57 protein-coding genes (2 of these 57 running past the window's edge) are annotated in these 54697 nt (G+C 67.4%); 27 read left to right on the forward strand and 30 right to left on the reverse strand.

All coding sequences use genetic code 11. The features are described 5' to 3' along the window. The 5 genes from argS to pyrH all read right to left on the reverse strand — a co-directional run. Nucleotides 1-587, reverse strand: the beginning of a protein-coding gene (argS, locus tag VJ162_RS14495; protein ID WP_324665251.1) for an arginine--tRNA ligase. The gene continues 1150 nt to the left of window position 1, outside the view; 587 of the gene's 1737 nt are visible here — the first part of the coding sequence; the start codon lies at nucleotides 585-587; the stop codon falls past the left edge of the window. Between the two features lie 48 nt (nucleotides 588-635). Next, nucleotides 636-2396 (reverse strand): site-2 protease family protein, encoded by a 1761-nt coding sequence (locus tag VJ162_RS14500; RefSeq protein ID WP_324665253.1) that lies wholly within the window; start codon nucleotides 2394-2396, stop codon nucleotides 636-638. An 86-nt stretch (nucleotides 2397-2482) separates the two neighbouring features. Then, a complete protein-coding gene (locus VJ162_RS14505; RefSeq protein ID WP_324665255.1) occupies nucleotides 2483-2899 on the reverse strand; it encodes a DoxX family protein in 417 nt (138 codons plus the stop codon). Between the two features lie 49 nt (nucleotides 2900-2948). After that, nucleotides 2949-4592, reverse strand: coding sequence for a lysine--tRNA ligase (gene lysS, locus VJ162_RS14510; RefSeq protein WP_324665257.1), 1644 nt, complete (start codon nucleotides 4590-4592; stop codon nucleotides 2949-2951). Next, nucleotides 4593-5279, reverse strand: coding sequence for a UMP kinase (pyrH, locus tag VJ162_RS14515; RefSeq protein WP_324665258.1), 687 nt, complete (start codon nucleotides 5277-5279; stop codon nucleotides 4593-4595). 333 nt (nucleotides 5280-5612) lie between these two features. Here pyrH and VJ162_RS14520 point away from each other — a divergent pair, with 333 nt between their 5' ends. Beyond that, entirely contained in the window at nucleotides 5613-5861 is a 249-nt protein-coding gene (locus tag VJ162_RS14520; protein WP_220588872.1) for a DUF7123 family protein, read from the forward strand. A 124-nt stretch (nucleotides 5862-5985) separates the two neighbouring features. Next, nucleotides 5986-7179 (forward strand): site-2 protease family protein, encoded by a 1194-nt coding sequence (locus VJ162_RS14525; RefSeq protein WP_324665260.1) that lies wholly within the window; start codon nucleotides 5986-5988, stop codon nucleotides 7177-7179. 261 nt (nucleotides 7180-7440) lie between these two features. On the opposite strand, the gene thiL is transcribed toward VJ162_RS14525, so the two are convergent. Beyond that, on the reverse strand, nucleotides 7441-8307 hold the full coding sequence (thiL, locus tag VJ162_RS14530; RefSeq protein ID WP_324665261.1) for a thiamine-phosphate kinase: 867 nt from the start codon (nucleotides 8305-8307) through the stop codon (nucleotides 7441-7443). Nucleotides 8308-8771: 464 nt separating this feature from the next. Here thiL and VJ162_RS14535 point away from each other — a divergent pair, with 464 nt between their 5' ends. The 4 genes from VJ162_RS14535 (at nucleotide 8772) to VJ162_RS14550 (ending at nucleotide 11369) form a co-directional block, all read left to right on the forward strand. Beyond that, nucleotides 8772-9809, forward strand: a complete 1038-nt coding sequence (locus VJ162_RS14535; protein WP_324665262.1) for a lysylphosphatidylglycerol synthase transmembrane domain-containing protein — start codon at nucleotides 8772-8774, stop codon at nucleotides 9807-9809. A 104-nt stretch (nucleotides 9810-9913) separates the two neighbouring features. Beyond that, nucleotides 9914-10375, forward strand: a complete 462-nt coding sequence (locus tag VJ162_RS14540) for a 30S ribosomal protein S19e (protein ID WP_324665263.1) — start codon at nucleotides 9914-9916, stop codon at nucleotides 10373-10375. Nucleotides 10376-10421: 46 nt separating this feature from the next. Then, nucleotides 10422-10769, forward strand: coding sequence for a DNA-binding protein (locus VJ162_RS14545; protein WP_324665264.1), 348 nt, complete (start codon nucleotides 10422-10424; stop codon nucleotides 10767-10769). Next, on the forward strand, nucleotides 10770-11369 hold the full coding sequence (locus VJ162_RS14550; RefSeq protein WP_324665265.1) for a DUF7411 family protein: 600 nt from the start codon (nucleotides 10770-10772) through the stop codon (nucleotides 11367-11369). A gap of 33 nt (nucleotides 11370-11402) precedes the next feature. Here the strand turns inward: VJ162_RS14550 and VJ162_RS14555 are convergent, their stop codons facing one another. Beyond that, the gene (locus VJ162_RS14555) at nucleotides 11403-11630 is read right to left on the reverse strand and encodes a hypothetical protein (RefSeq protein ID WP_324665266.1); all 228 of its coding nucleotides are present in this window, start codon (nucleotides 11628-11630) and stop codon (nucleotides 11403-11405) included. Nucleotides 11631-11765: 135 nt separating this feature from the next. On the opposite strand from VJ162_RS14555, the gene hisS reads away from it, so the two are divergent. Then, complete coding sequence (gene hisS / locus VJ162_RS14560; protein WP_324665268.1) at nucleotides 11766-13064, forward strand: histidine--tRNA ligase; 1299 nt, start codon at nucleotides 11766-11768, stop codon at nucleotides 13062-13064. Here hisS and VJ162_RS14565 read toward each other — a convergent pair. Continuing rightward, nucleotides 13059-13568, reverse strand: a complete 510-nt coding sequence (locus tag VJ162_RS14565) for a GNAT family N-acetyltransferase (protein WP_324665270.1) — start codon at nucleotides 13566-13568, stop codon at nucleotides 13059-13061. The genes hisS and VJ162_RS14565 overlap by 6 nt on opposite strands. 99 nt (nucleotides 13569-13667) lie before the next feature. Between VJ162_RS14565 and truA the strand changes: the two genes are divergently transcribed. The 3 genes from truA (at nucleotide 13668) to pan2 (ending at nucleotide 17852) form a co-directional block, all read left to right on the forward strand. Continuing rightward, entirely contained in the window at nucleotides 13668-14471 is an 804-nt protein-coding gene (gene truA / locus VJ162_RS14570; RefSeq protein ID WP_324665272.1) for a tRNA pseudouridine(38-40) synthase TruA, read from the forward strand. Nucleotides 14472-14746: 275 nt separating this feature from the next. Continuing rightward, nucleotides 14747-16537, forward strand: a complete 1791-nt coding sequence (gene pepF, locus VJ162_RS14575) for an oligoendopeptidase F (RefSeq protein WP_324665274.1) — start codon at nucleotides 14747-14749, stop codon at nucleotides 16535-16537. 94 nt (nucleotides 16538-16631) lie between these two features. Further along, nucleotides 16632-17852: a proteasome-activating nucleotidase Pan2 gene (gene pan2 / locus VJ162_RS14580; protein ID WP_324665276.1), complete on the forward strand. Its 1221-nt coding sequence runs from the start codon at nucleotides 16632-16634 to the stop codon at nucleotides 17850-17852. 73 nt (nucleotides 17853-17925) lie between these two features. On the opposite strand, the gene VJ162_RS14585 is transcribed toward pan2, so the two are convergent. Further along, on the reverse strand, nucleotides 17926-18054 hold the full coding sequence (locus VJ162_RS14585; protein WP_324665278.1) for a hypothetical protein: 129 nt from the start codon (nucleotides 18052-18054) through the stop codon (nucleotides 17926-17928). Nucleotides 18055-18190: 136 nt separating this feature from the next. On the opposite strand from VJ162_RS14585, the gene VJ162_RS14590 reads away from it, so the two are divergent. Then, the gene (locus tag VJ162_RS14590; RefSeq protein ID WP_324665280.1) at nucleotides 18191-18661 is read left to right on the forward strand and encodes a pyruvoyl-dependent arginine decarboxylase; all 471 of its coding nucleotides are present in this window, start codon (nucleotides 18191-18193) and stop codon (nucleotides 18659-18661) included. Nucleotides 18662-18760: 99 nt separating this feature from the next. Further along, nucleotides 18761-19114: a DUF5811 family protein gene (locus tag VJ162_RS14595; protein ID WP_324665282.1), complete on the forward strand. Its 354-nt coding sequence runs from the start codon at nucleotides 18761-18763 to the stop codon at nucleotides 19112-19114. 161 nt (nucleotides 19115-19275) lie between these two features. On the opposite strand, the gene VJ162_RS14600 is transcribed toward VJ162_RS14595, so the two are convergent. The 4 genes from VJ162_RS14600 to infB all read right to left on the reverse strand — a co-directional run bounded on the left by VJ162_RS14600 (nucleotide 19276) and on the right by infB (nucleotide 22223). After that, the gene (locus VJ162_RS14600) at nucleotides 19276-19593 is read right to left on the reverse strand and encodes a hypothetical protein (protein WP_324665284.1); all 318 of its coding nucleotides are present in this window, start codon (nucleotides 19591-19593) and stop codon (nucleotides 19276-19278) included. Between the two features lie 67 nt (nucleotides 19594-19660). Then, nucleotides 19661-19843, reverse strand: coding sequence for a hypothetical protein (locus VJ162_RS14605; RefSeq protein WP_324665286.1), 183 nt, complete (start codon nucleotides 19841-19843; stop codon nucleotides 19661-19663). Nucleotides 19844-19914: 71 nt separating this feature from the next. Next, nucleotides 19915-20091, reverse strand: coding sequence for a hypothetical protein (locus VJ162_RS14610; RefSeq protein ID WP_324665288.1), 177 nt, complete (start codon nucleotides 20089-20091; stop codon nucleotides 19915-19917). 326 nt (nucleotides 20092-20417) lie between these two features. Next, nucleotides 20418-22223 (reverse strand): translation initiation factor IF-2, encoded by a 1806-nt coding sequence (infB, locus tag VJ162_RS14615; RefSeq protein WP_324665290.1) that lies wholly within the window; start codon nucleotides 22221-22223, stop codon nucleotides 20418-20420. Nucleotides 22224-22468: 245 nt separating this feature from the next. On the opposite strand from infB, the gene VJ162_RS14620 reads away from it, so the two are divergent. Further along, nucleotides 22469-22708: a PRC-barrel domain-containing protein gene (locus tag VJ162_RS14620; RefSeq protein ID WP_324665292.1), complete on the forward strand. Its 240-nt coding sequence runs from the start codon at nucleotides 22469-22471 to the stop codon at nucleotides 22706-22708. Beyond that, nucleotides 22709-23167, forward strand: a complete 459-nt coding sequence (locus VJ162_RS14625; RefSeq protein WP_324665294.1) for an NOB1 family endonuclease — start codon at nucleotides 22709-22711, stop codon at nucleotides 23165-23167. Here the strand turns inward: VJ162_RS14625 and VJ162_RS14630 are convergent. From VJ162_RS14630 to VJ162_RS14640, 3 genes are all read right to left on the reverse strand, one after another. Beyond that, complete coding sequence (locus VJ162_RS14630; RefSeq protein WP_324665295.1) at nucleotides 23164-23310, reverse strand: ribbon-helix-helix protein, CopG family; 147 nt, start codon at nucleotides 23308-23310, stop codon at nucleotides 23164-23166. The two genes, VJ162_RS14625 and VJ162_RS14630, sit on opposite strands and share 4 nt — an antisense overlap. 69 nt (nucleotides 23311-23379) lie before the next feature. After that, a complete protein-coding gene (locus VJ162_RS14635) occupies nucleotides 23380-24174 on the reverse strand; it encodes a CPBP family intramembrane glutamic endopeptidase (RefSeq protein WP_324665296.1) in 795 nt (264 codons plus the stop codon). A gap of 96 nt (nucleotides 24175-24270) precedes the next feature. After that, nucleotides 24271-25566: a glucose-6-phosphate isomerase gene (locus tag VJ162_RS14640; protein WP_324665297.1), complete on the reverse strand. Its 1296-nt coding sequence runs from the start codon at nucleotides 25564-25566 to the stop codon at nucleotides 24271-24273. 91 nt (nucleotides 25567-25657) lie between these two features. Between VJ162_RS14640 and VJ162_RS14645 the strand changes: the two genes are divergently transcribed. The 4 genes from VJ162_RS14645 to VJ162_RS14660 all read left to right on the forward strand — a co-directional run bounded on the left by VJ162_RS14645 (nucleotide 25658) and on the right by VJ162_RS14660 (nucleotide 29315). Continuing rightward, nucleotides 25658-26179: a hypothetical protein gene (locus tag VJ162_RS14645; RefSeq protein ID WP_324665298.1), complete on the forward strand. Its 522-nt coding sequence runs from the start codon at nucleotides 25658-25660 to the stop codon at nucleotides 26177-26179. Between the two features lie 102 nt (nucleotides 26180-26281). Further along, nucleotides 26282-26749, forward strand: coding sequence for a DUF5812 family protein (locus tag VJ162_RS14650; RefSeq protein WP_324665299.1), 468 nt, complete (start codon nucleotides 26282-26284; stop codon nucleotides 26747-26749). Between the two features lie 131 nt (nucleotides 26750-26880). Continuing rightward, on the forward strand, nucleotides 26881-27750 hold the full coding sequence (secF, locus tag VJ162_RS14655; RefSeq protein ID WP_324665300.1) for a protein translocase subunit SecF: 870 nt from the start codon (nucleotides 26881-26883) through the stop codon (nucleotides 27748-27750). Then, complete coding sequence (locus VJ162_RS14660; RefSeq protein WP_324665301.1) at nucleotides 27747-29315, forward strand: preprotein translocase subunit SecD; 1569 nt, start codon at nucleotides 27747-27749, stop codon at nucleotides 29313-29315. Before secF ends, VJ162_RS14660 begins: the two co-directional genes overlap by 4 nt. 226 nt (nucleotides 29316-29541) lie before the next feature. Here the strand turns inward: VJ162_RS14660 and rnhB are convergent, their stop codons facing one another. The 3 genes from rnhB to VJ162_RS14675 form a co-directional block, all read right to left on the reverse strand. Further along, nucleotides 29542-30177: a ribonuclease HII gene (gene rnhB, locus VJ162_RS14665; RefSeq protein WP_324665303.1), complete on the reverse strand. Its 636-nt coding sequence runs from the start codon at nucleotides 30175-30177 to the stop codon at nucleotides 29542-29544. Between the two features lie 58 nt (nucleotides 30178-30235). Further along, nucleotides 30236-30628, reverse strand: coding sequence for a DoxX family membrane protein (locus VJ162_RS14670; protein ID WP_324665305.1), 393 nt, complete (start codon nucleotides 30626-30628; stop codon nucleotides 30236-30238). Nucleotides 30629-30761: 133 nt separating this feature from the next. Then, on the reverse strand, nucleotides 30762-32039 hold the full coding sequence (locus VJ162_RS14675; protein WP_324665306.1) for a tRNA pseudouridine(54/55) synthase Pus10: 1278 nt from the start codon (nucleotides 32037-32039) through the stop codon (nucleotides 30762-30764). Nucleotides 32040-32140: 101 nt separating this feature from the next. Here VJ162_RS14675 and VJ162_RS14680 point away from each other — a divergent pair, with 101 nt between their 5' ends. The 4 genes from VJ162_RS14680 (at nucleotide 32141) to VJ162_RS14695 (ending at nucleotide 35187) form a co-directional block, all read left to right on the forward strand. Continuing rightward, nucleotides 32141-32953, forward strand: a complete 813-nt coding sequence (locus VJ162_RS14680) for an undecaprenyl-diphosphate phosphatase (protein ID WP_324665308.1) — start codon at nucleotides 32141-32143, stop codon at nucleotides 32951-32953. Nucleotides 32954-32990: 37 nt separating this feature from the next. Further along, entirely contained in the window at nucleotides 32991-33647 is a 657-nt protein-coding gene (locus VJ162_RS14685) for an HAD family hydrolase (RefSeq protein WP_324665310.1), read from the forward strand. Nucleotides 33648-33702: 55 nt separating this feature from the next. Beyond that, nucleotides 33703-34569, forward strand: a complete 867-nt coding sequence (locus VJ162_RS14690) for a CheF family chemotaxis protein (protein ID WP_324665312.1) — start codon at nucleotides 33703-33705, stop codon at nucleotides 34567-34569. Nucleotides 34570-34725: 156 nt separating this feature from the next. Then, complete coding sequence (locus VJ162_RS14695; RefSeq protein ID WP_324665314.1) at nucleotides 34726-35187, forward strand: nucleoside deaminase; 462 nt, start codon at nucleotides 34726-34728, stop codon at nucleotides 35185-35187. Between the two features lie 43 nt (nucleotides 35188-35230). Here the strand turns inward: VJ162_RS14695 and VJ162_RS14700 are convergent, their stop codons facing one another. From VJ162_RS14700 to VJ162_RS14730, 7 genes are all read right to left on the reverse strand, one after another. Continuing rightward, nucleotides 35231-35467, reverse strand: coding sequence for a hypothetical protein (locus tag VJ162_RS14700; RefSeq protein WP_324665316.1), 237 nt, complete (start codon nucleotides 35465-35467; stop codon nucleotides 35231-35233). Between the two features lies 1 nt (nucleotide 35468). After that, the gene (locus VJ162_RS14705) at nucleotides 35469-35930 is read right to left on the reverse strand and encodes a universal stress protein (RefSeq protein WP_324665318.1); all 462 of its coding nucleotides are present in this window, start codon (nucleotides 35928-35930) and stop codon (nucleotides 35469-35471) included. 2 nt (nucleotides 35931-35932) lie between these two features. After that, the gene (locus VJ162_RS14710; protein WP_324665319.1) at nucleotides 35933-37612 is read right to left on the reverse strand and encodes a sodium:solute symporter family transporter; all 1680 of its coding nucleotides are present in this window, start codon (nucleotides 37610-37612) and stop codon (nucleotides 35933-35935) included. Further along, the gene (locus VJ162_RS14715) at nucleotides 37609-38046 is read right to left on the reverse strand and encodes a DUF4212 domain-containing protein (RefSeq protein WP_324665320.1); all 438 of its coding nucleotides are present in this window, start codon (nucleotides 38044-38046) and stop codon (nucleotides 37609-37611) included. The genes VJ162_RS14710 and VJ162_RS14715 overlap by 4 nt, the downstream gene beginning before the upstream one ends. Nucleotides 38047-38101: 55 nt before the next feature. Further along, entirely contained in the window at nucleotides 38102-40072 is a 1971-nt protein-coding gene (gene acs / locus VJ162_RS14720) for an acetate--CoA ligase (RefSeq protein ID WP_324665321.1), read from the reverse strand. Between the two features lie 64 nt (nucleotides 40073-40136). After that, nucleotides 40137-41837: a bacterio-opsin activator domain-containing protein gene (locus VJ162_RS14725; protein WP_324665322.1), complete on the reverse strand. Its 1701-nt coding sequence runs from the start codon at nucleotides 41835-41837 to the stop codon at nucleotides 40137-40139. 141 nt (nucleotides 41838-41978) lie between these two features. After that, nucleotides 41979-43919: an acetate--CoA ligase gene (locus VJ162_RS14730; protein WP_324665323.1), complete on the reverse strand. Its 1941-nt coding sequence runs from the start codon at nucleotides 43917-43919 to the stop codon at nucleotides 41979-41981. A 137-nt stretch (nucleotides 43920-44056) separates the two neighbouring features. Here VJ162_RS14730 and VJ162_RS14735 point away from each other — a divergent pair, with 137 nt between their 5' ends. From VJ162_RS14735 to glmS, 3 genes are all read left to right on the forward strand, one after another. Then, the gene (locus tag VJ162_RS14735; protein ID WP_324665325.1) at nucleotides 44057-44917 is read left to right on the forward strand and encodes a CheF family chemotaxis protein; all 861 of its coding nucleotides are present in this window, start codon (nucleotides 44057-44059) and stop codon (nucleotides 44915-44917) included. 174 nt (nucleotides 44918-45091) lie between these two features. After that, nucleotides 45092-46282 carry a bifunctional sugar-1-phosphate nucleotidylyltransferase/acetyltransferase gene (gene glmU / locus VJ162_RS14740; protein ID WP_324665327.1) on the forward strand — a complete coding sequence of 397 codons (1191 nt, stop codon included), beginning with the start codon at nucleotides 45092-45094 and terminating at the stop codon, nucleotides 46280-46282. Beyond that, nucleotides 46282-48072: a glutamine--fructose-6-phosphate transaminase (isomerizing) gene (gene glmS, locus VJ162_RS14745; protein ID WP_324665329.1), complete on the forward strand. Its 1791-nt coding sequence runs from the start codon at nucleotides 46282-46284 to the stop codon at nucleotides 48070-48072. Before glmU ends, glmS begins: the two co-directional genes overlap by 1 nt. A 7-nt stretch (nucleotides 48073-48079) precedes the next feature. On the opposite strand, the gene VJ162_RS14750 is transcribed toward glmS, so the two are convergent. Beyond that, nucleotides 48080-49195, reverse strand: a complete 1116-nt coding sequence (locus VJ162_RS14750) for a DUF4330 family protein (RefSeq protein WP_324665331.1) — start codon at nucleotides 49193-49195, stop codon at nucleotides 48080-48082. A gap of 68 nt (nucleotides 49196-49263) precedes the next feature. Beyond that, a complete protein-coding gene (locus VJ162_RS14755; protein ID WP_324665333.1) occupies nucleotides 49264-50682 on the reverse strand; it encodes a sugar transferase in 1419 nt (472 codons plus the stop codon). A 104-nt stretch (nucleotides 50683-50786) separates the two neighbouring features. Here VJ162_RS14755 and VJ162_RS14760 point away from each other — a divergent pair, with 104 nt between their 5' ends. Beyond that, a complete protein-coding gene (locus VJ162_RS14760; protein WP_324665406.1) occupies nucleotides 50787-51872 on the forward strand; it encodes a glycosyltransferase family 4 protein in 1086 nt (361 codons plus the stop codon). 152 nt (nucleotides 51873-52024) lie between these two features. Here the strand turns inward: VJ162_RS14760 and VJ162_RS14765 are convergent, their stop codons facing one another. Both VJ162_RS14765 and VJ162_RS14770 read right to left on the reverse strand, forming a co-directional pair. Further along, complete coding sequence (locus tag VJ162_RS14765) at nucleotides 52025-53323, reverse strand: hypothetical protein (protein WP_324665335.1); 1299 nt, start codon at nucleotides 53321-53323, stop codon at nucleotides 52025-52027. A gap of 52 nt (nucleotides 53324-53375) precedes the next feature. Continuing rightward, complete coding sequence (locus VJ162_RS14770; protein WP_324665336.1) at nucleotides 53376-54488, reverse strand: glycosyltransferase; 1113 nt, start codon at nucleotides 54486-54488, stop codon at nucleotides 53376-53378. An 81-nt stretch (nucleotides 54489-54569) separates the two neighbouring features. On the opposite strand from VJ162_RS14770, the gene VJ162_RS14775 reads away from it, so the two are divergent. Next, nucleotides 54570-54697, forward strand: partial view of an alkaline phosphatase family protein gene (locus VJ162_RS14775; protein ID WP_324665338.1) — the start only. The gene runs 799 nt beyond the window's last position; only the first 128 of its 927 coding nucleotides appear in the window; it begins with the start codon at nucleotides 54570-54572; its stop codon lies off the right edge, out of view.

Below are 54697 nucleotides of genomic sequence, written 5' to 3' on the forward strand. Positions count from 1 at the left end.
CGGACCATCTCGTACTCGGGGGAGTCCCGTTCGGGTTCGGGGAGGTCGCCCTCGTCGAAGGTCTCGTAGGCCCAGGTGAACACCGCTATCTGGCGGCCGGCGTCGTTGACGTAGTAGTGGCGGTCGACGTCGTAGCCGGCGTAATCGAGCACGCGGGCGACGGCGTCCCCGATTATCGGGTTGCGCGCCCGGCCGACGTGGACCGGGCCGGTCGGGTTCGCGGAGGTGTGTTCGACGACGACGCTTGTCTCGCGGTCGGGCAGCCGGCCGAACGACTCGTCGGTGGCCGCCCCCAGCGTCTCGGCGAAGTAGGCCTCGCTCGGCAGGAAGTTCACGTACGGGCCCTGCGTGGTCACGGCACTGACGTAGTCGAGCGATCCGGTCTCGACCGCGTCGGCGATGTCGGCGGCCACTTTCGGCGGCGGCGCCCCCATCTCGCCGGCCAGGCGGAACGCGGCGCTCGAAGCGAGAACGGCATCGACGTCCTCCGGGGGCTCCTCGATACCGAGGTCCCCGGTCGGGAGGTCCAGAGCCGTCAACGCCGAACGGAGCGCGTCTTCGGCCTCGGAGCGGAGCTGTCTGAACATACGCCCCTCTCTCACCGCGGGGAGTAAATGGGTAACGAAACGCCGGGCTTACGCGAAGAATCGCGGGCCAAACAGCATCACGAAGAGGCCGCCTATCATCGACGCCGTCACCGCGAGTGTCACGGCCGTCGTGAGGCTCCGCCGGCCGGGGACGGGTAGCCGGGAGACGATGGACTCGGTCGAGGCCCGGAGGATGTGGCCCCCGTCGAGCGGGAAGGTCGGGATGAGGTTGAACTGGCCGATGACGATGTTTATCCACCCGGTCCAGAACAGGACGTTCGCAAGCAGGAACACGGCCGAGTCACCGAGGACGGAGAGGGGCCCGTCGACGGTGTAGAAGTCGGCCCAGAAGCCGGTGAAGCCGGGAAAGTTGTACCCGAGGCCGCCGCCCGGGGCCTCCCCGATGACCGGGAGGACGAAGGCGAAGTACAGCTGCTGGAAGAAGCCGGTGTCGGCCGCCTGGTCAGCGTTCCCGCCGACGGCGTTCAGGAAGGCCGCCGCCGGATACTGGTCGAGGCCGAAGTCGTTGACCTCGATGCCCGACACGCCCGCCTGTGGAGCGATACCCAGTAGCGCGCCTCCGGTGCCGTCGTCGCCGGCAGTGACGTTGTAGGTCTGCCGGTCGCCGTCGACGTAGGCGGTGACCGTGAGTTCCTCACCGGCCGAGCGGTTGTCCAACACCTCCCGCAACTCGGCCGTGTTCACGGTCCGCTCGCCGTCTATCTGCGTGATGACGACGCCGGCTTCGGCGGGCGCACCCTCACCCGCGAGCGCCCCGTCGGGGCTGACGAGCGCGTAGCTCCCGGTCGGCATCACCACGGTCCGGCCGCCCTCCGTCCGAAGCTCCGCGACGGGGTGGGCCCGCGCGGCGTCGATGAACTGCTCGGTCGTCGAGACGGTCGTCCCGTTGACGCTGACGATGGTCTCGCCGCTTTCCAGCGGGGCGCTCTCGATGGCGCTGCTGACGACCGCCGACCGCCGGACCGTCGCGGACTCCTTGTCCCGGAAGTCCACCGTCACGCGCGTCTCGTTGGTCGCCGCGAGCGTCGACTCCATGTCGCTGGGGCTTTGGACTGTTTGGCCGTTGATACCCGTTATCACGTCACCCGATTCGATGCCGGCCTGTGCCGCGGGGGTCTCCTCGACGGTGCCGCCGACGTGGTAGCCGTCGACGACCGCGATAGAGCCCGCAATCGGCCCGAAAAGCAGGAGAAGCGCGATGAAAGACAGCGCGAAGTTGTTCGTCACCCCGGCGGCGTACATCCGTACCTGTGCGCCCCGGTCCGACTTCAGCAGCTCCGTCTCGTCGGGCTCGACGAAGGCGCCGATGGGGACGACTGCAAGCAGCGCCAGCCCCATCGACTCGATGTCGATGTCCTCGACCCGGCAGAACAGCCCGTGGCCGCCCTCGTGGACGACGAGGGCAAGCACTAGGCCAAAGACGATTTCGGGCGCGACCGACAGCGGGAGGAAGTCGTTGACGCCCGGAATCGCCAAGGCGTTGCGGGGCTCGTTCAGCGCCGAGGGCTGTGGGTTGACCACCGCCTGGTAGGCGCTGAAAGCGACCAGCAGGAACGAGCCCACCATCACGACCAGGGCGGCGCCGACCCCCAGGTTCCCCCAGGCGCGCCAGAACCGCTTCGGCCGGGCAAGCCGTGTCAGTATCTGCTTGCCCCGCTGGGTGTGAATCGTCGCGAGCGGACCGCTGAGGTTGACGTACTCGGGTATTACACCGCGGGATCTGAGTCCCATCGCCGCAAGCGTGTACGCGGCGAGTCCGACGAGGACCCACGTCAGCGTGCCGACCATTTACTGAGAGATTGGGCCAGCAAAGCAAGAGGGTTTGGTTTGACTGTGCTGAGCCACAAGCCGCGTACGCGCCGGGCGCGTGACCGTTACTCCCGACTCGCGACGCCAAGCAGCGCCAGAGCCGTCCCGAACAGCGCCGTGTTCTTCAGGAAGTTAATCTGTTCCTGCTGGGCCTCGTCGTCCTCTGCCGCCCAGAAGTCGTGCATCATGGGGGTGACGCCGAGGAAGAACGTCGCCACGGCGAGGGCGGCCAGCCGGGGAAGCCGCCACAGCGAGACGCCGATACCCCCAAACAGCAGGAGTCCGTGGGCGGCCTTGTTCGAGGCCGCCGGCATCGGGACGCCCTTGGCCTCGGCGTACTGGGCGCGCGCCTCGGCGTTCCGGAGCCCGTCGACGGCCATCACGGTGAGGACACCGCCGTACAGCAGCCGGCCGAGACGAAACGCCGTCGACGTGTTCGATGACTGTGCAGCCGAATCGTCCGTGTCGGACAGGTCTGACATACCGGCACGTACGGCCGCTACCCACTTAGAGCCACGTCCGAACGCTTGCTCAGGCGTCCCGCCGGAGACGCCGAACGACGAAGTCCCGGTCGAGCTTGCCCATGAACGGGCCCAGCTGCGGGCCCTCGGTGTCGTCGAACAGCAGCCGGTACCCCGCGGCGAAGAACTCGGAGGTGTCGATGTCGTTTCGCTTTGCGGTCTCGTAGATCTCGCTCTGGATGGCCTCGCCGTCGTGGCCCGCCTCGACGAAGTCGGCGAGCTCGTCCAGCGCGGCTTCCATCTCGGGGTCGAACTCCACGTCGGGCATCTCGGCGCGCTTTAGCTCGTAGTCGAACTCGTTTCCGGTCCGGCGCGCCCAGTGCTGTGCGCGCTCGACGCGGGCCAGGGCGTCCTCGACGGCCCACTCCGGCGCGTCCTCGGGGATGTGCCCCTCCTTGCGGGCGATCTGCTCTCTGATTTCGGGGTCCTCGGTCATCCCCAGGACGGCGGCGAAGGTGTAGGGGATGCGCACCCGTTCTTCGCGGGGCTCGTCGACGACCACGGGGTAGGCCCGCTCGGCGAGTTCCCGCTCGGCCTCGTCGCGGGGCTCGATGTCGCCGAAGTATACCCCCTCGAACCGGTCGAACTCGTCGACGAGTCGGTCCACGTCGGTGATGGAGAAGTCCCGCTGTTTGCGGGGGTTCTTCACGAAGAAGTACCGCAGCACCTCGGGTTCCAGAATATCCAGGACTTCGTCGACGGTGACGACGTTGCCCGAGGAGGACGAGAGTGGTTCGCCCTCCAGCGTGAACCACTCATACACCATCGGGACCGGCGGCTCGATGTCGAGGACGTTCTCGGCGATGTCCTCGCCGGAGGGCCAGGAGCCCTCCGCGTGGTCTTTCCCGAAGGGCTCGAAGTCCACGCCCAGGATCTCCCACTGGCCGGGCCACTCGAAGCGCCAGGGCAGCTTGCCCTCCCGGAGCGTGGCGACGCCCTCGTGGCCACAGCCCTCGATGGTCTGGTCGCCGGCCTCGACGTCTTCACAGACGTAGTGGACCTCGCCGGCGTCGAGGTCGACATCGGTGACGCCCTCGGTGAGCTTCCCACACTCCTCACACTGCGGGAGGAAGGGGACGTAGTCGTCGTCGACCTTGTTCTGGTACTGTGCGAGCACCTCGCGGGCGCGGTCGGCCCGCTCCAGCACCCGTCGCGTGACGGCCTCGAACTCGCCGTCGGCGTACAGCTCGGTGTTCGAGACGAAGTCGATGTCGATGCCGACGAGCTCGGCGCTCTTTTTCAGCAGGTTGGTGAAGTGGGCGCCGTATGAGCCACAGTCACAGTCGAAGGGGTCGGGAATATCCGTGTAGGGCTTCCCGAGGTTCCGGCCGAGCGCGCCGGCGTCGACCTCGCCCAGCCCGACGACGTTCCAGTCGAGGTCCGCGAGCTGTCGGGGGACCGCCCGCAGGCGGTCCTTGTCGTCGGCGGTGAAGGCCTGCCGGACCTCGTAGCCGCGGTCACGGAGGGACTGGGCGACGTAGTAGCCCCGCATTATCTCGTTGAAGTGGCCGATGTGGGGCACGCCCGAGGGCGACACCCCGCCCTTGACCACGATGGGGTCGTCCGGGTCGCGGGCCTCGACGGCGTCAGCGACCGAGTCCGCCCAGAACGCCCGGTCGCTGCCGCGGCCGACCTCGTAGGGGTCCTCGGCCATCTATGCTCCCGGGAGGATCTCGGTGCCGTCGAACTCGCCGTCCTGTACCGCGTCGATGACCCGCTGGGGGTCGGTCCCGTCCAGCACGATGGTGCGGATGCCCGACCGCTCTATCACCTTGGCCGCGAGCAGGTCGACCGGCGCGCTGGAGCCGGCGTTCATCTCTATGTCGCCGATGACGTCGACGAGTTCCCCGGCGGTCAGCTGGTCGAAGCGGGTCGCCTCGTCGTCGCTGTTCGGGTCGGCGCTGTAGACTCCGTTAACGGAGGTCGCATACACGAGGAGGTCGGCGCCGACGTACTCGGCGAAGGCGGCAGCGACGGCGTCGGTCGTCTGTGCGGCGACGATGCCGCCCAGCACGGGGATGTCACCGCGGCGGATGGCCTCGCGGCCGCTCTCGTAGCTCTCCGCGGGCGTGGCCGCGGCGCGGTCGTCGAGCGCGGCGATGAGCAGTCGACCGTTCAGCCGGGTGACGGCGATGCCCAGCTGGTCGAGCTCTATCTCGTTTGCTCCCAGCTCGCGGGCGGTCTCGATGTACTCGCGGGCCGTGGGGCCGCCACCGACGACCGCCCCCAGCGTGTGGCCCGCCGAATCCAGCGACTGGATGGCGGCCGCGTAGTCGGCTACCCGGTCCGGCTCGAGGTCGGGGGCGAGAACGCTCCCACCGACGTTGACGACGACTTTCATTGGCCCGGCGTAACCACGAGGGGCGCTTAAGCGTTGTCAAGCGGGGACGCCCAGCCGCTGTGACACATCCGACAAGCGGGCGGCGGTTATCGGCAATATATGCCTACAAATGGTCGAGAACCCGTCTCCACTCGCCGTTTTACGGCGTCAAAAACCGATCGCTCAGAGACAGGAAATACGGGCTTAGAGAGCTGTATAAAACGTCTCGGCGGTAGAGAAACGGTCGTAAAAAGTACTATTTAGGCTGATTTGGCCTGAAAGCCCCCGAAGCGACGCGAACCTTCCTTCCTTTATATGCCCTTGCCGGACCACTGACGAAACGAGGTGACACAGATGAGCGCAACTACGCAGCCCTCCGGTGAGGAAGAGCCCTCGAAAGAACAGCGACTCAAGTCGTTCCTGGCCGAGAAAGCGGCCGACGGTGAGATGTACTTCAAGAGCAAGTTCATCGCGGACGAGGTCGGGCTCTCCCCCAAAGAGATCGGCGCGCTGATGGTCAAACTCAAAGACAGCGCGACCGAGATCAACGTCGAAAAGTGGTCGTACACGAGCGCGACCACCTGGCGTATCGAACCCGCGTAGTCCCTTTCCCCCTGGTCCCCCTCGTACGGACTGCCGTAGATATCCCCTGAAATCACGACAGGCTCCGTCTCCATCGCCACCCGGAACACGGGGTATTAGTGTCCTCGTCGACTATCCGTAGCCGATGAGTGGCCACGGCGACGACGCGCCGTCCCCCGACGAACTCGCAGGTGTGTTCCACGTGGCAGCCGTCGACCGGACCGACGGCACCGTCCGGTACTTCGGCGAACCGCTGGTCCGGCCCGACGCCGCCGTCGAGACGCTCCGACCGCAGTTCGCCCAGTCGGGCTACTCCCTTTCGCTCGAACGCCAGCCGGCGCCGCCGTCCCCCGTCCAGTCCGTCCGGCCGGCCGGCGACGGGTTCGACACGCCCCGGACACAGCAGTACGCGCTGGTGGCCGAACCCAAAGACAGCGGCGGTGTCCCGTGGCTCAACGTCGGCCTGCTGGTCGCGACGGTCGCCTCGACGCTGTTTGTCGGCGCCAGCAGCTGGTACTACATCCCGGTGACGGAGCAACCCCTCCGCCTGTTCGAGGCCTGGCCCTTCGTCGTCGCGATGCTTGGCGTGCTGGGCATCCACGAGCTGGGCCACTACGCCGCCGCCCGGTATCACGGTGTCGACGTGACGTTACCGTATTTCATCCCGTTTCCCTCCCTCTTGGGGACGATGGGCGCCGTCATCAACATCCGCGGGCGCATCCCTTCCCGGCGCGCGCTCTTTGACATCGGCGTCGCGGGACCGCTCGCCGGGCTGGTCGCGACCGTCGCCGTCACGCTCGTCGGCTTCACGCTCGACCCGATACAGGTCCCCCAGCGCGTCCGCGAGGGCGCGAGTCAGTACGCTATCAACTTCCACGACCCGCTGCTCATGCAGGCCATCGAGGGGTTCGTCAGGGCGCTCGGTATCGGCACCGCCGTCGGCCCCACCGAGGCGGTCCACCCCGTCGTCTTCGCCGGCTGGGCGGGGATGTTCTTCACGTTCCTGAACCTCCTGCCGGTGGGCCAGTTGGACGGGGGCCACATCGTCCGCTCCATCGTCGGCCAGCGCCAGGAGACGATCGCGGCGGCCGTCCCCGGTGGGCTGTTCGCGCTGGCGGGATTCCTCTATTTCACCCAGGACGCCCCGCCCATCGGCTTTGGCGTCTGGACGCTGTGGGTGTTCTGGGGGCTGCTCGCGGCGGGAATGGCCTACGCCGGCCCGGCCAGACCGACCGTCGACGAGCCGCTTGACCGCTGGCGGACGGTACTCGGCGTCGTCACGTTCGGTCTCGGCCTGGCCTGTTTCACCCCCATCCCCTTCGAGATAGTCGCGGCCTGAGGTGTCGGCCCCCGGGATAAGCCGGTTTTACTCGACGGGCGACGTCCCGTGTTCGCGGGAGCTGCCGGTGAAATCGCGTTAATCGTGTAAACAGAGACGAACTATCGGCCGGGTATAGGGGGTCGCGGCGTCTCCGTCCTGACAGCAGATGACCGCTGAACCCAGCCAGTCCGCGGACGAATCTTCACTGACCCGCGAGGAGCGGGAAGGCGCCGCGATCAGGGCCGTCGAACTGGTGGCACTGACACTGGCTGCCGAGCCTCAGTGCGAGTAGCCACGGTCGGCCAGGGGCTCCCCGTCGAGTGTGACCCCGGCTTCGGTGACGGTTCCGACCCGGTGGAGCGGACAGGGCGCGCCCTCCCGTGCCGCCGCCAGGTCGCTCTCGGGGACCGTACACACCAGTTCGAAGTCCTCGCCGAAAAAGAGGCCCAGTTCGCGCCGGTCGTCGTCGCTCTCGGCCAGCGTGTCGACCCGCTCGTCGATGGGCAGCGGGCCGGTCAGGGCCGCCCCGCAGTCGCTCGCCTCGGTTAGCTGGTGGACCGACCGGGCCAGTCCGTCGCTGGAGTCGAGCATCGCCGTCGCGTAGGGGGCAAGCGCCCGGCCCGCGGCCACGCGGGGTTCGAACTGGAACAGCTCGTTTGCCGCCTCGACCTCGCCCCGGTCGAACAGCCGAATCGCCGCGGCCGTCCGACCCAGCGTCCCGGTGACACAGAGGGCGTCGCCGGGCTCGGCGCCGGAGCGTCGGACGGGGTCGGCCGTCTCGCCCAGCGCCGTCGTGGCGACGGTGAACTCGTCGTGGCCGTCGAGGTCGCCGCCGACGTACTCCGCCCCGACCGCCTCACAGACCGCCGTCGCCCCGTCGAGGAAGGCCGAAAGCTCCGCCTCGTCGAAGGTCGGGACCGCGTACACCGCGACCGCGGCCGTGGCCTCGGCCCCCATCGCTGCCACGTCCGACAGCGACGCGCCGACCGCCCGCCAGCCGGCGGTGTAGCGGCTCGTCCCCTCGGGGAAGTCCGTCCGCTCGTGGAGCATATCCGTCGTGATGACCTGTCCGTCGACGACCGCACAGTCGTCGCCCGCTGCCGGGAGGCGGTCGCCGATGAGCCCCAGGGCGGTCTGCTCGTCCATACGCAGTTCTTGTGTTGCCGGCTAAAACGAGCGTTGGTTCGGCAGTGGATGCAACCGGTGACACAACTACTGCCAAGAGCCAAAAATCCCCGGCGGGCTACACTCGGTGGACTCGCTGTGCGCGTCCTTCGCTCCGCTCAGTCCAGTGCTTGTGTCGTCTGCCTTTGTGTAGCCCGCCACCGGGAGACCAGAGGACTCCCGAGCCGTCGGCGCGCAGCGCCGACAACGCCCCTTCAAGTCCACCCGTAGACGGTTGGCCAAACGGTATTGGGCGGGACTGAAAGGGGCCGACCGTTCGGCGATGGCCGACGACACAAGCACCGCAGGCCGGAGGCCGAGGAGCGCAGCGAGTCGCCCGAGCCGAACGGTCGGGGGCTTTCTGGCTGTTCACAGGTTAGTTCAGTCAGTAAAACCAGTTCCTAGCGGTCGGTACGTTCAAACCCCGGACGGCCCACGCAGTTCGTATGGACGGCAACCGCGTGGCGACGTTCGCCGGGTTCGTCGGCGCGCTGGCCGTGCTCGCGGTGCTGGTGTGGGTCGTCGGCGTCGACCGGACCGTGACCGCGCTGCTGTCCGCGGACCCGGTCGCCCTCGTTTTCGTCGCCGTCGTCGCGCTCGTCTGGCTGACCACGTGGGGGTTGGCGCTGTGGTCCGTCCTGCGGGCGCTGGGTAGCCCGGTTCGGGCCCACACGGCGGTGCTCGTCTACGCCGGCGCCGTCTTCTCGAACAACGTCACCCCTTTCGGCCAGGCCGGCGGCGAGCCCCTCAGCGCACTCATCATCGCCTCGGCGGCCGACACCGAGTACGAGACCGGCCTGGCCGCTATCGCCAGCGTCGACACGGTCCATTTCGTCCCCTCGATCGGCTTCGCCATCGCCGGGTTCACCTTCGTGACGGCGGATGCCGTCCAGCTGGGACGGAACCTCGTCTTCGCCGCGGTCGCCGTCGCGGCGCTGGCGGTCGGGCTCCCGGTCGCCGCGTTCCTGGGCTGGCGCTACCGCTATGAACTGGAAGCGACTGCCGTCCGGCTGCTCACGCCCGCCATCCGCTGGGTGGGTCGGGTCGTTCCGAAGTGGTCGCCGCCGACGGCCGACAGCATCGAGGCCCGTATCGAGAGCTTCTTCGTCGCTATCGAGCGTATCGCCACGGACAGGCAAACGCTGCTGCAGACGCTTGGCTTCTCGGGGCTGGGCTGGGCCTGCCTGGCCGGCTCGCTGTGGCTCTCGCTGTACGCCGTGGGCCACACTGTTCCCGTCTCGGTCGCCCTGCTGGTGGTGCCCGTCGGCTCCATCGCGAGTCTGGCCCCGCTGCCCGGCGGGTCGGGTGCTATCGAGGCGGTGCTGGTGACCCTGCTCGTCTCGACCACCGCCGTCCCCGGGGCCGTGGCGACCTCGGCGGTGCTCGTCCACCGCGGGGCGACGTATCTGTTCCCGCTGTTGCTCGGCGCCGCCGTCGCCAGCGCGCTCGGGGCCGACCGCGCCGCGGCAAACACAAGGGAGTAGTGTGGGCTCGAAACACGAACGGGGGCCATCTGGCCGTGTCGACCGTTCACGTCCCGGGCCGGACAACGATGCGCTTAAATGACGCCGACGGGAAGCAAGGGCCAATGACGACACTCTACGACGTGCCCGCAGAGGACCTCATCGAGGCCCTCACCGAGACGCTCAAGGACGAAGACGACATCGAGGCCCCCGAGTGGACCGCCGTCGCCAAGACCGGCGTCGACCGCGAGCTCCCGCCCGAGCAGCCGGACTTCTGGGAGCGACGCGCCGCCAGCCTGCTCCGGAAGGTTGCCGTCGACGGCCCCATCGGCGTCAGCGACCTCAAGTCCGAGTACGGCACCTCGAAGCAGGGCACCACCCGCTACCGCGTCCGCCCCCACCAGAAGGCCGAGGGCTCCGGGTCGATCATCCGCACCGCCCTCCAGCAGCTCGAAGAAGCCGGCTACGTCGAGACCAGCGAGGCCGACGGCCGACGGGTCACCGGCGAGGGCCGCAGCCTGCTCGACGACACCGCCGGCGAAGTCCTCGAAGATCTGGACCGCCCCGAACTCGAACGCTACGCCTGAGGCTCCGAAATCGTTTTCCGGCCGAACCCGGTAGCTGTTGATATCCATGAGTGGTGACCCCAGCGAGGAGGAACTCGAAGAGCTCCGCAAGCAGAAGATGGAACAGCTAAAGGAGCAACAGGGCGAGGGCGACGCCGAGGCCCAGCAGGCCGCCCAGGAACAGGCCGAAGCCCAGAAGAAGGCTATCCTCCGCCAGCACCTGACCGACGGCGCCCGCAAGCGGCTCAACACGGTCAAGATGTCCAAGCCCGACGTGGGCGAGCAGGTCGAACAGCAGATCGTCGCCCTGGCCCGCAGCGGCCGCGTCGGCGATCAGATCGACGAGGACCAGATGAAAGAGCTCCTCTCGGAGCTGACGCCCGACTCGAAGAGCTTCGACATCAAGCGCCGGTAGATGCGCTGTGGGCTGTTGTTCAGCGCCGGGAAGGATTCCTCTCTCGTGGCGCTTTTGCTAGAGGACTTCTATGACGTGACGCTGGTCACTGCGAGCTTCGGCGTCGTCGACCCCGAACCGGCCCGCGAGGCCGCCGACGCGCTCGGCTTTCCGCACGAAACCGTCGATCTGGACCCCGCAGTGGCCCACGACGCCGTCTCGCGGATGTACGACGACGGCTACCCCCGGAACGGCATCCAGCAGGTCCACGAGCACGCCGTCGAGCGGGTCGCCGCGGGCGCGTGGGCAGACGACATCGACGCCGTCGCCGACGGGACCCGACGGGACGACCGCGTTCCGACTGTCGACCGCCCGCTCGCCCAGAGTGTCGAGGACCGCTTCGGCGTGGACTATCTCGCCCCGCTTTCCGGTGTCGGTCGGGGTGCTATCGACGGCATGGTCGCCGAGACGCTCGCCGTCGAGACCGGGCCGAGCGCCGAGATACCGAAAGCCGATTACGAGGTCGAACTGCGCTCGCTCCTGCGTGCGGAGCACGGAGCGGGCGCCGTCGACGAGGTGTTCCCCGAGCACACCCAATCGCGGGTCCGCGGACGGTCCTAGGCGGCTGGCGTGGCGGGTAACTGCCCGCCGGCCTTACTCCGTCGGTTCCACGGCGAGTCGTTCGTCTTCGACCGCTCTGTAGGACTGGGTTGCTAGGGCCAGCCCCAGGGCAAACAGCGCCGAGACCGTCCAGACCCCGTTTACCGCCGTGTACACGCTCAGCCCGCCGGCGACGAGACAGAGCGACACCGACCACAGCTTCTGCATCTTGCTCCCGGTCCGGTCCGCTGTCAGATACTCGCTATCGGTAGACGCGGTCACTGGTCGCTCTCCTGCGGTGAAGTCGTGTAACTCTTCTCATCCGAGCCGGGCAGAAATTATCTATTCGCTAACAGTAACGCGCGGTCCGAGTCGCGAACGAACAGCTTCAAGCGCGCCCTCGCTGTACGCGGAGACATGTACGACTCCGTCAAGGGCTTTCGAGATTTCTACCCCGAGGAGATGGGGTCCCGCCGCTGGGCGATGGACACCATCGAGGACACCGCCAGACGGTATGGCTTCCGGGAGATAGGGACGCCGGCGCTGGAACCGACCGAGATGTACACGGACAAGAGCGGCGAGGAGATCGTCGAGGAGCTCTACAGCTTCGAGGACAAGGGCGGCCGCGAGGTGGCCCTGACCCCCGAGCTCACGCCGACGGTCGCCCGGATGTTCGTCGCCAAACAGCAGGAGCTGTCCAAACCCATCAAGTGGGTGTCGACGCGGCCGTTCTGGCGCTACGAGCAGGTCCAGCAGGGCCGGTTCCGGGAGTTCTACCAGACCAACGTCGACATCTTCGGGTCGAGCGAACCGGACGCCGACGCCGAGATTCTGGCAGTCGCCGTCGAGATGCTCTCAGACCTCGGTCTCGACGACGACGACTTCGAGATTCGGGTCTCCCACCGGGACATCCTCTCGGGCCTGCTGGAGTCGTTCGACGCCGGGGTCGACACTCGCGAGGCCATCCGGGCCGTCGACAAGCGCGCGAAGGTCGACCGCGACGAGTATCTGGACCTGCTGTACGAGGCCGGCCTCTCCTACGACGACGCCGAGGCGTTCGACGACCTGCTCGACACCGGCGAGGACGACCTCGATACGCTTGCGGACCGCTCCGAAGCCGTCGCGGACGCCACGGGGAACCTCCGTGCGGTCCTCGCGGCCGCCGACGACTTCGGGGTGCGCGACCAGCTCACCCTCTCGCTGTCGACCGCGCGCGGGCTGGACTACTACACCGGCGTCGTCTTCGAGTGTTTCGACGCGACGGGCGAGGTGTCCCGGTCGATATTCGGCGGCGGGCGCTACGACGACCTCATCGAGGGCTTTGGCGGCCAGCCGACCCCGGCGGTCGGCTTCGCCCCGGGCCACGCGACGCTGCAGTTGCTCTGTGAACGCGCCGGCGTCTGGCCGACAGAGGAGCTCCGGACGGACTACTACGTCCTGCAGGTGGGCGACACGCGGCCGACCGCCGCGCGGATCGCCCGCGACCTGCGCGAGAAGGGCCACGTCGTCGAGACCGACATCGCCGACCGCTCCTTTGGCGCACAGATGGGCTATGCCGACGGCGTCAACGCCGAGACGGTCGTCATCGTCGGTGAGCAGGACCTGGCAAACGACGAGGTGACGCTAAAAGAGATGGACGGGGGCGAACAGGTGTCGGTCCCGGTCACCGAGTTCCCGGGCGAGTACGACCGGCCGACCTTCGAGGACTTCTCATAGGTCGCGTTCCATCTCGATTTCGACGTGTTCGCGCAGCCGGGTCTCGAAGCCCGCCGCGCGGTAGACCCGTATCGCGACGTGGTTGCGCTGGGAGACCGCAAGCCAGACGTGTTCGATGCCCTCCTCCTGGCCGTGGCCCAGCAACACCTTGATGAGCCGCGTGCCGATACCGGCCGACTGGTACTCGGGGTGGACGAAGATGGCCAGCTCCGCGCTGCCGTCCCCGACGGGCACGAGCGCGGCGTGGCCCACCGCCCGGTCGTCGTGCCAGACGACGACGTTCACTCCCTCCTCCAGCAGTCCCTGGGCCCACTCGCGAATGGCGGGCTCCTTGCGCGGTGGCACGCCCTGGGACCGCGAATCCGCGTCGAAGTCGACGTACATCGCCACGAGCGGCTCGGCATCGCCGTCGTAGGCCACCATCCGGACTGTCCGGTCTTCGCCGTCAGTGAACTCCTGTGGCGGACGTGGGAACTGGTGGCCGTCCTCGGCGGATTTTGCCATTCTACCGCTGGCTACGGCCCCGACGTTGGTAAATCCCCCTCTCGTTGCCACGCTGTGGGAGCCGACCCACACAAGTGGGACCCCCGCATACGACGGGGTATGCGCGCCTACCGGGTCGCCTACGACGGCCGGCCCTACAGCGGCTTCCAGCGCCAGCCCGACGTGGCGACCGTCGAGGGCGCACTGCTTTCCGGGCTGGCCCGCCTGGGCGTCCGCAGCCGCGACGACGGGCCGCCCGCGGGCTACGCCGCGGCGGGTCGCACCGACGCCGGCGTCTCCGCCGTCGCCCAGACGGTCGCCTTCGAGGCCCCGGAGTGGCTGACGCCCGCGGCCTTTACCAGCGAGCTGCCCGCCGCCGTCCGGGTGTGGGCCAGCGCCGACGTTCCCGGCGACTTTCATGCGACACACGACGCGACCGAGCGCCGCTACACCTACTTCCTGTACGCGCCCGAGGCCGACGACGACCTGGCACGCGAGGCGCTCGCGGCGCTCTGTGGCCGCCACGACTACCACAACCTCACGCCCGACGACGAGGGGACAGTGCGTGAGCTGGTTGGCGACCTCAAGCGGGACGGCGACCTGCTGGTTGTCGAGCTTCGCGCCGGCGGGTTCGCCCGGCAGCTGGTCCGCCGCGTCGTCGGCCTGCTCGATGAGATTATTCGGGGCGAATCCGCGCTCTCGAAGGTCGACCGCGTCCTCTCGGCTGAGCCCCTGTCCGGTCCCGAAGGGGTCGCGCCCGCGCCGGCGTACCCGCTCGTCCTGACCGGCGTCGACTACCCCGGCGTGGTGTTCGACCCGGACGACGACGCCGTTGACGGCGCCCGCTCGGTCTTCGAGGACCTGCGGGTGGAACGAGCGACCGCGGCGCGGGTTGCTGCGTGTGTGGCGTCGGGGATAGAGTAGGCCGCCGATGGTGCGTTCAACGAAGTAGATCGCTGTAACAGCCAGAAAGTCCCGGCCCGTGGAACAATCAAATAGGCGGACTGAAAGGGGCCGACTGCTCGTCGAGCGAGACGAAGCAAGGACCGCAACGAACGGAGTGAGTGAAGACCGCAGCGAGTCGCAGCCGACGAGCAGTCGGGGGCTTTCTGGCCCTCACTCGTATCAGTCGAGGCATAGAACCCACACACTCCTCGCCCGGAAAGGCTTACTTCGGCGGGTTTCCTACCCCGAGGCACATGAGTTCGGTACCCGCACGCGACGACATCGACGAGGAGTACAAGTGGGCCCTCGAATCCCTCTATGCCGACGACGAGGCCTGGGAGCGAGCCTACGAGGACGCCGAGGGGCTCATCGAGGACCTCGAAGCCTACGAGGGCCGCTGTACGGACGACGCGGCCACGCTTCTGGCTACCCTCGAAACGTACGAACAGCTGATGCGAACGGTCTCGAACGTCGCCTCCTACGCCCGGATGCGCCGGGACGAGGACACGACCGACGACACCTATCAGGCGCTGACCGCTCGCTCGCAGTCGCTCTCCTCCGAGGCGAGTTCGGCCGCCTCCTTCCTCGAACCCGAACTGCAGGAACTGACCGAGGACGACATCGACGAACTGGTCGAGACCGAACCCGCCCTGGCCGACTACGAGCACTACTTCGACGACGTGTTGCGGATGAAACCCCACACCCGCTCGACGGAGGTCGAGAACCTGCTGGCCGAACTGGGTGAGGTCACCGGCGCCGCGGGCGAGGTGTACAACATGCTGGCCAACGCCGACATGGAGTTCCCGACCGTCGAGGGGCCCGACGGCGACGCCCAGCCCATCACGCTGAACAACTTCACGACGCTGCAGAAACACCCTGACCGCGAGTTCCGACAGCGTGTGTACGAGGCCTTCTACGACGAGTGGGCGGGCGTCAGAAACGCCGTCGGCACGGCCCACAAGAACGCCGTCAAGACCGACGTGAAGCTCGCCCAGGCCAGAAACTACGACACCGCCCGTGGGGCCGCGCTGAACGGCCCCAACGTCCCCGTCGAGGTGTACGACACGCTCGTCGACACCGTCCGCGACAACCTCGACAACCTCCATCGCCACGCCGAGCTGAAACGCGAGAGCATCGACGGTGACGACCTTCGGATGTGGGACCTCTACGTCCCGCTGGTCCAGGAGGAATCGCCCGAGGTCAGCTACGAGCAGGCCTGCGAGTACGTCACCGAGGCCGTCGCGCCGCTTGGCGAGGAGTACCAGTCCCGGCTCGCGGAGGGGCTCGACTCGCGGTGGGTCGACGTCTACGAGACCAGACACAAGCAGTCCGGCGCGTACTCGGGCGGGACCTACGACTCCCAGCCGTTCATCCTCATGAACTACCAGGACGACGTCGAGTCGATGTACACGCTGGCCCACGAACTGGGCCACTCGATGCACTCGGAGTACACCAGCGAGAGCCAGCCCTACGTCTACTCGAACTACGAGATATTCGTCGCCGAGGTCGCCAGCACGGTCAACGAGACGCTGCTGACCCACCACCTGCTTGACACCGTCGAGGACGAGCGACTGCGCCGCCACGTCCTCAACGAGTACCTCGAACGGTTCCGCTCGACGCTGTATCGCCAGACGATGTTCGCGGAGTTCGAACACCGGACCCACGAGATGGCCGAGGCCGGCGAGCCTCTGACGCCCGACCGGCTGGACGACCTCTACGCCGAGCTGAAAGGCGACTACTACGCGCCCGCAGAGCTCGACGACCGTATCGCCCGCGAGTGGATGCGCATTCCGCACTTCTACCGGGCCTTTTACGTCTACCAGTACGCGACCGGCATCTCCGCGGCCGTGGCGCTCGTGGACGGCATCCTCGAGGAGGGCGAGCCCGCCGCACAGCGCTACATCGACTTCCTGTCCAGTGGCTCCCGCGAGTACCCGCTGGAGCTGCTGCGGGGCGCCGGCGTCGACATGGCCTCGCCCGACCCGGTCGAGTCGGCACTGGACACCTACGGCGAGTACCTCGACGAGTTCGCCAGCCTCCGGTAGCCCCGCCGCGGGTCGACGAGACTGTCGGCCGACACGACTCGGTGTTGTGACCCAAAGGCACTTTTAGTCTCAACCGGTAGTATCGGGCAGTCAAATGTCGCGCAGTCCCTCGCTTCCGGAGCGACCACGTCTGGACCTCGACCCAGAGATGACGCCAGAAGAGCGTCTAGAGGCCCTCCGGGACCACTTCGAAGAGATAGTCCGTGTCAACGAACAGCTCACCGAGCAGCTCGACAGCGCCCAGGAGCGCCAGGCCGACCTCTCGAACGACGTCGACCAGCTCGAACGGGAAAACGAGACGCTGAAAACCTCCTCGCTGTACATCGCGACGGCCGAGGAGCTAACCGACGACGGCGTCGTCGTCAAACAGCACGGCAACAACCAGGAGGTCCTGACCGAGGTCTCGCCCTCTATCCGCGACACGCTCGAAGCCGGGGACCGCGTCGCCATCAACGATTCTTTCAGCGTCAAGCAGATTCTGGAAGCCGAGACGGACTCGCGCGCCCAGGCGATGCAGGTCGACTCCTCGCCGGACGTGACCTACGAGGACATCGGCGGCCTGGAGGAACAGCTGGTCGAGGTCCGGGAGGCCGTCGAGGAGCCCCTGCTCAACGCACAGCAGTTCAAAGACGTGGGCATCGAACCGCCAAGCGGCGTCCTGCTGCACGGCCCGCCCGGCACCGGTAAGACGATGCTCGCGAAAGCCGTCGCCAATGAGACCGACGCCACCTTCATCAAGATGGCCGGCTCCGAGCTCGTCCGGAAGTTCATCGGCGAGGGCGCGCGCCTCGTCCGGGACCTCTTCGAGCTCGCCTCCGAGCGACAGCCCGCCATCATCTTCATCGACGAGATCGACGCCATCGCCGCCAAGCGCACGGAGTCCAAAACCAGCGGCGACGCCGAGGTCCAGCGGACGATGATGCAGCTGCTCTCGGAGATGGACGGCTTCGACGACCGCGGTGAAATCCGTATCATCGCCGCCACGAACCGCTTCGACATGCTCGACCGCGCCATCCTCCGACCCGGCCGGTTCGACCGCCTCATCGAGGTCCCCAACCCCGACGCCGAGGGCCGCGAGCGCATTCTGGAGATTCACACCGAGGACATGAACCTCGCCGCGGACGTGGACCTGGGCGCCTTTGCCGCCGAAACGGAGGGACTCTCGGGCGCCGAAATCGCCTCGCTGACCACGGAGGCCGGGATGTTCGCCATCCGGGACAGCCGGACCACGGTCGAGCAACAGGACTTCTACGACGCCCTGGAGAAAATCGACCAGGACGAGGAGACGGGCAGCCAGCCGGTCGCCTTCGCCTGAACCTTTTTCTGCATCGGGTTCGCGCTCTGCGCGAACCACTCCTTGAAAAACGTTCGCGAAAAAGACCGGACGCTCACTTCGTTCGCGTCCGGTGAAACCGCTCGCCAACGGCGAGCGGTATGCACACTCTGGACAGCCTGCCCTCCCCCGGTTCGCTCGGGAACGGCTCGCTCCACGGCTCTCTGCGCTCGCCGTTGCGCATCGAGAGTCCTCCCCACCGTCGGACTCTCGTTGCCGTTCCACTCGCTCACAGCCACTGCACCGCTCTCGCCTGGCCACTCACCGCCCGCGATAGCCGAAACGAAACCCCTTAGCGGCCCCGTCGTTCAGGCTCATACATGAGTACCATCCGGGTCGTGTGGGGGACCGCCACCGGCCCGACCGCGCTGGCTTCCTACGACGCGGCGCTGGCCGAGGCCGGCGTCCACAACTACAACCTGGTGACGCTCTCGTCGGTCATCCCCGCCGGCCCCGACATCGAACTGGCGGGGACGGCGCCCGAGCTGGGTCCCCCCGGTGAGGCCCTGGAGGTGGTCCAGTCGGCTGCGACCGCGGCGCCGGGCGAGCGGGCCGCCGCGGGCATCGGCTGGGCGCGCAGCGAGGCCGGCCCCGGCATCTTCTACGAGGTCGACGGGACCGACCCCGACGCGGTGCGGGCGGAGATTCGCGAGGGGCTGGCGGCCGGCCGGGAACTCCGGGACTGGGAGTTCACCGAGGAGTCCGTCCGCGTCGAGTCGGTCGCGCCCGAGACGACCCACGCGAGCGCGGTGGTCATCGCCACCTACGGCAAGAGCTGCCCGGTCGTCTGACCCGCCCGGTCGCTCCGCCGGCAGGTTCGGACGACGGCAACATTGCCGCAAAGCCACTGGGTTTTTACCGGTCACCGACCTATCGAAGAGAGAACCTACATGTACGGAAATTCGCCCCTCGGTGGCGAGACGGAGAAAGTGACGCTCACGCGTGAGCAGCGCCAGACGCTGCGCCGCGACCTCGCGACCGTCGCGGCCCGAACGCGGGAGCTGCTCCCCGGGGGGTTCGTGGTGGGCTCGGAGGTCAGCGACAGCGAGACGGGGCCCCGGGCGACAATCGCGGTCCAGCCGCCGGTGGGCTCTGTCGTCAGTGCCGACTACCAGCCGGAGGACCCGGAGTCGGCGACCATCTCCGACGAGGAGCGGGACGACCTCGCACAGGGGATCGCCGCCTCAGCGGCCCTGCAGGTCAAACAGGTCATGGGCGAGGACCGCTCGCCGACAGCGCAGTAGCGGCAGTCTTTTTCAGTACGCGCGGTCTCCGTGACGCCGCGTAGCCGATCCCGCTCGAACTCGTCGAGACGACGGCCCGGCTCATACTGGGGGCTGTAACAAACTGAAGTAATTCGCCACCCGGGGTGACAAATATCTTTACGAACGTACCGCCACCAGTATCAGCAGTCAGTGTGGCCCTGTGTCAGTGTCCAGCCGCCGTCGACGAACGACTCGCGAGCGGCCTCGTAGTCCCGGTCGGCCATCCCGTAGTACGACTCTCGACCGACCGGCGTCCGCACCCGGAGCACGACGGTGTGGTCGGTGACGTCGAAGACAGTGACCGACTGTCGGCCGGCCTCGTCGGTCCACGTCTCGCGGGGTCGGCCTTCCCGCGTGACACAGGTGTGGCCGTACTCCCAGCTGTGTGATTCTGCCCGGTCAAGCGCCGCCGGGAGGTCGGCCCCCAGCACGCCCGACGACGTGTCTGACGTTGCCATGCCGGTAGCTACACCGAACAACGCAAAAAACCGTGTGATTTCACGGCCGGGCGCCCAACGCCGCCGCTCAGGCGTCGGTCGGCGGGTTGTAAAACAGTGCGTAGCCGATAGAGCCGGTCGCGGGTATCGAGCCCGCGGCCATGGCGACGGCGACGCTGAGCGAAGTGGCGACGGCACCAAAGGCCGCAAGCGCCATCGCGATGGCGATACTCGCCAGCACGAGGTCGGCCGTCGAGAGCGGAGCGGTCATCGTGTCCGTTCGAAGACACGCCGTCTAATTAAATATTATTACTCCCGTCGAACTCGCCCGGCCGTATCGGCCTACAGCGACTCGCCGACGTCGGGGCGCTCGTTGATGAGAAAGGGCAGGACGACGCCGACACCGAGCAGGAGCGCCAGCACGAGCGGCCCCGGTGCGTCGAGCCAGGCGGCGGTGTAACTCAGGAGTACTGCGAGCGCGCCACAGCCGAGGAGAATCCGGTTCTCGCGGGAGAGCATGGCCGGTCTTCTCGCGGACCGAGCAAAAGGGTACTGCTCGCTCTCTGAGAGACGCTCTAGTCGGTGTTCCGCTGCTGTTCCGCGGAACGCTCCCGCTCACCGCGTCGTTTTTCGCGGTTTCGCTGCGGCGAAACCTCGCTACTGCTCTCCGGCTCACTGCGTTCGCCGTCGTCGGGCGGCAAAGCCGCCCGACTGCCTGCGGGACCACCGGTCCCGCTCCGTTTCGCTTCGAGACCCCTCGCTTCGCTCGGGCTCTCGCTACTGCTCCGCGGGTCACTGTGTTCCCCGCGTCGCTTTTCGAGGTCACTCGCAGGCTCGTGACCTCGCTACTTGCCCCAGAAGGGGTCCCGATTCCGGTGTTTTTCGAGGTACATCGACAGCGCCTCGCGCTCGTCGATAGATATCTCCTCTTTCAGCTCCTGTTCGAGTATCTTGGCGTGTTTCTCGGGGATTTCCACCCAGAGGTCGTCGCCCTCCTCTATCTGGCGGCCGACAGTCGGGCCGTCGATGGAGGCAGCGAGCTGTTCACCTGTGCGGGCCGCGTCCACGTCCTCGCCGGCGTCCTGCAGCGATTTCAGGCGACCGACACGGGTCGGCTCCGACCCGTCCCACTTGACGACGTTGACGTTCCGCCGGAGTTCGCCCGAGAGGACCTCGACGCCGACGACGGCGGGGTCGTTCTGGCGGAAGGTGTGGTCGGGCAGTACCCGGAACTTCGCGGGGCGGGTGATGTTCTCCAGAATCTGTTCCTGCTGGGACTCCTGAATCTCGGTGACGTGGTCGTCGTACCCCTCGACGAGCTGGTAGATGACGTCGTCCTCGAACAGCGTCACGTCCTCCTGTTCGGCCAGGTCCCGGGCGTCGTCCAGTACCTCGACCGAGAAGGCCAGTATCGCGCGGTGGGTCGGCTCGTTTGCGGTCTCGGCGACGCGGACGTCCCGGGGGGCGACGGCGCCGACCTCGGCGCGCATGATGGGTATCTCCGCCTCTTCGAGCGTACTGGAGATGGCCTCCAGCGAGCCGAGCGTGTCGGCCTTGACGACGACGCCCTCCTCGCCCGTGGTAACCTCGATCTCGGAGAGTTCCTCCTCGACCTCGGCGATGACCTCGCTCCGCTCGCGGTCACGGAGCACCCGGATTGGCGCGCCGGCGATGGCGTCGTCTAGGTCCGGCGCGGCGACTTTCACGCCGTCGGCCGCGGCTACCGAGTCGACCTGCTCGAACTGCTGTTCGGTGCGTATCTCCTCAAGCGGGCGCGGGCGGAGCAGGGCCCGAACGTCGGTGACGATGGGGCCCTGGAGCCCGCCGACGACGATGGTGTCGTCCGCACGGATGGTCCCGTCGTAGATGATGGCGTCGAGCGTCGCGCCAAAGCCCTGCGTGTCCTTGACCTCCAGTACCGTGCCGACGCCGGGGCCCGTGGCGTCTATTTCCATCTCCGCTTTCATGTACCGCTGGGACAGCCCCATCATCACGGTCAGCAGGTCCGGGATGCCCTCGCCCGTCTCGGCGGAGACGGGGACGACGCCGATGTTTGCCTGGAAGTTCTGGACGCGCCAGTACATGTCCGCGGAGAAGCCGTTGTCCGAGAGCTCGCCGATGAGCTCGTACAGCTTCTCGTTTAGGTCCGAGGTGACCCGCTCGGACTGTGCGTCCATCGTCTGCTGGACGGGCTGGTTCTCGTTGGGGTTCCAGCCCGGGACGGTATCGATCTTGTTCGCGGCGACGATAAAGGGCGTCTGGGTCCGCTTGAGGATGTCGATGGCTTCGAGCGTCTGTGGCTGGAACCCGTCGTTGATGTCGACGACGAGGATGGCGATGTCGGCCAGTGCCCCGCCACGGGACCGCAGCGTCGAGAAGGAGTGGTGGCCGGGCGTATCGATAAACAGCAGGCCGGGCAGGTCGAAGTCGGTCGGGTCGACCAGCTCTCCGGCGATGTCCGAGATGACGTCGAGCGGGACCGCGGTGGCCCCGATGTGCTGGGTGATGGCGCCGGACTCGCCCGCTGTCACGGCCGAGCCGCGGATGCGGTCCAGCAGGCTCGTCTTCCCGTGGTCGACGTGACCCAGTACGGCGACGATGGGTGTCCGTAAGGTGTGCTCCGTCTCTGTGGTGGCGTCCTGGTCAGACATAGATGGCCTCAGAAGTTACTGGAAGGTGTCGGCCACAGTAGTTAAGTTCGTCGTCATGGCCGTCTCCGGACCCTGTAGGCTCGCCACGACGCCGCTTCGGTGACTGTCTCGCCCATCCCGACTCCGGGGGGCAACAGCCGTCGCCGGCGTTTCCCCGTGTCGTTGTCCCTGGCCGCCGGAAAACGGGTGTACGCCGCGTGTCTGACGCCCGTGGCGTTTATGTAAGCGCGCTCAGAAAGACGACTATGGCCGACATACTCGCCGAGAACCTCTCGGGGAAAGACGTCATGGGTAGCGACGGGGCGGAACTGGGAAGCCTCTACAACATCACGATGGACCTCTCGTCGGGGTCGCTCAACCACCTCGTCATCGACCCCGCCGAGTCGCTCCGGAACACGGACTTCGAGTACAGCGACCAGGGCCGGCTGCTGGTCCCCGTCGAACGGGTCAAAGCCGTCAAAGACCACATGATCGTCAAGCGGTAAATGTACGTTCTCGATTCGTCCGCGTTTATCAACGAGTACCACACCGACGAACGGATAGCGACGATTCCGCTCGTCCAGGAGGAGTTAGAGGGCGAGGCCGCCTATCGCTTCGACGCCCTGGAGGGGTCGGGGATGCACCTGCACATCCCCGAAGACGACACCGTCGAGCGCATCGAGCGGGCCGCCCGCGAGACCGGCGACCTCGCGGAGCTGTCCGAGACCGACATCCGCCTCATCGCCGCCGCCTTCGAACTCGACTGTCCGCTCGTCACCGACGACTACGCGATGCAAAACGTCGCGGAGAAACTGGACGTCCGCGTCGAGGTCATCGCCCGCGAGGGTATCAGCGAGCAACGGGAGTGGCAGTTCCAGTGTGCGGGCTGTGGCCGCGAGTTCGACGAGAACCACGACCGTTGTCCCGTCTGTGGCAGTTCGCTCTCCCGCAAGAACCCTGCCTAGACGGTCCGCTCTTCGATGTCTTCGAGGCCCAGCTCGATGAGCTGCCTGAGGACGTCCTCCTCGCTGATACCGTACCGGCGGGCCAGCTGTTCGATAGCCCGGGCCTGGTCGTCCTCGCACGCGACCGTGAACCGGGTTGACATACCACGGAAAAGGGACGCCGCCAGCTTAAACACCCGTCAGACAGCCGTCGCACGGCGACCGTGGCCCTCTCAGCCCGGTAGCGTGGCGGCAGTGGTCGCGACGTAGTAGTTCACCACGAACAGCCCGGCGTTCCAGAGCCCGTGGGCCAGCGCGGGGACGGCGAGGCTTTCTGTGTACTCGTACACCGCGCCCAGCACCAGCCCGAGCGCGCCCGCGGTGAGGATGTACGTCCAGGCGCTCCCGGAGCTGATAGCAAGGTAGTGGCCCAGTCCGAACAGCAGGCTCGCCAACGCTACCCCCGGGACCACGCCGAACGCGCGCCGGAAGAGCCCCTGGACGACGCCGCGGAAGACGAGTTCCTCAGCCGGCCCGACGAAAAAGAGCGCGACCGGCACCATGTACAGAAAGAGGACGGGATTGTCGCGGCCCTGCGTGACGATGCTGTTCTGGCCGCTCTCGACGGTCACGCCGAACAGCGTCTCGGCGAGCGCGGAGAGCAACTGGACGACGGCGCCCATCGCCAGCGAGCCAAGCAGGATACCGACCAGCCCGACCACGGCCCACCCGAGGTCCGAGGGGCCGGGCCGGCGCAGATAGACGAGCGACCGGTCGTCTCTGACCCGGAGATACACGACGCCGGCGAGGATGAACCCGACAAAGGAGATGGCGTTGACCGCCGCGTACAGGCCGGCGGACGTCGAACTCGCATCGAGGGGGACCGGAACGCCAAGCAGCGCCGCGCCAAGCGAGGAGAAGACGCCGGCAAAGAGGAACGCGCCGGCGACGACGGCCAGCGCCCGGACGACGCTTTCGGTTATCGTGCGGCCGTCGGCGACCGAGACGTACGGCGGCGAGAGTGCCATAGCGGTTGGCGGACGTACGCGAGCGGGACTCAAGACCCCACCGATCGGGGCGCGCGGCTCGGGCCGTCCCGTCCTGCCGACGCTCGCGTCGCAGCCCTAGTCGATGCGGTAGCTGGGACGTTCGGCGACGGTCTTTGTCTCCGCGGTCTCCTCGCCCGACAGCAGGCCGCGCGCGGCGCGCTTGCCCCACTCGACGGCGGGCTGGGTGAACGTCTCGATGTCGGCCAGCTCGCCCACCAGCACCGTGGCGGCCTCCATCGCGTACAGCAACTCGCCCAGCCCCTCGGCGTCGAGTCGGTCCAACTCTATCTCGACGGCCGGCCGACCGGCCTCGGCGAGGCTGGCGACGGTGGCGTCGTACTCCGCGTCGAGCAGCTGTCCCAGGTCCGCGCCCGCGAAGTACGACAGCGAGTCGTGCTCGGACTCGGGGATGGGCACGTCGGCGCGCTCGCCCGGCCGGACGACGGTGACCATCTTGTCCCGCGGGCCGGCCCGGTAGAGCTGGAGCTGGGAGTGCTGGTCGGTCGCCCCGAGCGCGCGAGCGGGCGTCTGGCCTCGCCCGTCCTTGCCGAGGCTCTCGGCCCACAGCTGGGCGAACCACTCGGCGAAGTACTCCAGGCGCTCGGCGTAGGGCATGACGGCGTTGACCGCGGCGCCCTCCTCTTCGAGTGCGTAACAGACGGCGCCGTAGGCGTAGCCGGGGGAGTCATAGAGCGACGGACCCAGCCCGTCGGCGGCCGCGCTCGCGCCGTCGAGCAGCCCCTCGATGTCGACGCCGAGGATGGCCGCCGGGACCAGTCCGACCGACGACAGCGCGGCAAAGCGGCCGGGAACGCCGTCGGGCACCGGCAGCCGGGGCAGGTCGTGCTCGTCGACGAGTTGGGACAGCGGCCCGGACTCGCCGGTCGTCACGACCGTAAGCTCGGTCCAGTCGACGCCCCGGTCCTCGTAGGCCGCCCGGACCACGAGGAAGTTCGCCAGCGTCTCGGCCGTCGTGCCGGACTTCGAGACGACGTTGATGGCGGTCTCCTCCAGCGGGAGCCCCGCGAGCGTACGCTCTACGTGTTCCGGGTCGACGTTGTCGAGGATGACGTGCCGGTCCGGGTCGTCGGCCAGCGCCGCCGTCACCGTCTTCGCGCCGAGGGCGGAGCCGCCGATACCCACCGTGACGACGTACTCGGCGTCTTCGACCGGCTCGACGGCCTCGCGGATGACCGACGGGTCGGTCTCGTCGGGCAGGTTGAGCGCGGCATAGCCAAAGTCGCCGTTTTCACGGCCCGCGGCGATGGTCTCGTGGGCTGTGGCCACCTGTTCGTCGAGCGCGTCGAGGGCGTCCTCGTCGACGCCGGGGTCCGCCACGTCGCCCAGCGCCGCTCCGATATCGAGATGCATGCTGGTACCGTCGAAGGCCTCTTACATATTTACAGGGGAGTCGCCGCTCGACAGCGTGGCGCTTAACCACGTCCTGACCCTACGTCGACCGATGACAGATGCGCAGCCGACCGAGAGCGAGCGGAGCTACGATGGCTTTCCCGGCACCTTCCCCTACGCGCTCCGGACCAGCGAGTCGCTGCTGTTCAAGGGGTACGTCGTGGTCGCCGTCCTGCTTTCGGTCGCCATCGCCCTCATCTTCACCTTCGGCCTCATCGGCGTGCTGGCGGGGAGCACCGGCGCCCGCGGCGGGACGTTCACCTTCTCGCGGACCTTCTTTCTCTTTGTCGGCCTGCTCGTCGTCGCACCACTGCTCGCCCCGGTGTTGCTTGTCGCGCGGCGCCACCGCCGCACCGCCTCCTCTGTCGCCTACGACCGCGGCCTGGCCCTCTCGGCACTCGCTTTCGTCGCCTCGCTGTACGTCGGGTTGATTATCTCGGTGCCACCGGCCCTCCAGGAGTCGACCAACAGCGGCGTGGTGGCGGCGCTCTATGGCTTGCCACAGCTCGCCGGGCTCGTCCCGCCGCTGCTCGCCGTCGGGCTGATGTACGCCGTCCATCGGCTCCTGCGGTGACGGCACTCTCTGGTGTGTTCCCTCACGATACACTGACTGCACGTCCTACAGCCGCTGGTGCCAGTCGAAACCCGGAAAACCGGCCCCGGCGTACCGCTGCCCATGACCGAGAAAGAGGGGACCTTCCTCGTTACCCACGCCGACGAGGCGTCGGTGACGCTCCGGGACGTGGTCGACTCGCAGGTACTGACGCTGTCCGAGAACCCCGGCCTCGAAGCCGGGACTGTCATCGAGGCCACGCTCGAAGCGGAGCCGCCCATGGAGGTGACCTATACGGTGGCCGACCTCGCGGCCGAACGCGAGATTCCCGTCGAGGTAGTCGACCTGGAGCCGACGGCACAGGCGAAAGACGCCGCCGCCGACCAGCCGGTCGGCGAACTCACCACGCGGGAGCGGGCGGGGACCGGCGAGGTACACGTCCTGACGGTGCCCGACGGCGAGACAGCGGCGACGGCCGAGGAGGTCGCAGCCGACGAGGAGACGGTCGCCCGGGCGGGCCGGCTGGGCGTCGACCGCGTCGAGATTCGCACCGCCGACGGCGTCGTCAGCGTCCGGTATCTCCCGGACTGATACTGCCGGCTGTCCCGAACTCGCGGTGGGGAATCTCTGTGCGAACGTACAGCCGGCAGTAGGCCGGTTCGTTCCCCGGCTAGCAACGCGGAGTAAGAAGGCTTATTCGGTGGCGTGCCACACCTGCGGCCATGGTCGCGTTCGAGGTCCCGGAAGTCGATTACACGCAGTACTCCAACCGCCAGCTCGTCGCGGTCCCGCTCGCGGTGCTGGCGGTCGCCCTGGGGGTGCTCGCGGTCACCTTCGTGATGACCGGCTCGCCGGTCGCGCTGGGAAACGACTTCACAGGGGGATCAGAGCTCACGGTGCAGTCGTCCGGCCCGATTTCGCAACAACAAGCAACCGATATCTTCGGTGACTCCGTGGTCTCGGTCCAGCAGGTCTCCGGGCAGGACCAGTACATCATCACGTTCGACGATAGCGCGGAGATATCGACGCTTACGACCCAGGCCGAACAGGCCGAGGGTCTCACCGTCCTCCAGAGCGGCACCACGTCGCCCGTCTTCGGCGCGGACAACCAGCGCCTCGCCGTCATGGGCGTCGGCGTCGCCTTCCTCGGGATGAGCCTGCTCGCGTTCGCGCTCTTTCGAACGTTCGTCCCGAGCATCGCCATCGTCATCTCGGCCTTTTCGGACATCGTCATCCCCGTCGCCATCATGAACCTCGTCGGCATCAAGCTCTCGCTTGGGACCGTCGCGGCGCTGTTGATGCTCATCGGGTACTCGGTGGACTCGGACATCCTGTTGAACAACCACGTCCTCCGTCGCTCGGGCGGGTTCTACGAGTCTACCTACCGGGCGATGCGGACCGGTGTGACGATGACGCTTACCTCCATCTCCGCCATGACGGTGATGGCCATCGCGGCGACGCTGTTTGGCATCGAGCTGATGGCCTCCATCGGTCTCGTGCTGGTGCTTGGACTCACGGCTGACCTGATGAACACCTACATGCTCAACGTCACGCTGCTTCGCTGGTACAAGTACGAGGGGGTCAACCGATGAGCGTCCTCCGCGAGAACTGGCGCGTCGTCGTCCTCGTCGTCCTCCTGTTTGGCAGTACCGTCGCGCTGTTCGTCCCCGGTGCGCCGCCCGGGACGACCGGTGACGAGGGCGCCGGCGGCGACCAGCTCACGAACCTCCAGTACGGTATCGATCTCTCGGGTGGCGCCCGTATCCAGGCGCCCGTCGTCGGGATGACCGCCGAGGGCGTCGACATCGGAAACCAGAGTCAAGAGGCACAGGCCCAGCAGGCTATCGCGGACCGACTCGGCATCGACCCCATCGACGTCGAGGTCCGGGCGGCCCGGCAGGCAAACCAGAACGGCACCGTCGAGGTGTTCAGCGGGAACGTCACGACCGACGAGTTCCGGACGGCGCTCCGGGAGGAGGGGTACCGTCCCTCGACGGTTCGCGACGGTGTCACACAGGCCACCCGCGACCGGATGGTGACGACCGTCCAGGACAAGATAACCACGTCCGCGCTCAGCGGCGGCCGGGTCCAGGAGGTCGACTCCCCCGGCGGACAGAGCTTCATCAGCATCACCGCGCCCGGTCGCGACGCCCAGGAACTCATCGATATCCTCGAAGAGCGTGGCGTGGTCCGCGTCTACGCCGTCTATCAGAACGACACGACCGGCAACTGGTCCCACCAGCAGGTGCTCAGCCAGGACGAGTTCGCCTCCATCAGCAACGCACAGAACCCGGACAACGGCGGTCCCCAGGTGCCCGTGACCATCGAACAGAGCGCCGCCGAGCGGTTCCAGTCGGACATGGCCGCGGCCGGCTTCGGCAACGGGGCGTCCTGTAACGCCGAGGCCAGCGACCACGACTCCGTCGAGAGCATCAACGGGACGTGTCTGGTGACGACGCTCAACGGCCAACCCGTCTTCGTCGGCGGCGTCCGGCCCGACCTCGGACAGTCCTTCGCCGACGGGAGCTTCGCCAACGACCCGCAGTTCGTCATGACCACCACGTCGATGGACGAGGCCCGCGAACTCCAGCTCTCCCTGCAGGCCGGCCGCCTGCCGGCGGATCTCGACTTCGCGAACGGCAACCAGAACACGCTCTCGCCCGCGCTGGCCGACCAGTTCCGGACGAACTCGCTTATCACCGGGCTACTTGCCGTTTTGGCGGTCAGCCTCGTGGTGTACGCCCGCTATCGCCGCCGCGAGGTCGCGCTGCCGATGATAGTCACCGCGCTCTCTGAGGTGTACATCCTGCTTGGCTTCGTCGCGCTGGCGCAGTACCCGCTGAACCTCTCGCATCTGGCCGGCTTCATCGCCGTCATCGGGACGGGGGTGGACGACCTCATCATCATCGGTGACGAGATTCTCCAGCAGGGCCAGGTCGGGACCGCCCGCGTGTTCCAGAGCCGCTTCCGCAAGGCGTTCTGGGTCATCGGCGCGGCGGCGGCCACGACCATCGTCGCCATGGTCCCAATGGTCGCGTTCCCGCTGGGTGACCTGTCTGGCTTTGCCATCATCACCATCGTCGGCGTCCTCATCGGCGTGCTGGTGACGCGACCGGCCTACGGTGACATCCTCCGGAGCCTCGTCTTAGACGAGTAGGGACCCTCGGCGGCGTTGTTTTTCAGAACGTTTCCCGCTCGACCGCACCTGGAAAGCCCCCGAGCGATCTGGCCGAGGGGCTCGCTGTGCGCTTCCTTCGCTCACTCCGTTCGCTCGGTGCAGTGCTTACGTCGCCCGTCTTCCCGCATCGCTCGGCCCCTTTCAGTCCACCCCCGGCGGCTGACCAATCAGCTACAGGCGCCTCGGTTAGACGGTCCGACCGCGTTCAGAAATCACCCAGCGACGACTGCTGGGCGGCGGCGAGTACGTCGTCGCAGGTCGACCACGAGGTTCTGGCACAGTCAGGCAGGTCGCCATGCTGTTCGACGTAGTCCGCCAGAAACTCCCTGGTCGTCGGGTCACTCGGGTATCCCGAGCCCACGTCGCCGTGCGTCTCGGCCAGCTCCGCGACGTGGCTGTCGCGGGCCACCTTCGCCACTATCGAGGCCGCGCCCACCAGCGGGTCCGTCTCGTCGGCGCCGTGTTCGGCGGTGATATCGACCACCGCGTCGACGCGGTCGGCGACCCGATGGCCAAAGCGGTCGGCGTCGGTGTCGCCGGCGTCGACCAGTCCCGCGAGGCCGTCGCGGGCGACCCCCGACAGCGCATCGGCGTGTGCGGCGACGGTCAGCGTGTTCATGTCCGTCTCCGGGTCGTCGATTCGCCGGACGGGAATCTCCGCGACGGCGACGGCGTCGGCACTGTTCCGGATTTTGGCGTCCAGTCGCTCCCGTTTCGCCGGGGCGATGCCCTTCGAGTCGCCGACGCCGTCGGGGAGCGCCGCGGGCTCGGCTCGCACTGCGGCGGCGAACATCGACCCCAGCACGGGTCCCTTGCCGGCCTCGTCGACGCCCAGTCGCATGGCTGGTGGGTTCGCGGCGTCGAGTAAAGCCGTTGTGGTCGGCTCGTGGCCGACTGCGTTACTCGCGACTGGCTCGTCTGAAGAACGCTATCGCCGCACCCAACAGCGTGAGGTTCTGGACGAACGAGGTCAGCTCCTCGCCGCGGGACTCCGCGTCGACGTTCCAGAAGTCATGCATGACCGGCGTGACACCGAGCAGAAACGCGGCGATGCCGCCCGCTGCGAGCTTCGGTAGTTTCCAGAGCGCGATACCGATGCCACCACCGAGCAGGAGTCCGCTCGATGCGGGTACGAGCTGCTTTGCGAACGGGACCCCTTTGGCCTCTGCGTAGCCGATACGACCCTCCAGATTCGTGAGATTCCGAACGGCGAGCACTGCCAGGCCGCTCCCGAAGAGGAGCCGCCCGAGCAGCGACGGCGGGCTGTCGCCGTTTGGCTCTATATCAGACATGCATGCGATGAAGCCGGTGTGTCCGGATAACGCCACGCCTTACCGACGCCGCTGCCGGTATCCCGGACGCTGCTTCAACTGGTCGCAGTCACCGTGTTTCGACGCGGCCGACCGGACCGAGACCGCCGCGTGGCTACTGCCGGAAGAACTCCTCGTCGGCGAACGGTTCGTCTTCGCCCTGCACGTCGACCACGTCGAGTGCAGTGACCACCGCGTCGACGCCCAGCAGACCGGTCAGACTCGGCTCGGTTCGGCCCTCGTCGCTCGAAATCAGCTCTTTCACGTAGAGGCCGCCCGCGCCGTGGATGCGGATGTCGGCGTGGGTCTCATCGACCAGGTCGCCGCTCGCTTCGTACACGTCACGCGTCCGCGTGAGGTCCGCCCTGCGGTGGGCGACGCGCTGGGGCGTCTCCTGGTGGATGGTCGCGCCTTCGAGTTCGTCGAGAGCGGCCTGCAGGGCCTTGTCTGTCACCGGTTCGTCGAACTCCACGTCCATCCGGTAGGTCTTCGAGGCGTCGAGTTCCTTGACGCGTTCGACCATCTCGTGGGTCGCCAGCCGGAGCCCCTCGACCTCGACTTTCCCGTCGGCAAAGTCGTTGATGTCCGCTTCCAGCTGATCTGCGTCGACGTTCCGCTGGCGGGGCGCCTCGACCTCGATGACGAACGGGCGTCCCGACTCAAGCATCAAGGCGTCGACGTCCTCGCGGCCGGCGCCGTGGAAGGTGCCGGACTCGCCGTCCATCGCGTCGACGACGACGGGCGCCGAGAGCTGTTCGACCGACTCGTCGTAGCGGTAGCCCGTGCCGTCACACCCCTCACAGGGCTCGCCCTGCCAGCGCCCGGTGCCGTTGCAGTCGTTGCAGGGCCATTTCGTCTGGGGGATGTCCCGCTGTAGCTTGCGGTAGCGGCCGTAGACGAACGCGGAGTTGACCTTGGCGTCGACCTCGTCGGTCGCCAGGTCCAGCGTGAACTGCACGTCGGGGCGGCCGAACTCCACCTCCGCGCCGGTGATGTCTCCAATTCGCTTGCCCACTTCGCGGTTGAGTTCCGTCTTCAGCGCCTCGCCCGCGTCTTCCTCGAAGCCGATGTCCTCCCGGAGCAGGGCGTCGTTTTCTTCGAGCAGGGGCGGCACCTTCGTCCCCACCTGATACGTGTCGAAGTCGTACCCCCGAACCGCGGTCGCGGCCTGCTCGGCCCACCACTCGACCCGCTCGCTCTCCAGTTCGCAGACCCAGCAGTCGTCGTCCGGTTCGTAGGGCTCGTCGTCTTCCAGCGCAAGCGACACCCGGAGTGCGTGGCCCCGCTCCCCGTTTGCCAGCCCGAAGCTCCGCTCGGCGAACAGCCGGCCGAGACAGGAGTCACAGAGCGGCCCCGTCGCCAGCGCGGCCTCGGCGTCGTCTAGAACGGTCATTGTCGATGTGAGGAGAGCGGTCGGTAACTGCGTTTCGACCTACGGTTTCCCCGCACACCCGGACCGAACCGCCTTTACTCACGGCTGTCCGCTGGGTGGATATGAACCCCGTCCTCGTTGCCATCCTGCTTGGCATCCTGCAGGGGATACTGGAGTGGATTCCCGTCTCCAGCGAGGGCGGGGTCGCGCTCGCCTCGACGGTGCTCGCTGGCATCGCGCCAGACGACGCGACGCGGCTGGCGCTCTTTTTACACGCCGGGACCGCCGTCGCCGCCGTCGCGTACTACCGGACAGACGTAGTCGACATCCTCGATTCCGTCCGTGAACTCTCTCGCCGGCCCTTCGCCGACGAGACGGCGGACCTCTCCTTTCTGGCGATAGCGACCCTCGCGACCGGAGCCACGGGACTGCCGGCGTATCTCCTGCTCGACGCCGCCGTCTCCGGGCTCGAAGGGGGACTGTTCCTCGCGCTAGTCGGCGCTCTGCTCGTTCTGACCGGGCTGCTCCAGCGCTTTGCGGTCGCGCTATCGCTGGGCGAGCGCCACAGTCCGGACTGGGCCGACGCCGTCGTCGTCGGCGCCCTGCAGGGCGTGGCCGTCCTCCCGGGTGTCTCGCGGTCTGGCACCACCGTCAGCGCGCTCCTGCTTCGCGGCCACGAGGGCGAGTCGTCGCTGCGGCTCTCCTTTCTGCTGTCGATTCCCGCGGCGCTGGGGGCGAACGCGCTCGTCCTCGCAGACGACGGCGTCCCGGCAATCGACCCCCTGAGCGCGGTGGTCGCGCTGTCGGTCAGCGCCGTCGTCGGCTACCTGACCGTCGGCGCGCTGGTCCGGCTGGTGCGGCGGGTCCCGTTCTGGACGGTCTGTGTCGCCTTTGGCGGGCTGGGCGTCGTCGGCGGGCTGGCCGTCGCGCTGTGAGCGACGCGCTCAGGTGTCTCCGGTTCTACCCCCCGCTATGGCCGACTACGACGGATTGCTGCTCGACCACGACGGCGTCTTGCTGACGCTCACCGACCGGGTGACGCTTCGGGACGCCGCGCTCGGGGCGCTCCGCGATGCGGGTATCGAGAGCCCGCCGGAAGCGGACGCCGACACGCTCAGTATCCGCGTCACGACCGACGACCTGTCCGCGCTGGCCGACCGCCACGCGGTCGAGCCCGAGCGGCTCTGGCGGTGTCGCGAGGACCGCATCGCGGCGCTCCTGCGTATGGAACTCGACGCCGGTCGGAAAGTGCCCTACGACGACGTGTCCGCCCTCGACGGCGTCGCGGTGCCGGCGGGGGTCGTCAGCAACAACCAGCAGCGGATCGTCGAGGCCGCCCTCGACACGCACGGCCTCGCGGCCCGATTCGAGACGGTGGTCGCACGCGAGCCGACGGTCGAGAGCCTGGCCGAGAAAAAGCCCGAACCGACGTATCTGGAGACGGCGATGGCCGACATCGGCTGTTCGAACCCGCTCTATGTCGGCGATAGCGAGTCGGACGTTCTGGCCGCTGACCGGGCTGGCGTCGACGTGGCCTTCCTGCGCCGCGGCCACAACGCCGACACCACGCTCGACGCCGCCCCCACCTACGACGTGGGGAGTCTCGACGCCGTCGTCGACCTGCTCTGACGCCGGTGGTGGAACTTATATAGGATTCGGCGACAACTCTCGGACAACTGCGGCTATGAGTGGTGACGAATACAAGGTACTGGACACGTCCGGCGACTTCCAGTACGTCGTCCGTGACGGCCAACCGGTCACCGACCCCAGGTGGCAGTCATGTCGCCTCATCGTCACCAACAAGCGGGTGGTGCTTGCGACCAACAACGGGAAGACGCCCATCCCGCATACGAACATCTCCGTGCCCGACGACCCCGAAGGTGCCGTGCCCGGGGACGTCCCGCCGGGCGCGACGGTGCTCGCTGTCGGTGACAACGTCCTCCTGATCGACGCGAGCGACGTCTCGGATTTCGCGTTCGAGTACCGGCGAGCGACCCTGCAGGGCGAGGTCATCCTCGCGCGCAGCCCCGCCGTCGTCGGTGGCGTCATCCAGAACGACGCCGAGTGGAGCAAGGCCCGCTTTCGCTTGGACGACGACGAGGTCCGCCTGCAGTTCCCGGGCGGTGACTCGACCGTCTTCGACATCGACGACGTGGGGACCATCGAGACGAGCGAGAGCACCGTGCTGGGCGACCAGCGGGCCGTCGTCGAGGTCGAACACACCGACGAGGAAGGCCGCAGCGTGGAGACGCACTTCTCGGGGATGCCCCACCACACCGACGCGCTGGAAGCCCTCTTCAGCGCCGTCGTCGAAGAGCGCGGGGACGACTACGACCTCTCGGAGATGGAGAGCCAGGTGCTGATGGCGCTGTACTCGGGCGTCTCGCCGTTCGAGATGGCCGACTTCGTCGGGACGACGCCCGACGACGTCGAAGAGATTTACCAGAAGTTACTGGACGTGGGCGCGGTCGACAAGGTCCGGACGCGGACGGAGGTCAGCCTGAACGCCCAGGGGCGGAACATGGCGTCCGAAGCGATGAGTGGGGAGTAGCGAGGTCGGAGCGTCGCGACGACCTCGGACAAGCGCAGCGGGGAGCGATAGCGACCTGCGAGCAGCAGCGTGGTTTGAACGAACGTAGTGAGTGAAAACCACGAAACGGAACGCCCGCACAAAACACGTAACTGGACACCGACCTCACGAGAGCGTATGCCACCGGCGTTCGACGATTTCGACCACGAGGCGCACATGCAAACGGCGTTCGAACTGGCCCGTGAAGCCGCTGCTCGCGGCGACGAGCCGTTCGGCAGCGTCCTCGTTCGCGACGACGCCGTCGTCATGACCGACTCGAACCGCGTCCACACCGCTGCGGACATCCGCCGCCATCCGGAACTCCAGCTCGCACACCGGGCCTGTGAGGCGTACGCGCCCGAGGAACGCGCGGAGATGGCGATGTACACGAGCACGGAACCCTGTCCGATGTGTGCCGGCGGGATGGAGCGGGCCGGTTTCGGCCGCGTCGTCTACAGCGTCGGAAGCGACGAGGTCGCGGCGTTGACCGGTGTCGAACCCGCCGTCTCCGCGTCGGAGATACTCGACGGGACAACCGACGTCGTCGGGCCGGTGTTACCCGACGACGGGCGGCAGGTCCACCGGGAGTTCGACTGGTGACCGGCCGCGTACGTCTCCTGTGACGGCACAAAGGAGTCGACCGCTACGACTCCGCTCGCACCGCTTCCAGCGAGGCGAAAAAGCCGTAGTAGGCGACGACGCCGCCCAGCAGCGTCAGGTAGTAGAGCCACTCTGGCCCGCCGGGCAGGAGGTCGAAGATGACGGTGACGACGGTCACCCACGCCAGCGCGAAGACGAAGTCGACGACCATCCCGCCGCGGTGCTCCTCGACGTGTTCGCCGACGGTTTCGAGCAGCCCTTTCGGCGACGTCATCGCCATCTCACGTCTCCTCGTGTTCGTCGACAACCAGCACCGGGACGTGCGTCGACCGCAGGACCCGTTCGGTGACGCTGCCAAGCAGGGCCCGACGGACGCCCGACCGGCCGTGGCTGCCCATCACGACCAGGTCGATGTCCTGGTTGTCGGCGTAGCCGGCGATGACGTCGTGGGGTGTCCCGACGCGGACCTCCTCGTGGACGGTCACGTCGTGTTCGGCGGCGGCGTCGACGACGGCGCCGGTCGCGTCGTCGGCGTCCTCCTGCAGTTCGTGCATCTCGCCGAAGTTGCCCTGCCTGATGCGGTCGATCTGTTCGGTACCGAGGCTGAGGTTCACCGCGTCGACGTCGACGACGTACAGCGCGTGCAGGCGAGCGTCGTACTTTTCGGCGAGGTCCACGGCGTGGGACACCGCGACGTTTGCCGTATCGCTCCCGTCGGTCGGAATGAGGATGTTCTCGTACATTGTTAGTCGTCCGCAGGGGTGTCACCGCCGCTGTTCGAGACGATGTCCTCGGCGGTCTGTTGCTGGCCCATCGGCTCGGGGCTGTGACACTGGCGGACCATCTTCTTGGTCTCCAGTGGCGGTTCGGGCGTCACCAGCGAGACGGCGATGGTGACGATGAAGACGAGCGGCGTCCCGACCAGCGCGGCCCCGATGGGCGGGACGTACTGGGCGTATATCGGGACGAGCGCGCCGCTCTCACCGGCGGCCGCGCCGAGGGCGCCGATGTAGGCCGGCAGCACGCTGTTGATGATAGATGTGATCCACAGCAGGAGGCCGACGGACATTCCGGCCAGAGCCCCCTGTCGGTTGGTGTTCTCCCACCAGAGTCCGAGGAAGAACATCGGGAACAGCACGACGCCGGCAAGCGAGAAGGCGTAGGCGACGAGTTCGCCGATGAGCGCCGGCGGGTTGAACGCGGTGACGGTGACCAGGGCGCCGATGCCGATGATGGTCGCCCGCCCGATGAGCACCTGCTGGCGCTGGGTCGCGTCGGGGTTGATGAGCTCGGAGTAGATGTCGTGGGCGACGGCCGAGGAGGCCGTGATGAACAGCCCGGCGGTCGTCGCGATGGCTGCGGCCATCCCGCCGGCGGCGACCAGCCCGACGAACCAGCGCGGCAGGCTCGCGAACTGGGCGGCCAGCACGACGATGACGTCACCTTCCGCGCCGGACATCGCCTGCTGGCCGCTGTAGACGGCCTCCGGCGAGAGGTTGTTGACTGCAGCGAACAGGTCGACGCCGAAGGCGGCCATCGCCGGCGCGGCCCAGTACAGCAGCATGATGAAGAACAGCCCCGAGACCGTCGACCAGCGGGCCGTTCGCTCGTTTTTGACCGTGTAGAACCGCACCAGCACGTGTGGGAGCCCACAGGTCCCGACGATGAGCGAGAACGCCGTCGCGACCCAGAGGTAGTAGCCGTTCCCGCCGATAAAGGGCTCGGAGAACTGCCGGCTGAGTTCGCTAAAGAGCGCGCCGTACTCTATCTGCGGGAGTATCGTCGAGTACCCCTGCGAGAAGCCGACGACGTAGACGCCCGCGAGGAACGCGACGATGAGGATGACGTACTGCACCGCCATGTTCTTGGTCGCACCCAGCATCCCCGACAGCGCGAGGTAGCCGACGGTGATGGTCATCATGACGACGATCATCGGGATGATGTCGAGCCCGAAGACGTACTGGCCGACAAGCCCCATCCCGCGGGCCTGGCCCACGGAGTAGACGTACGCGATGAGTAGCGTGGTAAAGGCAGCCAGCGCCCGGGCCATCGGCGAGTTGAACCGGTCGGCGACGAAGTCGGGCGCGGTGTACTTCCCGAAGCGGCGCATCTGCGCGGCGAGGAAGATGAGCAGGACGAAGTAGCCGGTCGTCCAGCCGACGATGAAGGCCAGACCGTAGAAGCCCGAGAGGGCAACCAGCCCGGCCAGCCCGAGATACGACGCCGCGGACATCCAGTTGGCCCCGATGGCCATCCCGTTCTCGATGTTACCGATGCCACGACCGGCGACCCACATCCCCTCGGCGTCGGCCACCTTGAACACGTAGCCGATGACGAGGAAGGAAGCCATCATCAGGAAGACGATGATGGCCGGAACGAGCTTGAACGAGATGTCGAGCGCCTCGGCCTGCAGCGGGACCGTCATTGCTCGACGCCCCCATCGGTGGCTGCGGCCTCACCGCTGTCGCCGGCCTCGCCCGTCTCGGGGTCGCCGGTGGTGTGTTCGATGCCGTACTTCTCGTCGAGTTTGTCGCGCTGGCGGGCGTAGATGGCCGCCAGGACGAGCGCGCCAGTCGGCGCACAGAAGCCCACGAGGAAGTAGTGCCACGGGAAGCCGAGGACGGGCATCGTCGTCGTCATCGTTCCCGGCGCGATGGCCGTCAGCGTCACCGGCCCGAAGACGATGAGCGCCCAGACGACGAAGCCGACCCAGACGATTCTGAGGTGGTCGCGCATGTAGGCCGTGCTCGGCTTCAGCAAGTTCACCTCCTCGCTGAGGTAGTCCGTGTTCTGATGTCGCTGTGCGGCTCGGGTCGCCCCGCCGTCTGTCGCCGTTTCGTGCGTGTCTTTGTCTGACATGGTTGCGTTTGTGTATTCCACCGTACCGTTCAGTGTTCGAAAACGATACCCCGGTTCAGTCGCCGCTTACCTTCGACTGGATCTCACTGACCACGTCGGGGTTGCGCAGCGTGCTGGTGTCGCCAAGCTCCTCGCCGTTGGCGATATCTTCGAGCAGCCGCCGCATTATCTTCCCCGAGCGGGTCTTTGGCAGCTCGGGCGTGAAGATGACGGCCTCCGGCCTCGCGATGGGGCCGATGGCGTCCTCGACGCCCTCGATGATCCGGTCCCGAAGCTCGTCGGTCTCCTCGGTGCCGTCCTCGGTGATGATGTAGGCGTACACCGCCTCACCTTTGATCTCGTGGTCCCCGCCGACGACGGCCGCCTCGGCGACGCCTTCGACGCCGACGATGGCGCTCTCTATCTCCATCGTCCCCAGGCGGTGGCCCGAGACGTTGAGCACGTCGTCGACCCGACCCAGCACGGTGATGTAGCCGTCCTCGTCGAGCTTGGCGCCGTCCTCGGGGAAGTACACCCACTGGTCGCGGTCGGGGTCGGAGTACTCGCGCCAGTACTCGTCGAGGAAGCGCTCGTCGTTCTTATACAGCGTCCGGAGCATCCCGGGCCAGGGCTGGTTGACGACGAGGTAGCCCGCTTTCCCGGCCTCGACGGGATCGCCGCTCACGTCGACAACGTCGGCGCTGACGCCGGGCAGCGGCGGTCCGGCCGTCCCGGGTTTCATGTCACCGATGGCCGGCAGCGTCGTCAGCATCATCCCGCCCGTCTCGGTCTGCCACCACGTATCGACGATGGGACAGGACTCCTGGCCGATGTGTTTGTAGTACCACTTCCACGCGCGTGGGTTGATGGGTTCGCCGACGGTCCCCAGCAGCCGCAGACTGGAGAGGTCGTGGCTGTCGGGGTACTCCGTGCCCCACTTCATGAACGCGCGGATGGCGGTCGGCGCGGTGTAGAGCTGGGTCACCTCGTACTCCTCGACGATGTCCCAGAGCCGGTCTTTCTCGGGGTAGTCCGGCGTCCCCTCGTACATCACCGTCGTCGTCCCCAGCGCGAGCGGCCCGTAGACGATGTAGGAGTGGCCGGTAATCCAGCCGATGTCGGCCGAACACCAGTAGGTGTCATCGGGCTTGATGTCGAGCACCGCGTGGCTCGTCCAGGCGGCATACGAGAGATAGCCGCCGGTGGAGTGTTTGACGCCCTTTGGCTGGCCAGTCGTCCCCGAGGTGTACATGAGGAAGAGCATGTCCTCGGCGTCCCGGGTGACCGGCTCGACTTCGGCGCCCTCGTAGTCGGCGACGAGTTCGTCGTAGTCGTGTTCGTCGTCTTTCATCGGGTGGTCGTAGTCGTCGTCTAACCGGTCGACGACCACGGTCTCGACCTCGTGGCCCACGTCTTCGAGCCCCTCGTTTGCCTTCTCCTTGTGGGGCAGCGGGTCCCCGCGGCGGTAGTAGCCGTCACAGGTGACGAGGAACTCCGAGTCGGCCGACTCCATCCGGGTCGCCAGCGCGTCCGCGGAGAAGCCCGCGAAGACGACGGAGTGTGGCGCGCCGATGCGGGCACACGCCAGCATGGCGACCGGCAGCTCCGGAATCATCGGCATGTACATCGTGACCACATCGTCCTCCTCGACACCGAGGTCCCGCAGCGCGGCGGCGAACTCGTTTACCTCCCGATGGAGTTCGCTGTAGCTGTAGGTGCGTTTCTCGCCGAGTTCGCCGATCCACTCGATTGCAGCCTCCTCACCCCGGTCGTCGAGGTGCCGGTCGAGGCAGTTCGCCGAGGCGTTCAGTTTCCCGTCTGTGAACCACTCGTAGAAGGGGGCGTCACTGTCATCAAGTACCTGCTCCCACTCGCTCTCCCAGTCGAGCAACTCGGCTGCCCGCTCCCAGGCGTCGGCCCCCTCCTCTTCGAACTCGTCGTAGATATCGGGGTCGGCGACGTTGGCCTGCTCGACGAACGACTCCGGTGGCTCGAAGACGTCCTGTTCTTCGAGTCGTGCTTCAAGTTGGACCTCCTCGTCTGACATGGTCTATCATACACAATCCGGGGGCGGTTGATAAACGGGGGGTCTAACTATCGAAACAGGGAACTTACACTTCGCCCGTCACTTCCCCCGAGGGTGCCTCGGAGGAGGCCTCGGCGAAGAACGCGGTCAGGACCTTCTGTTGGGCCTTCCTGAGGTGATTGTGGAGGGTCGGCGCGGAGACGGCCAGGGAGTCGGCGAGCTCCTCGGCGGTCGTCCCCCGGGGCCACTCGAAGTAGCCGCTGTGGTAGGCCGCTTCTAGGACGGTCGCCTGTCGGTCCGAGAGGCGGTCCGACAGCTGTTTTCGAAAGCCGGTGTCCGTCTCGACCGGGCGCTCGGTCTCGTGTTTCGCGCTCAGCATCGTCCCGGGGTAGGCGCCCACCACGGTATCGACGACCTCGCGGAGGTCGCTGTCGGTGGGTAGCTCCGCCGTGATGGTCGCCTCGCCCCCTTCGGCGGTCAGGTCGCGGATACGGCCCCCGTTTTCTACGAGCGGGAGCGTGGGCGCCGCCGTGACGACGACCTCAAGCAACGCGCCGTCGCGGTAGTCCTCGATGAGTCGGGCGTCGACGGTCGCGGGGTCGTCGGTGACGTAATCGAGGACTGCGTCGGTCGAGGCCCCGTCGACGACGAGGTAGTACAGCAGCGACCGCCCGCCGACCGGCACCACCCCCGAGAGTTCGACCCGGCAGCCAACCGCCGACGAGAGCCCGACGGTCACGGCGTCGGCGTCGGTGCTTTTGAAGGTGAGCTCGGTGACCGTATCGGCAAGCAGCAGGCGCTTTCGCTCGACGGCGGACAACGCCGCGCCGACGTGGGTCCCGAGCGCGCCCAGGACCTCCCGTTCGGCGTCGCCGATGGGGGCGGTCGTCCCGACAGCCAGCACGCCCGAAACGGCGTCTTCGCGGACGAGCGGGACGAACACGACCGGTCCCTTCGCCCCCTCGACCGGCCGGACGTCGCTGCCGTCTATCGCGTCGGCCGCCGCGTCCGCGTGTGCCTGTCGCTGTTCGGTGACGCGTTGCTCGCCGACCCCGGCTATCGCACGCGGTGTGAGGCCGTCGCCGGTGTGTTCTGCCAGCCAGGCAAAGCGGAACCCCTCGGTCGCTGCCAGCCGGTCACATACCGTCTGTGCTATCTCCTCGCCGGTCGCGGCCTCGGACAACGCCGCACCGACCTCGCGGGCGACGCCGATAGTCCGGCGGAGGCGTGCCGGCGTCGCGTCGTCCTCGGTGGACCCCATGGCGCGGACGACGGTCTCCCGGTCGGGCTCGCCGAGCAGGGGCGCGAGCCGGTCGAGACGCTCCCACCCCCCGAGGGCACAGACGACGTGGGCGGGGACGCCATCGGCGAGGAGGCCCGCCGCGAACCGCCAGCGCAGGTCCCGCGAGGAGATATCCGAAAGCCGCGGGTCGGCCTCGGCGGCGCGGTCGGCCACCTCGCCGACGAGCATCTGGAGGCGGCGGGCCGAGACCGAAAGCAGCGGCTCGTCGTCGTCACGTCCGGCCGCGCTGGCGAACTTCCGGAGGTCGTGTTCGACGCCAGAGGGAAGGTAGACCTCGCGTGTCACCGTCTCGCCGTCGCGGACGGCCAGAAAGTGGTGGTTGCCGACGCTCTCGATGTCGGCCACCCGGACACGCGTCATCTCGGCCGGCCGCAGGCCGACCTCCCCTCCCAGTCGCACGACGAGGTCCTCGCGGTGTGTCTCGGCGGCGCGGCGGAGCCGCTCGTACCCGCGGGCGCCCAGCACGTCGGTCCCGGCACTCATGTTTCGGGCATTTGCGAGCTAGCGAAATAAGTATGTAGTGATATACCCGCGTGCCGGGCCGGGTTACGCTATCTCCCAGGAGTGAACCGACGACTGGCCGGAACTCTGTTTCGCCTCTCGCTATTTTTCCGAAACCCAGACTCACGTGGGCGTCGCCGACCGCAGCTCCCCGAGTATCTCGGGGTTGCGAAGCGCGCTGATGTCGCCGAGCTCCTCGCCGTTGGCGACGGCGGTCAGCAGCCGGCGCATCACCTTCCCCGAGCGTGTCTTCGGGAGCTCGGGGGTGAACACCACCGCTTCGGGGACCGCGACGCTGCCGATGGCCGTCTCGACGGCCTGTTCGATCCGCCGCTGGAGGGCCGCCTCGGCACACGTCCCCGTCGGCGAGACGTACGCGTAGACGGCCGTCCCGGTGGTCGCGTGGTCCGCCCCGACGACGGCGGCCTCGACGACCCCCTCGACGCCCGCGATGGCCGACTCCAGTTCCATCGTGCTGAAGCGCCGCCCCGCGACGTTGATGGCGTCGTCGATGCGACCGAGCAGCGTGAGATACCCGTCGCCGTCGGCCGTCGCCCCGTCCTCCGGGGCGTAGCGCCACTCCTCGCCGCGGACGGCGGCTTCCCCCCAGCCCTCGCCGGTGCGAAGCGACTGGGGCATCCCCGGCCAGGGGCGGGTGACGACGAGTTCGCCGGCGGTGCCGGTCCCGACCGACTCGCCGACGGGGTCGACGACCGCCATCTCGATGCCGGGCAGGGGCTTGCCCGCCGCCCCCGGTTTCATCGCGTCGACGCCCGGCAGCGTCGAGAGCAGTATCGCACCCGTCTCGGTCTGCCACCAGGTGTCGACGATGGGACAGTCCCCGCCGCCGATGTGCTCGCGGTACCACTGCCAGGCCGGCTCGTCGATGGGCTCGCCGACGGTCCCCAGCAGGCGGAGACTGGAGAGGTCGTGTTTCGCGGGGAACTCCTCGCCCCACTTCATGAACGCGCGGACGGCCGTCGGCGCGGTGTAGAACACGTCGACGGCGTACTCCTCGACGATCTCCCAGAGGCGGTCCTTCTCGGGGTGGTCGGGGGTGCCGTTGTACAGCACCGTCGTCGTCCCGAGCGCGAGTGGCCCGTAGACGATGTAGGAGTGGCCGGTAATCCAGCCGATGTCGGCCGAACACCAGTAGGTGTCCTCGGGCTTGATGTCGAGCACCGAGTGGCTCGTCCACGCGACGTGGGAGAGATACCCGCCCGTCGTGTGGTCGACGGCCTTTGGCTCGCCGGTGGTTCCCGAGGTGTAGATGCGAAAGAGCGTGTCGGTCGCGTCCCGCGGGACCGGGTCGACCGTCTCGCCGTCGTAGGTCTCCCGCAGTCGGTCGTAGTCGTGGTACCCCTCGCCCAAGTGGACGTCCCGACCGAGCCGGTCCAGCACGACCACGTCGACGTCCTGATCGGCGGCGAGGCGGGCGTTGTCGGCCTTGTTCTTCTGGGCTACGGCGCTGCCCCGCCGGTAGTAGCCGTCACAGGTGACAAGCAGCGACGAGCCGGTCCGCTCCAGCCGCTCGGCGAGCGCGTTGGCCGAAAAGCCCGCGAAGACGACGTTGTGAATCACGCCAAGCCGGACACAGGCTAACATGACGACCGGGAGCTCGGGCACCATCGGGAGGTAGATGGTCACGACGTCGTCGGCTTCGACCCCCTGTGCGCGAAGCGCCGCCGCGACGGCGTTTACCTCGCGGTACAGCTCCCGGTACGTGTAGCTGCGGGACTCGCCGACGTGGCCCTCCCAGATGAGCGCGAGCTGGTTCTTGCGCTCCGGGAGATGCCGGTCGATACAGTTGTAGGATGCGTTCAGCGTCCCGTCGGGGAACCACTCGAAGGGCGGGCCGTCGGCGCCCCGAAGCACGTCGGCGGGCGGGTCGTGCCACTCCAGCAGGTCCGCCGCCCGCCGCCAGCAGTCGGGCCACTCGCGTTCGAACACGTCGTACACCGCCCTATCGGCGACGTTGGCCTGCTCGACGAACCACGCCGGCGGGTCGATGGCCGGGCGGTCGTCAAGCGCCGTGGCTCGACCGGACCCGTCGCCCGTTGTCATCGTTCACACCTATGTCGGTGTGGGCATAAGCCTTGGCGCTCCCCCCGGTGTTGCCGACCCGTCGACAGTATCAGTATCGACACTCGCGGCGGAACCTATTTGCGCCGGCCTCGACTACGGGGCCACGAGAGCGGTGCATGAGCGACACAGAGAAGAAAATCGCCGACACGCAGGGCCAGTTCCTGCAGGCGGTCTCTCAGGGCCAGCGTCTCACCGACGCCGAGTGGCAGAACTGCCGCATCATCCTCACGACCGAGCGAATCGCGCTCGTCGCCGACGACAAGCGCCAGATAGCCCTGACCGACATCGACCGCATCGCCGACCGGTTCGACGTGAACCAGCAAAGCGCCGGCGTCTCCGACTACGTCGCCCTCCACGTCGGCGATACCGTCCTCCTGGTGTCGGCGTCGGACCACGAGGCCTTCGAGACGGACCTCTACCGGGCGAGCCTGGACGGCGCGGTCATCCTCGTCCAACACCCCGCGGTGAAAGGCGGCGTCGTCAAGAGCAACGAGTGGACGAAGGGACGGCTGAAAGTCTCCGACGAGGCCGTCCGCCTGGCGATGGCCGACGGGCAGGCCGTCGACATCGAGCGGACCGACATCGGCGACCTGACCGTCGAGGACAAACAGGTCTCGGGCGAGGAACGGACCGTCATCCAGGTCGAACACAGCCAGGACGACATCAGCGTCGAGACCCACCTCGCCGGCGAGGAGTTCCACGCCACCGTCCTCCGGACGATGCTCGAAGACAGCGCCGAGCAGAACCGCGCGGACCTGGACCTCTCGTCGACGGAGAAACGCGTCATCATGGCGCTGCATTCGGGCGTTTCGCCGTTCGACATCCCGAACTTCGTCGGTATCGATGTCGAGAAGACCGAAGAGATATTCGACCGGCTCATCGAGCTCGACGTCATCAGCGTCCTCCGGGAGCGGACCGAGGTCGCGCTGACGACGAAGGGCCGGCGGGTTGCTGGGGATCGAATGGGCGAGCAGTAGCGTGGTTTGAGCGAGCAAAGCGAGTGAGAACCACGGAACGCGACGCGGTGAGCAAAGCGAACCGCGAAGCGGTAGGGAGACGCCACCGCCCGGTAAAGTTCGGGGCAGTCGTTCACGCAAATATTGCACCATTAGTCCCGCCATATTGATACCCCTACTCGTAGTGCTAGCGGTATGGACATCGATACGGCGGTTGTACTCGCCGCTGGCGAGGGGACCCGACTGCGACCGCTGACCCGCAACCGGCCAAAGCCGATGTTGCCGGCCGGAAATCGGCCGATTCTCGAACACGTCTTCGACGCCTTGGTCGAGGCGGGCGTCGAGGAGCTCGTCGTCGTCGTCGGCTACAAGCGCGACCGCGTCCAGAACCACTTCGGCCCGACCTATCGGGACGTGCCGGTCACCTACGTCACACAGCGCAAGCAGCTGGGCAGCGGGCACGCGCTCTTGCAGGCCCGCGAGGCCGTCGAGGAGTCGACGCTCGTCCTCAACGGCGACCGGCTCATCGACGCCGGCACGGTGTCGGCCGTCGCCGACAGCTTCGCGGAGACTGGCGACCCGTCGCTTGCCGTCGTCGAGCGCCAGGAGACGAGCCGGTACGGCGCCGTCGAGATGCACGGCGACCACATCGAGGAGCTGGTCGAGAAACCCCGCGACGGCGACTATCGGCTCATCAACGGCGGCGTCTACGCCTTCTCGGCGGATATTTTCACCGCAATTGAGGAGACGCCCCGCAAGGAGGGCGAACTGGCCCTGACCGACACCCTTGAGCGTATCATCGAACGCGATCGGGTCCGGGGCGTCGAGGTCGACGGGATGTGGGTCGACGCCACCTACCCGTGGGACCTGCTGACCGTCGCCCGCGAGGTGTTGACTCGGGGTCGGGTCGTCGAGGCGGCCCGCAGCGACGGGGTCTGGATCGCCGATTCGGCGCGGGTCCACCGTGAGGCGGTCCTGCAGGGGCCGGTCGTCGTCGGCCAGGACTGCGAGGTCGGGCCCGACGCCGTCATCGGCCCGAACACGGCGCTTGGCAGCAACGTCACCGTCGGCTCGAACGCCGTCGTCCAGGACAGCGTCATCGACTCGGACACGCGTATCGACCCCGGATCGACGCTGATGGACACCGTCACCGGACAGGACGTCCACCTGGGCGCGAGTACGGTCGTCCCCGCCGGTCCGGCCGACGTACAGGTCGGCACGAACATCTTCGAGGAGCAACGGCTGGGCGCGGTTATCGCCGACCGGGCCCGGGCCAAGGGGAACGTCAGCTTCACGCCGGGGTCGCTGGTCGGCCCGAAGGCCCGCCTCGACGTGGGCGTGACCGTGCGTGGCAACGTCGCCGAGGGCGCGGAGGTGACCCGCTGATGTGTGGCATTATCGGCTGTGTCGGCCGCGGTGACGAGACGCTGGACACGCTGGTCCACGGCCTCTCGAAGCTGGAGTACCGCGGCTACGACTCGGCGGGCGTGGCGCTGGCCGGCGACAGGGTGTCGCTGTGCAAGAAATCGGGCAAGATAGACGACCTCCGGACCGCCCTGGAGAGCGCCACGCTGTCGGGCTCGGTCGGTATCGGCCACACCCGCTGGAGCACGCACGGGCCGCCGACCGACGCGAACTCCCACCCCCACCAGGACTGTCAGGGCGACGTGGCCGTCGTCCACAACGGCATCATCGAGAACTACCAGAGCCTCCGTGACGAGCTGGTCGCCGCCGGCCACACCTTCACCTCCGATACGGACACCGAGGTCGTCCCACACCTCATCGAGGACGCCCTGGCCGCGGGCGCCGAGCCCGAGGACGCCGTCCGCCAGGCCATCGCCCAGCTGGAGGGCAGCTACGCCATCGCGGCCGTCGTCGCCGGCACCGAGGCCGTCTTCGCCGCGCGCAACGACTCCCCGCTCGTATTGGGGATAGACGACGGCTCGACGTATCTGGCGAGCGACGTGCCCGCCTTCCGGGATTTCACCGACCGGGTCGTCTATCTCTCCGACGGCGAGTTCGCCCGCCTGGACGAAAGCGGCTGGGCGGTCACCGACTCGGACGGCGTCCGGGTCGAGAAGGACGTCGACACCGTCGACTGGGACCCCGAGGAGACCGGCAAGAGCGGCTACGACCACTACATGATAAAGGAGATTCACGAGCAGCCACGGGCCCTGCGGCAGTGCCTGCGCGAGCGCGTCGACGAGATGGGCGGCGCCGTCGATCTCGACGACCTGGGTGACCTCTCGCCGACCGGCGTCCAGTTCGTCGCCTGCGGAACCTCCTATCACGCGGCCCTCTATGGCGCGCACCTGTTCCGCGAGGCCGGCATCCCGGCCCAGGCCTTCCTCGCCAGCGAGTACGCCACCTCCGTCCCGCCGATCGGGGATGCCCTCGTCGTCGGCGTCACCCAGAGCGGCGAGACCGCCGACACCCTGTCGGCGCTCCGGGCGGCCGAGAAACGCGGCGCTCGGACGCTGGTGGTCACCAACACGGTCGGGTCGACCGCCGCCCGGGAGTGTGACCACGCCTTCTACATCCGTGCCGGCCCCGAGATCGGCGTCGCCGCCAGCAAGACGTTCTCCTCGCAGCTTGCCGCTCTGAACCTCCTCACGTTGGGGCTGACTAACTCCGACGACGCCCGCGAGGTCATCAACGCCCTGCGGGGGCTACCCGGCGACCTCCAGCGCGTCCTCGATGAGTCCCGTGCCGAGGAGGTCGCGGAGATGTACAAGGACGCCGGGGCGTACTTCTTCATCGGCCGCGGGCTGCAGTTCCCCGTCGCGCTGGAGGGGGCCCTGAAGATGAAAGAGATCACCTACAAACACGCCGAGGGCTTCGCCGCCGGTGAGCTCAAGCACGGCCCGCTCGCCTTGGTCACGTCGGAGACGCCCGTTTTCGCCGTCGTCATCGGCGACGACGAGAAGGCCCGTAAGACCGTGGGCAACGTCAAAGAAGTGGAAGCTCGTGACGCGCCCGTCGTGGCGATTACCGACGGCCAGACCGACGTGCACCGGTATGCCGACCACGTCCTGGAGATTCCCGAGACCCACGAGCGGGCTGCGGCCGTGTTGGCGAATGCCCACCTGCAGCTGCTGTCGTACCACACCGCAGCGAAGCTGGGCCGGAACATCGACAAGCCGCGGAACCTGGCGAAAAGCGTTACCGTGGAGTAGCCCGGCCTCACGCCGACAGCCCGACGACGGTCGTCTCCACGGTCACCGTCCCGAGGTCGAGGACGACCGTCGACCCGTACTGTAGTCGTTCCCCTCTGAATTGCGGGCCGGTTGCCGTCTCCCTGACCCGGAGTTCGGTCGTCAGCGTGAGGTCGTACCGCGTCGGGTGGTCGCCGGTGACGACGGTCCCGTTCGCGGTCGTCGCGACGACCGGTGACGGCTCCGTGCTGACGCCGGTCACGTAGGCGGTCGTTCGCCCGCCGCTGCGTTCTGCCAGCCTCGGTCGGACGATTGACGCCACCGGCTCACGGACCCGCGTCGCCGACAGTGTCACCGTCCGGTTCGTCAGCCGGCCGAGGCCGTCACCGACCCTCGTAACCCGCCCGTCGATAGTGTAGTCGGACGTGGGGAGTTCCAGCGCCCGGCTTGGACGGACCGCTGTCTGCCCGAAGGTCGGAGTCCCTCCCCGACGGTACGTCCGCAGTTCCACCTCGGTGCGTACGGCACGCTCGCTCCCGCTGGCCGTCGGGGCGACATCGACAGCCGTCACCGTCCCGACTGTCCGGCCCGCGACCGTTATTTTGTCGCCGGCCGACACCGCTTCTGCGTCGGCCGCTGCCAGTCGGTCGGAGACGACCACTGTCGTGGCGCCCGTCGCCAGCGTGGACTCGGCGCCGAAGTCGGTGACCCTGCCGGTGGCGTTGTACGTCGACGTGTTAACCCCGAGCTGTCGTCCGAGCCGGAGTGGCGCCCCCGCGTACCGAACGCGACCGTTACTGGCGACACCGCGGACTTCGACCCCGATGACCACCTGCGTCCCGTTTCCTGCGGGTGCGAGATGGACGCCGGTAACGCTGAGGTTCGAGTCCCCGGTCGGGCTGTAGCTGTCGCCCTCGCTGATGGCGGCCGCGATATACGTCGGTTGCTGGCCGAGGTCGAGCGTGGCGTGGGTGGTAGCACTCTCGGGTGATTCGGGCGCTACCCCGCCGGTGAACACCACCGCGGCGCCCGTGATACCGATCGCGAGAACGAGGCCCACAGCCAGCAAATCGACGACGTTGACGACGCCAAGGAGGTTCCCCTCCTCGTCGACGAGCCCGCGCGACGACTCAGCGGAATCCATGGTCTCTCATCTTCGGCGTTCCGTATGGCCCTTTCGCTCGCTTCCGCCGGTCGCCGGACGTGGCGTGGTCACGATGTCAGCACCATCGCGACGATGTCGGTCACGATCTGGTACAGTTGCCGAACCACGATTTTCAGATCGAACCAGAACGACCGCTTGCGGATGTACTGGATGTCGTATCTAATCTTCTGAGCCGGCTGGTGCCCCGTCACGCCGTTTATTTGTGCCATCCCGGTCAGTCCGGGCTTGACGAACCAGCGGCTCCGCCATTCGTCGACATTTGTCTCGATATCTGCGTCGAGTTCCGGTCGCTCCGGCCGCGGACCGACGACGCTCATATCGCCGATCAGGACGGACCACAGCTGTGGGATCTCGTCGAGATGCGTCCGCCGCAGCACCCGGCCGACCCGTGTCACTCGCGGGTCCGAGCCCCCGGCGTCCTCTTGGCTGATTGTCACGCCGGTCCGTGACTCGGCGTCCGTGACCATGCTGCGGAACTTGTAGACGGTGAACGTCTCCCCGAACGCCGCGGTCCGCGTCTGGCTGTACAGCACCGGCCCGGGCGAGTCGAGCTTGACGGCCGCGGCGATGAGAGCGACGACCGGCGCCAGACAGACGAACGCGGCGACCGAGAACGCGACGTCGAACGCCCGTTTGACGGCGTAGTCCTGCCAGTCCCACGGTTCGAGGTTGGTGTCGACCAGTTCGTCCCCGGCGGCATCCGCGACGAGCACGTTGTCCGCGTGGTCCCGGTGGACCTTCGCCCGGACCCCGTGTTCGAAACAGGTGGCAAGCGCGCCGAAGAACTCCCGCCGGTCGGGCTCCTCGAACGCGAGCAACGCCGTATCGATATCGTGCTCGACGAGCACGTCGTCGAGCCGGGAGAGCCCACCGAGGTGAGCGAGTCCGCCGGAGCGGTCGATGGCGACGCCGCCGTCGGTGACGGGTCGCTCTCGCTCTACGGCGCGCACGCTCGACGGGGCGACGAGCCCCAGTATCGGTACCGGCGAACTGGCGTACAGCGTCTCGATTATCTCCGGGTCGTCACCGACGATAACTGCGCGCTTCGAGCTGTTTGGCTGTTGTCGGATGCTGACAAACCACAGGGGGAGGACCACCCCGAGAAACAGCAGCGTCGCCACAAGCGTCGTTCGCGGGAGCCGCGAGGACCAGTCGAAGTAGCCGATGGCCGCGAGCACGGCGCCGGTGAGAAACACCCTCTTTGCGGCCAACGAAACCATATCGAGGATTCGACGTGGCCGGGGTTTGTACAGCGGCCACAGAACGCCCAGCGCCACGAGCACCGTCGTCGCTATCTGGCGGAGCAACTCGCTGTTCGTCGACACCGACGACCGTAGATTGCTCAGCGGTGGCACCGCCGTCACGAGCTGCTGGGCGACTGGCGTGTTCGCCACGACGACGGCGCCGGCGACCCACAGCGCCGAGCCGACGACGGCCACGATGCGGTACCGCAGCCCGGACTGCATTGTTTGGAAGGTCGTAATGAACATATAAAAGCACTATGCGCCAGAAAACATATCTGATAATCACGACCGGCACGTACTTACCGATGCCGTCGGACCGGGTGGACATGCGTATCCTCCGTGTCGCTCAGAAGCTGTACCCGGAGGCACCGGGCGGAGGAACCTACCACGTCCACGCGATGTCCCGGGACCAGGCCGCGATGGGCCACGACATCACGGTGTTGACCGTCACTGACGACCCCGACCGACCGCGGTGGGAGCGGCGGAACGGCTACACGGTCGTTCGCCAGCCCCGGACCGCGACGCTGCTCGGCAACGACATCTCCGCGGGGGTCGCGCGCTTCCTCCGGCGTGCCGGCGGGTTCGATGTCGTCCACGCCCACTCGCATCTGTACGCGTCGACGAACCTGGCCGCGCTGGCGCGGCGCTTTGGCGAGACGCCGTTGGCTATCACGAACCACGGCCTCTACAGCCAGAACGCGCCGGAGTGGCTGTTCGACGTCTATCTGCGGACGGCCGGGCGATGGACGTTCGACCAGGCTGACCTCGTCTTCTGTTACACCGACGAGGACCGCCGGCGCGTCCGGTCTATCGGCGTCGAATCGCTGGTCGAAGTCGTCGGAAACGGGGTCGACACGGACCGGTTTACCCCGCAGGGCCCGACGAGTGACCGTATTGACCACGACGGGGCTGTCGTGCTGTTTGTCGGCCGCCTCGTCGAGGGCAAACGGCCACAGGACGCCATACGGGCGGTCAAGGGGCTTCCACCGGAACTGGACGCGCGGCTGTACGTCGCTGGCGACGGACCGATGCGGCCGTCCCTGGAGGCAATGGCGGGCGAAGAGACGACGTTTCTCGGACAGGTGCCCTACGACGAGATGCCCGCGGTCTACCGCTCGGGCGACACACTCGTACTGCCAAGCCGGGCCGAGGGGCTCCCCCGGACCATCCTGGAGTCGTTTGCCTCGGGCGTGCCGGTCGTGTCGAGCTATCTCGAACAGACTGCCGCCATCGTCGGACAGGCTGGAGAGACCGTTCCGGTCGGGAACGTCCCGGCGTATCGCGCGTCACTGCGCCGGGTCTTGGGAGAGAGTGACACGCTCGGTCAACGGGGTCGCCAGACTGCCCTCGACCGATTCCAGTGGCGCGAGACGGTCGAGCGGACGACCGCCCGGCTCGAATCGCTCCCGTGACCGGGCGGCGTCGCCATCGCGAAAGACTTGAATCCGTAGGCGCTGTTTTCTGACCAATGCCTTCCCGTCTCGCCACGATACTCCAGGGGTCGGTCCTCTACTGGGGTCTCTCGCGCTTTCGGGAGTGGGCCGTCCACAGCACCGTGGCGTCGCTACTCACCGAGGAACGCGCGCTTGCACTCGGTCTCGGCGCCGTCCTCGTGGTGAGTCTCGTTCGGGTCCTGACCTCGACTATGGACGCGCCGGTCAAATTCCTGAGCTTCGCGCTGCTGTTTGTCGCTGTCACCGCTCTGACCTGGCGGTACACCGACCCACGCGCGCAGTCGTAGCCACCACTGGTGGAGCACTGGACTGGCAAAGACGACGAGCAGAAAATCGAAGACCATCCGATGGCGGACGTTGGTGCCGAAGTTCGAGTTGATGGTTCCATAGCCCGTGACACCGGCGAGATAGACTACCCCCAGAAAGACGGCGACCCGCTCGTCGTACTCACGGACGACGAGCGAACGGGCGCCGCTCACGAACAGGACGACGATACTTACGGTCCCGACGAACGCCAACAGGTGAAACACCGACTGGACGTGCAGCGGGAACGGCGTGAACTGGAAGTAGATGGCACGCGCCGGGGCCGCTATCAGGAAGTCGGCCCACGAACTGTAGCTCATCCCGTCCAGATACACGGCGCCGCCGCGCGAGCGGCCACGCAGCTGTGCGTTGACGACGTCGAAGGGGTAAAGCAGCCTTGCGAACAGGGCGAACCCGACTGCGCCGATAGACCCAAGCATCACAGCGAACTTGCCAAGCGAGAGGTTCGTATCGAGTCGCCTGACGCCGCTCACGGCGGCGACGGCGAGGACGCCTAACCCGGTAATCAGGGCTAGCTCCGAGCGTAACAAGAAGAGCATTCCCCAGAGCGGGAGCGCAGGCAGCCCCCCTGCGAGCGCCCCGCTCCGGAGCGTTCGGACGATGACTGCCAGCAGTGAGAGCGCCAGCAACACCGACAGCGTGTCCCGCATCGGGATAGTAAGAAACAGGAACGGCAACGGGAGAAACAGGGCGGTGATGCCGACCGCCGGCGTCGCCTCGGTGGACGGGTAGAGACTGTCGGCCAGATACGCGACTGGAATCGGAACCAGGACGGCGAGTAGCCCGTTGACGACGCCCAGCGTCGCCGGCTGGGGCGTAAAGGCCGTATACAGCAGCCCCTGGAACGCGGCGAAGGAACTCACCGTCCTGGAAGCGGTAACCGGCGCCCCCGCTGCCAGTTCGGTGGCTGCCCGGTGGAACCCGGCGATGTCCCACCCGTAGGGGAGGCGGGGCAGGACGACGAGCGACACCAGGAGGTGTCCACCGAAGGCGACGAGGGCTGCCGGTCGGTACCACGACCGCCCGTAGGCGGTCGCCACCAGCAGCAGGAGCAGCGATGCGCTGGCGACGGCGAGAGCTACCATCGTGGCCCGCTACTCCCCATGCGGATAAAACTGGTTCGGCGCCGCTTGGGTCCTATCGCTTCGCCACCTGTCGGTACAGTTCGGTGTACGAGGCCGCCATCCGCTCGACGCTAAACGTGTTGCTCGCTCGCTCGCGGCCGGCAGCCCCGTACGCGCGCCGCAGCGTCGGGTCGCGCAGTTCGGCCAGCGCAGCGAGGAGTGACTCTATGTCGCCCGGTTCGTATAGCTGGCCGGTGGTCCCCTCGACCACCACCTCGCGGATGCCCGGGATATCCGTCGCGACCACGGGGAGCCGCGCCGCCATCGCTTCGAGCAGCGTCACCGGGTGCCCTTCCCCGCGCGACGGTGCCAGGAACACGTCCCCGACCGCGTAGAACGGCTCGATGTCCGCGACTCGGCCGGTCACGTGGACCCTGTCGCTTACCCCCAGCTCGGCCGCTCTCGACCGCAAATCCTCCTTCAGTGGCCCGTCGCCGACGACGAGCAGTTGCGTGTCGAACGGTGCCGTTGCCACTGCGCGAATCGCCTCGCGCTGTCGCTTGACCGGGACGTATCGCCCGACGTTCAGCAGTGTCAGGGTCTCCGGGTCCAGGTCGAACTCATCGCGGACGGCCGCCGTGTCGACCTCATCGACCCGCTGTCGGAATCCGTTGACGTCGATACCGTTGTAGATGGTACACCAGTCGTCGCCGAGCTGGTTCGGCGGATGGGCACTCCCTGTAAAGGACCGCTCGACCCCGTTGGAGACGGCGACAGTGACGGTATCGAGTGGACGTGTCGCCCGCTCCGTGGCACGGGTGACCGGATGCCAGGTGTCGGCGACGTTGTGTTGCGTACTGACTATGCCGGCGACGCCGGAGCCAACGGCCGCCAACCGGCCGACCGTCTGGGCGTACGGGAGGTGTGCGTGGACGACATCGAACGATGTTGTCCGGAGGAACGTCCGGAGGCGAGCGAACGCGCGCGGGTCGAACCTGAAATCCTCGTCGAAGGATTTGACCGTCGCCCCCGCGTTGACAAGCCGTGAGACGAGGTCGTCTTTCGGTTCCATGTAGCCGACGGTGAACGTCACGTCGTCGATGGTCTCGACGAGGTCCGCGACCATGTTCTCCGCGCCGCCGTACTGAAGCGCGGTGATGAGATGTAATACCTTGAGTCGCGTCATTGAGAGAGATACCTGACCGACTGTACTTAGGTTAGGGGGAACACCCGAATCTCTAAGTTACGCCTTCGCAGATGGGTGACCATGGGTATCTTGTCGCCGGAGCGGATTCGGCGCGGTCTCGCAAGCCCGAACCTCTTTCTCCGCGAAGCCAACCGACTGTATCACCGCCGGCTCTACACTCGCCCCTACAACACGAGCGGCGTCGACCT

Origin of the sequence: Haloarcula sediminis (assembly GCF_035656455.1) — an archaeon.
Lineage (GTDB): Archaea > Halobacteriota > Halobacteria > Halobacteriales > Haloarculaceae > Haloarcula > Haloarcula sediminis.

Excerpts from the sequence above, each read along its gene's own strand:
- VJ162_RS14550 (WP_324665265.1), top strand. The coding sequence starts at position 10,770 with ATGCGCTGTGGGCTGTTGTTCAGCGCCGGGAAGGATTCCTCTCTCGTG.
- VJ162_RS14645 (WP_324665298.1), top strand. The coding sequence starts at position 25,658 with ATGACAGATGCGCAGCCGACCGAGAGCGAGCGGAGCTACGATGGCTTT.
- VJ162_RS14540 (WP_324665263.1), top strand. The coding sequence starts at position 9,914 with ATGACGACACTCTACGACGTGCCCGCAGAGGACCTCATCGAGGCCCTC.
- VJ162_RS14620 (WP_324665292.1), top strand. The coding sequence starts at position 22,469 with ATGGCCGACATACTCGCCGAGAACCTCTCGGGGAAAGACGTCATGGGT.
- acs (WP_324665321.1), bottom strand. The coding sequence starts at position 40,072 with ATGTCAGACGAGGAGGTCCAACTTGAAGCACGACTCGAAGAACAGGAC.
- VJ162_RS14725 (WP_324665322.1), bottom strand. The coding sequence starts at position 41,837 with ATGAGTGCCGGGACCGACGTGCTGGGCGCCCGCGGGTACGAGCGGCTC.
- VJ162_RS14505 (WP_324665255.1), bottom strand. The coding sequence starts at position 2,899 with ATGTCAGACCTGTCCGACACGGACGATTCGGCTGCACAGTCATCGAAC.
- VJ162_RS14535 (WP_324665262.1), top strand. The coding sequence starts at position 8,772 with ATGGACGGCAACCGCGTGGCGACGTTCGCCGGGTTCGTCGGCGCGCTG.
- VJ162_RS14760 (WP_324665406.1), top strand. The coding sequence starts at position 50,787 with ATGCGTATCCTCCGTGTCGCTCAGAAGCTGTACCCGGAGGCACCGGGC.
- truA (WP_324665272.1), top strand. The coding sequence starts at position 13,668 with ATGCGCGCCTACCGGGTCGCCTACGACGGCCGGCCCTACAGCGGCTTC.
- VJ162_RS14630 (WP_324665295.1), bottom strand. The coding sequence starts at position 23,310 with ATGTCAACCCGGTTCACGGTCGCGTGCGAGGACGACCAGGCCCGGGCT.
- VJ162_RS14565 (WP_324665270.1), bottom strand. The coding sequence starts at position 13,568 with ATGGCAAAATCCGCCGAGGACGGCCACCAGTTCCCACGTCCGCCACAG.
- VJ162_RS14670 (WP_324665305.1), bottom strand. The coding sequence starts at position 30,628 with ATGTCTGATATAGAGCCAAACGGCGACAGCCCGCCGTCGCTGCTCGGG.
- VJ162_RS14715 (WP_324665320.1), bottom strand. The coding sequence starts at position 38,046 with ATGTCAGACAAAGACACGCACGAAACGGCGACAGACGGCGGGGCGACC.
- VJ162_RS14605 (WP_324665286.1), bottom strand. The coding sequence starts at position 19,843 with ATGACCGCTCCGCTCTCGACGGCCGACCTCGTGCTGGCGAGTATCGCC.
- VJ162_RS14755 (WP_324665333.1), bottom strand. The coding sequence starts at position 50,682 with ATGCAGTCCGGGCTGCGGTACCGCATCGTGGCCGTCGTCGGCTCGGCG.
- VJ162_RS14650 (WP_324665299.1), top strand. The coding sequence starts at position 26,282 with ATGACCGAGAAAGAGGGGACCTTCCTCGTTACCCACGCCGACGAGGCG.
- VJ162_RS14595 (WP_324665282.1), top strand. The coding sequence starts at position 18,761 with ATGTACGGAAATTCGCCCCTCGGTGGCGAGACGGAGAAAGTGACGCTC.
- glmS (WP_324665329.1), top strand. The coding sequence starts at position 46,282 with ATGTGTGGCATTATCGGCTGTGTCGGCCGCGGTGACGAGACGCTGGAC.
- lysS (WP_324665257.1), bottom strand. The coding sequence starts at position 4,592 with ATGGCCGAGGACCCCTACGAGGTCGGCCGCGGCAGCGACCGGGCGTTC.
- VJ162_RS14730 (WP_324665323.1), bottom strand. The coding sequence starts at position 43,919 with ATGACAACGGGCGACGGGTCCGGTCGAGCCACGGCGCTTGACGACCGC.
- VJ162_RS14520 (WP_220588872.1), top strand. The coding sequence starts at position 5,613 with ATGAGCGCAACTACGCAGCCCTCCGGTGAGGAAGAGCCCTCGAAAGAA.
- VJ162_RS14500 (WP_324665253.1), bottom strand. The coding sequence starts at position 2,396 with ATGGTCGGCACGCTGACGTGGGTCCTCGTCGGACTCGCCGCGTACACG.
- VJ162_RS14705 (WP_324665318.1), bottom strand. The coding sequence starts at position 35,930 with ATGTACGAGAACATCCTCATTCCGACCGACGGGAGCGATACGGCAAAC.
- VJ162_RS14635 (WP_324665296.1), bottom strand. The coding sequence starts at position 24,174 with ATGGCACTCTCGCCGCCGTACGTCTCGGTCGCCGACGGCCGCACGATA.
- VJ162_RS14700 (WP_324665316.1), bottom strand. The coding sequence starts at position 35,467 with ATGGCGATGACGTCGCCGAAAGGGCTGCTCGAAACCGTCGGCGAACAC.
- VJ162_RS14750 (WP_324665331.1), bottom strand. The coding sequence starts at position 49,195 with ATGGATTCCGCTGAGTCGTCGCGCGGGCTCGTCGACGAGGAGGGGAAC.
- glmU (WP_324665327.1), top strand. The coding sequence starts at position 45,092 with ATGGACATCGATACGGCGGTTGTACTCGCCGCTGGCGAGGGGACCCGA.
- VJ162_RS14590 (WP_324665280.1), top strand. The coding sequence starts at position 18,191 with ATGAGTACCATCCGGGTCGTGTGGGGGACCGCCACCGGCCCGACCGCG.
- VJ162_RS14675 (WP_324665306.1), bottom strand. The coding sequence starts at position 32,039 with ATGACCGTTCTAGACGACGCCGAGGCCGCGCTGGCGACGGGGCCGCTC.
- VJ162_RS14685 (WP_324665310.1), top strand. The coding sequence starts at position 32,991 with ATGGCCGACTACGACGGATTGCTGCTCGACCACGACGGCGTCTTGCTG.
- VJ162_RS14640 (WP_324665297.1), bottom strand. The coding sequence starts at position 25,566 with ATGCATCTCGATATCGGAGCGGCGCTGGGCGACGTGGCGGACCCCGGC.
- VJ162_RS14625 (WP_324665294.1), top strand. The coding sequence starts at position 22,709 with ATGTACGTTCTCGATTCGTCCGCGTTTATCAACGAGTACCACACCGAC.
- VJ162_RS14525 (WP_324665260.1), top strand. The coding sequence starts at position 5,986 with ATGAGTGGCCACGGCGACGACGCGCCGTCCCCCGACGAACTCGCAGGT.
- hisS (WP_324665268.1), top strand. The coding sequence starts at position 11,766 with ATGTACGACTCCGTCAAGGGCTTTCGAGATTTCTACCCCGAGGAGATG.
- pepF (WP_324665274.1), top strand. The coding sequence starts at position 14,747 with ATGAGTTCGGTACCCGCACGCGACGACATCGACGAGGAGTACAAGTGG.
- VJ162_RS14690 (WP_324665312.1), top strand. The coding sequence starts at position 33,703 with ATGAGTGGTGACGAATACAAGGTACTGGACACGTCCGGCGACTTCCAG.
- secF (WP_324665300.1), top strand. The coding sequence starts at position 26,881 with ATGGTCGCGTTCGAGGTCCCGGAAGTCGATTACACGCAGTACTCCAAC.
- VJ162_RS14585 (WP_324665278.1), bottom strand. The coding sequence starts at position 18,054 with ATGCGCAACGGCGAGCGCAGAGAGCCGTGGAGCGAGCCGTTCCCGAGC.
- VJ162_RS14545 (WP_324665264.1), top strand. The coding sequence starts at position 10,422 with ATGAGTGGTGACCCCAGCGAGGAGGAACTCGAAGAGCTCCGCAAGCAG.
- pyrH (WP_324665258.1), bottom strand. The coding sequence starts at position 5,279 with ATGAAAGTCGTCGTCAACGTCGGTGGGAGCGTTCTCGCCCCCGACCTC.
- VJ162_RS14600 (WP_324665284.1), bottom strand. The coding sequence starts at position 19,593 with ATGGCAACGTCAGACACGTCGTCGGGCGTGCTGGGGGCCGACCTCCCG.
- VJ162_RS14765 (WP_324665335.1), bottom strand. The coding sequence starts at position 53,323 with ATGGTAGCTCTCGCCGTCGCCAGCGCATCGCTGCTCCTGCTGCTGGTG.
- thiL (WP_324665261.1), bottom strand. The coding sequence starts at position 8,307 with ATGGACGAGCAGACCGCCCTGGGGCTCATCGGCGACCGCCTCCCGGCA.
- VJ162_RS14770 (WP_324665336.1), bottom strand. The coding sequence starts at position 54,488 with ATGACGCGACTCAAGGTATTACATCTCATCACCGCGCTTCAGTACGGC.
- VJ162_RS14710 (WP_324665319.1), bottom strand. The coding sequence starts at position 37,612 with ATGACGGTCCCGCTGCAGGCCGAGGCGCTCGACATCTCGTTCAAGCTC.
- VJ162_RS14610 (WP_324665288.1), bottom strand. The coding sequence starts at position 20,091 with ATGCTCTCCCGCGAGAACCGGATTCTCCTCGGCTGTGGCGCGCTCGCA.
- VJ162_RS14695 (WP_324665314.1), top strand. The coding sequence starts at position 34,726 with ATGCCACCGGCGTTCGACGATTTCGACCACGAGGCGCACATGCAAACG.
- VJ162_RS14680 (WP_324665308.1), top strand. The coding sequence starts at position 32,141 with ATGAACCCCGTCCTCGTTGCCATCCTGCTTGGCATCCTGCAGGGGATA.
- rnhB (WP_324665303.1), bottom strand. The coding sequence starts at position 30,177 with ATGCGACTGGGCGTCGACGAGGCCGGCAAGGGACCCGTGCTGGGGTCG.
- pan2 (WP_324665276.1), top strand. The coding sequence starts at position 16,632 with ATGTCGCGCAGTCCCTCGCTTCCGGAGCGACCACGTCTGGACCTCGAC.
- VJ162_RS14735 (WP_324665325.1), top strand. The coding sequence starts at position 44,057 with ATGAGCGACACAGAGAAGAAAATCGCCGACACGCAGGGCCAGTTCCTG.
- VJ162_RS14660 (WP_324665301.1), top strand. The coding sequence starts at position 27,747 with ATGAGCGTCCTCCGCGAGAACTGGCGCGTCGTCGTCCTCGTCGTCCTC.
- infB (WP_324665290.1), bottom strand. The coding sequence starts at position 22,223 with ATGTCTGACCAGGACGCCACCACAGAGACGGAGCACACCTTACGGACA.